Source organism: Tolypothrix tenuis PCC 7101 (assembly GCF_963874875.1).
GTDB classification, from domain to species: Bacteria; Cyanobacteriota; Cyanobacteriia; order Cyanobacteriales; family Nostocaceae; genus Aulosira; species Aulosira tenue.
Genome location: NZ_CAWNJS010000005.1, coordinates 1 through 45,978, shown reverse-complemented (window position 1 = coordinate 45,978; position 45,978 = coordinate 1). Strand labels below are relative to the sequence as shown.

Sequence of the window (45,978 nt, the reverse complement as noted above, 5' to 3'; positions counted from 1 at the left end):
ATGAAAGTAGCTTGAGAATATAATGGGTACAATCTATTTCCCACCAGTAAAAACCTTGTCGTTCTGAAGCCGGATAATAATGATGATTATTATGCCAACCTTCACCGAGAGTTATGAGAGCTAAAAACCAATTATTGCAACTACTATCTGTTGTGTGAAAACGGCGATCGCCAAAGATATGGGCAAGGGAATTAATTGTAAAAGTCGTATGATAAAGCAGCAAAGTACTTAAACAAAATCCCCACACAAGCATCTGTAACCCAGTTGTTTTTAACTGAGGAATACACAATTGAAGCACTATACCAATGGCAGTCACAGTGATTGCTAGCACAATGGGAACAATCATCGGGAAACGGTTTAACCACCGCAACTCTGGATATTTGGCAAAATCTCGAACTAGCTTTTCGTCGGTTTTGGAATATTTAGGACTCATCACCCAGCCAACGTGCGACCACCACAAACCACGAACAACCGGAGAATGAATATCCTGTTCTGTATCTGCATAGCGGTGGTGATGGCGATGATGTGCTGCCCACCATAGGGGGCCTAACTGCGCCGAAGAATTGCCTAAAACAGCAAGAATAAATTGAAACCAACGCGTTGTTTTATAAGTGCGATGTGAAAAATAACGGTGATATCCTGCTGTGATTCCAAACATCCTGATGAACCAAAGAATGAGGCAGGTAATGAGTGCAAACCAACTAAAACCTACCCAAAAAATTAATAGGCTACTGAGATGAATTGATAGAAAAGGAATATTACCTAAAATAGATATTTTAGGTTCTTGTCTTGATAACATAAATTGCCAGCTTTTGAATCATGTTTACTCATAGCAATGATTACTTTTAAAAAACTTCGTTTGAAATATCTGTAATATTGCAACTTCTGGTTATAGTAATTTGCTTTTTATCTGCTGTCGTCGCTCTAAAGAGCTAACCAGTGTTTGTAGAAAAGTGCTACCTCTTTACTTTTCCAACATGAAGAATCGGTGTTTGAGATGAGGTTTTGGCAAGGGTTAGAGATGTATAAAATGAGTGAATAGCGTTTGAATTTGTTACAAAACTTTAAATATCTAGATTAAATTACCGTTGTATTCTGACTTTTGTATGATTTAACTAGAGCAAAAGATATTTAGCATAAGAAAAAGTATAAAATCCTTGGTATTCATAAAAGTTTAAGCTGTGAATTTTAATATGAGTTTTTTGTCTTATGGTCAGGCGATCGCTTCAAGCTTCAGATATTGGAATTCAACAGGCTAAAAGAGCGTTTGCCCGCAAGGGTTGGACTCAGGAAAATTTGGCGTTAGAAGTCGGTTTAAAGACTCGACAACCTATTTGGCGGTTTTTCTCTGGTCGTCCGGTTGAGCGTCATATATTTTTGGAGATTTGTTCGATATTGGAATTGAATTGGCGGGAAATCGCTGCTGATCCACCGGACGAATTCTCCGATCCCTCAGAAATTGCCCAGGCTCCCGTCTTAGATATTGATGTCTTGGTGCAACAAGTGCGATCGCAACGTCAGGAAAAAATTCAAGACCAATGCGGGATATTGCAGTTATTAGATATGGGTCATCCTGTTGCGATCGATGACATATATATTGATGTGAATATTTTAGAAGACATCCCCAGCCAACAGTGGTTAGATATCTCTAACCTGCAAAACCTTAAACCAACTGAATTTGACCGCTTTGGCTCAGGGGAGGTTGAACACAAACAAATACCAGGGATGCAGGCAGTCGAAACTTACTCCAAGCTCAGGATGCTGGGTAAACCGGGAGTAGGTAAAACCACCTTTTTGCAACATCTTGCCATTCAGTGCAACCAAGGCGCATTTGCCGCCGACCAAGTTCCTGTTTTCATCGTACTGAGGAATTTTGCGGAAGAATCTAGGGTAAGTGGCGAGTTCAGCCTTTTATACTACATCCGCCAGGAATTTGTTAGGTCTGGAATTACAGAAGAATCTGTGATTGAAACCTTGCTTGAGAAAGGCAGAGTATTGCTATTGTTCGATGGGATGGATGAAGTTCTCAACCAAGAAAGTAATGCTGTCTTAAGAGAAATTCGCAGATTTTCTGACAAATATCACAAAAATCGGTTTGTAGCGACCTGTCGCACGGCGGCTAAAAAGCTTACGCTCCGGGGCTTTACCGATGTTGAAATTGCCCCGTTTACCTCTGAACAAATCCGCGCCTTCGCTCGAAAATGGTTTGTGGCATTCACTAAGACAAATACTCAACATGGGCAGGCACAGTCCCTTCAGTTTATTCATAAGCTAGACTTACCCGAAAATTGGCAATTTCGCCAACTCGTGATCACACCCCTATTTCTGCATCTAGCCTGTTGGGTGTTCCACGGTCAGGAAAAATTTCCCACTAAACGAACTGATTTTTATAAGCAAGGGCTGGATCTTCTCTTGGGCAAATGGGATGAAGCCAGAGGCGTTGAACGGGATGAAGTCTACCGAGGATTTTTATTACCACAAAAGCTCAAGTTGTTAAGTCAGATTGCAGCCACAACCTTTGAAGGGGGTCAGTACTTCTTTGAGCAACGGGTGATTGAGCAATACATCAGTGACTATATTCGCAATCTCTCTGAGGTGGCAATGGAACCAGAGGAACTGCAATTAGAAAGTGAAGCGGTACTCAAGTCCATAGAAGCCCAACATGGGCTACTGACAGAACGGGCGCGGGGAATTTTCTCCTTCTCTTATTTGGTGTTTCAAGAATACTTCACGGCGAGAAAAATCGTTGCCAGCCATAACCTACAGGCATTAGAACAAGCTCTGACAGGATTAGTCAGTCACATCACTGACCCTCACTGGCGCGAAATCTTCTTGTTGACAGCTGCCATGCTTCGCAGTGCCGACGGGCTGGTGCAGTTGATGAAGCAACACATTGACGCACTAGTTGCCCAAGACCCTTACCTCCAAGAATTTTTGACTTGGGCAAGCCAAAAATCTCTGACTACCCCGTCGCCACCAAAAGTTGCGAGTACCCGTGCATTTTACCTTGCCCTGGCTCGGCATCCTCACATAGCTTCTCACTTTACCCTAGCCTGCACCCTCGACCAGGGAATGCTTCTGGATGCCGTATTAGATAACTTGCTGCTGGAATGTGCGATCGACCGTAGCCAAGATTTTGCCTATGCTCATGCCTGTGGAGATGCTCTCTCGAACATTCTAAGCATTGTTTTGGATGCTGGACTCCATAAATCCTTGCAACAACTTCAGGAGCAATTGCCGAACCCTAATCAAAACCAAGAAAAATTTCAAGTATGGTGGCAAGCACACTCTTCAGCTTGGATTGAGCAATTAAAAATGACGGTAATGAATTATCGTAACATTAATCACCATTGGCAATTTAGTCAACAGCAACAGCAAGTGTTGCAACGCTACTATGATGCTAATCAGCTACTTCTCGATTGCTTGAATAGCAATTGTGAGGTGACATCTGCGATTAGGCAAGAAATTGAAGCAACTTTATTGCTGCCTCAGAAGGAACTTGAAGATAGGGAATGGCAATAAGCATTAAGATGAAAAATAAATGAACAATTATTAGCTTTACTAATCACAACCAAAGCACTGCTCACCAAAAACTAAGTTGAAGAACTGAGAGTTCTTTTGGCGACGACAGCTACCATGTCAGCCAGAGGAAAAGGGCAGGGCGCAAGGGCGCTTGACTGGTATGGAGCTTGTACATATGTTCCGCCATGCTCCACACAGGGGGAAAGGGTTTGTTCCCCCTGTGTGGAGATCCCTTCCCCCCTGCCTCTTCCGATCAGAACTCTTCTGGAAGCTGACGTTAGCTCAAGCAGAATTTTTTGGCCTGTCCTCGACACGGACTCCGGCTTAGAGTTTGCCCTCAAGTAGTGTTCAAACTATGTCCTGCCACATCAAGGTCAACAATCTTATTTAATGTTCACAGGAAAATTCAATTGAATCTTTTAAATTCACCCCACTGGCGACAGTGGGGTTTTGCTTTACTCACATCCAAGACAACACAAACCCAAACAAGCTTGCATCGCCCTAAACTTTATCACCCCTCACCATCTCATCTCAGTAATAAAAAATTTTAGTAATAAAAGACACTAGTGTGCCAATGTCAGATTTATGGCAGATTTATGGTAAATCTATGGCAAGTTTATGGTAAATCCAAGGATTTTAAGAAACTAACAAGTTAATGCTTATGTCAGAAATAAGGTAAATCTATGGTAAATCTGTGGCAGATTCATGGTAAATCTAAGGATTTTTTCCAGAAAATTTTCTCGCACAGTACGCCAAAAAGTTTGTGCAGAAAAATCGAGTTAGATTTACAATTTCATTGGGTGAAAAAAACTCGTATTAAATAATATTAATTTTTGCAGCATACAATACTACACTTCTGTAGCTTGTAAGATGTTGAAGACGAAAATTTAGAATCTCATTCAACAACTGTGTAGATAAAGAACTGTAATTTTTCAGCAACAATTTTGTAGGTGCAGCTAACCAATTACTATTGAAACCTGAATTCTACCGAAGGTTTTTCGGTAAATGCTGACAGCAAAGAACACAGAGCCTCAGCAAGCAGTACATTACTTCATGGAGGGATATTACCAGGAAGGCACTTCACGCTGGTCTGGTCAGGGTGCCAAGAAACTGGGATTATCAGGTGCGGTAGATCAACAAGAAACTTTCACTAATATTGTCAATGGACTGTCACCAGATGGCAGTCAACACCTTGCTAAAAGAAAGTTGGACTCATCGCAACGAAGAGCAGCAACAGATTTGACTTTCTCTGCGCCAAAAAGTGTCAGCCTGCAAGCATTAGTGGGTGGGGATGAAAAGTTAATTACTGCTCATCAATTAGCGGTACAAAAAACCATTCAACTGATAGAAGAACGCTACAGCTACACTAGGGTGACAACAGACACTCACCGAGTTGCTACCAGAACAGGAAATTTAGTAGTCGCAGAATTTGACCATATTGAAACCAGGGAATTAGACCCACATCTGCATACTCATGCTGTAGTTATGAATATGACGCAGCTAGATAATGGGGAATGGTACAGCTTACTCAATGATGAAATTTTCAAAAATAAGAAATTTCTGGGGATGGTGTACCAGAATTATCTAGCTCTCGAAGTAGAGAAACTAGGGTATCAGGTACAACCTAAAAAGCACGGGCAGTTTGAAATTAAAGGTTTTAGAGAACAGGACTTACAAGAATTCTCTAAACGCAGACAGCAGATATTAACTGAAGCAGGAGAAAATGCAACTTGGGCAGAGCGAGAAGCGGCTTGGACTGCCACTCGTAACAAGAAGCAGAAAATTAACCCCCAAGAGTTAAAAGCTAAGTGGCAAGAAGAAGCGGTAGCACTGGGTATCAAGTTTGTACAAGCAGGGGCGGTGCAGCCAGAACAAAAGCCCCGGTTAGTCAGTGATGAAAATCTGGAGGAGGCGATCGCTCACTGTTCAGAGAGAAATGTAGCGTTCACTCAAGAAGATTTAGAGAAATTCATCCTCAACCAGGGTTTAGCGACCGATGTAAGCTTGATTGAGCCATTAATTAAAGTTAACTCGGAATTACTTAGCCTATCTCAAGATAAACGCGACTTTACCACCCTGGCAGCAGTTAACCGGGAACTGGCGACCATTAAATTGATGCAATCCGGGCAGGGTAAAGTTAACGCACTTGCCCACCAAGAGGTAGTTTCTAGCCATTTGGAGAAAACAGCTTTAAACCCAGATCAGCGTCGAGCGGTACTAGACACAGCAACCACAACTGACCAATTTACAGCATGGCAGGGGGTAGCTGGTGCTGGTAAGACTTTCGCCCTCAAGGAACTAAAAGCGATCGCTGCTGCATCGGGCTACACCATCAAAGGCTTTGCCCCCAGTTCGATGGCGGCTAAAGTCCTGAGTCTTGAGTTAGAAGTTCAAGCCGAAACTGTTGCAAGATTGCTAGAAACTGAAGCACTTGAGGAAATTGAACCAAATCAGATATGGGTAGTGGATGAAGCCGGGTTACTCAGTGCTAAAGATGCTCAAGCTCTTTTAGAACGGGCAGCCTTAGAACAAGCCAGGGTCTTGTTAGTGGGAGACACAAAACAGTTATCAGCTGTCTTAGCTGGTAATCCCTTCAAATCTCTGCAACAGGCAGGTATTAAAACCAGCTACTTAAATTCTTCCAATAGACAACGTGCGCCGAAACTTAAATTGGCAGTAGACCTGGTGGCAGAAGGTCGAATTCAAGAAGGATTTGAACGCTTGGATGAAAATGGTTATATCCAGACTGTAACAGAATCAGACAAAATTGAGGCGATCGCTCGTGACTATATAACAGTCACACCCTCTCATCGAGCGCGGACACTGGTATTAGCTGGCACAAATAAGGAGCGTTTGGCAATCACCCAAGCGATTCGTGAGCGTTTGAAAGCTGAAGGGAGTTTAGGAACTGCAACCACTATCACTCAACTGCAAGCCAAAGACTTAACTTCGGTACAAATGCGCTACACCCACAACTTTGAGTTGGGTGATATGGTCATGCCCACCCGCAGTTATAAGCGCCGGGGGTTGGAGAAAGGCCAGCTTTATTCTGTAGTGGGTAAGGACAGTGATGGGCTAACGCTTCTAGCTAGTGATGGTAAGTATTATCAAGTTGATACGGGATTTGATAAGGCTGTTTACCAACGCCAACAAATTGAAATTGCCGAGGGCGATCGCCTACGCTGGACGAAAAACGACCGACAATTAGGACGGCGCAACGGTCAAGAGTTTGTTGTTACTGCCATTGACAGTAATAACGCTCAAATTCAGTATTTAGATAGCGCTCAAACTGAATTTATCAATCTGCAACAAGCCCAACACTTAGATTATGCAATTGTCAGCACTACATATAGTAGTCAAGGGAAAACTGCCGACAGAGTACTGATAGCTGCTGACCATACTATTGGGCAGGAAAGCTTTTATGTTGCGGTTAGCCGTGCTAGGTATGACTTGAAACTTTATACGGAAGATAAAGACAGTTTACTAGCCCTGGCGCAGTCGAGTAGGGCTAAGGAAAATGCGCTCTCTGCGCTGCGACAGAAGGAATTAGCCAAGCTACACCAGTCAAAGCCTGAAAAAGAAACGGTTGCAAATGCTGTGATTGTAGCTAGAAGCCCGGAAGCAGGGGAGCGGAGGAGCAGAGGAGCTATTGAGCAAAGAAGTAAAGCAGCAGAGGAGCAGAGGAGCGGAGGAGCAGAGGAGCAATTTTATACTGAGTCTTCCCCTTTGCCCCCTTACCCCTCTATTCCCCTGCCCAGTCCTTCCCCTCTGCCCCCCTGCCCCTCTGCGCCTCTGCCCAGTCCTTCTCCTCTGCCCCCCTGCACCCCTGCCCAAGAGCCTTTTACGCAATCGCCTGTTATTAAAAAACCAGTTCCCACTTCATTACAGCCAAAGGTCGCATTTTGGACTCCGAGTAATTTGGGTGAATCCCCAGAAAGACTTGATTCTCAACATTTGCGAGAATTGGTAGAAGATAGTGCCATTCACCCCAAAATTGCTGCCCTTAACTTCAAAAGTCTGCATCAGACTCTCGATTGGGAGCATGAAGCTTGGGAATACCTGATGTACAGCGACCAACTACCACGCACTAATACAGGTAAGTTATCGTCTGATTTTATGAGTAAGTATACTCATATTGAATCAGGCGGTTGGTGGTGTGATGCTGGCGTTAATCCCAAATCCTTTGCTGGACTACAACCAGGAGCTAAACCTGAAAGGAAGCTATGGGGATGCTATAAACCCAATAACCCAAGAGAAAAAGCTGATAAACCCGGTAAGGTTATCAAATATGAGCATCCACCGAAAACTGAACTGAGTATTTTCTTATTAGATGTGCCGGATGATATTGCAGAATGTATCTATGAAAAATTTGGGGTACAGCCAACCGAAAGCGATCGCGTATCGGGATTTTGGTATTGTGTTTGGAAACATAACCTCCCGGTCACTATCACCGAGGGAGCTAAAAAAGCAGCCAGTTTGTTAAGTCAGGGACACCCTGCCATTGGACTGCCTGGAATTTACGCCGGTTATCGCAGTAAGGATGAGCTTGGGGAAAAGATGAAAGCTCGACTCATGGACGAGTTAGCTGTTTTCGCCACACCAGAACGAGAAATTACTTTCTGCTTTGACTACGAGACACGGCCTGAAACTCAACGAAATATAGAAATTGCTATCTCGCGCACTGGGCGGCTGCTAGAGGAACAGGGAGCATCTGTGAGTGTAGTGACATTGCCAGGGCCAAATAAAGGCGTTGATGATTTAATTGTGGCTCAAGGGGCTTTGGCATACGAGAAAGCATATTCTTCAGCATCAACCCTCAAAGCATGGCGGGATAACAATAATCAACAGCGTCATGCTTCACCTGCACCGCCTAAAAAGTTAAGCGACTTTGAGCGTAAACAATTGCTGCTACAACGTTTTAGTGGTCAATTAACTCAAATGGCGTTTAAGAAGGCCATTGATGCACTAACTGACCAACAACTACTGTACTTAGAACAAGCGGTCAAGGAATATTTTGCTCAACCACTGGCTCAAGTCCCTGCACCTATTGATAGGCAAGCCATTGAAAGCGAAATTAGTCATCTTCAGCCACAAATTGATAGTTTGTGGTTAGAACACGCTCACCAAGAGAAAGCTATTAGAACAATGGAGCTTTTTCCGCTTCATCAGTTGAGTAATAAGTACAATGAGGCTTTGGAGCAGCAATTGCAAACTATCGGAACTATTAAAGAATTAGTTACACATAAACACCAGCTTCAATTAAAAATTCAGGAATATGAAACAAGGCGAGAAAATCATGATTCTTGGGAGAAAGAGCAGCAGACTGTTGAAATGAAGACTATGGCACAGATACTTAAATCTCCTGAGTTACAGTCACGATTGACGAGTATTAAGGATGAGATTGAACTCAAAAAACAGCAACTTCAAGCTAGGTTATCTATTTCTCGACAGCCTTCACCACAACCGCGTCGAGGCTTGAGAAGGTGAGATAACAGAGCTGGGGGAGCTGGGGGAGCTGGGGGGGAATGCCTTTTAGGCAGGGCTGGGGAGATATTGAGGCACTTGAGGAATAAGAATTCTTTTTCACTAACTCTTTTCTCCCTGAGCTACTTCTGCTTAAGAAAGCTCTCTTCACTCCAAGAGCTACCCCTGCTACCCCCGCTCCCCCTGCTCCCCCTGCTTATCTGAACCGTGTTAGCTGTCTTCTAATAATGTTTTGCTGTCATCAGGCATTGTCAATGCTTATTCTGATGTCATTTGTTCTGGGTTTATATTGACTCGTTTGTTATTTATCGTGATTCAAAATACTTCAAAGATTCATCATTGAGTTGAAGTTCTAAACCATTGAGTCATTTTGTAGCACAAATGTAGATTTTAGTATTATCTTAGCGCTTTCTATTTTTCTAAAATTATTTTTTGGCTCGAAAACTTGCTCCCAAAATTTGGCGTACTGTGCGAGAGTTTTTGGCATGGTCAAGTCTCTCCCAAGAATTCAAAAACCAACCAATTCATGGAAAAGTTTGGGAAATTAATGACAACTTTTGGGAGAAGTTTGGGAAAATTTGGGAAGCTTGAAGATGATTTAAGTCAAGCTTATTGAGAATAGTGTCAATAAGCTTGAAAAACCTAATTTTATTTTCCTGAAAGTCACTTTTTTTGGGAGATTTAGGGAGATACTTGCCCTGAATATGGAAAATTATGGGAAACTTTGGGGACGAAGTATCACTTTTTTGGGAATTTTTTTTGGACTTTTACTCTGTAAGGCAAGGATATTTGTAGTTAATTTGTAGTTAATTTGTAGTTAAAAACCAAGAGCTTGAGTGGGTATCCATATCTCGGCGGCCACCCTACTATAATCCCGTTCCACTAAAACAGACTGATAGCGTTACTCTTGGAGAATTGGCAATTGAGCATGAATAATAGATGACTAAAAGTGTTTGTCACCAGCACAACTTCCCCTCGACTTGGTAGCGCGTAGTCCGTATTACTTCGCCTCGCCAATTAGAGTAAATGCAGCCCAGTTACTTGGACTTGGATGCTGTTTCATAGTTGTTAACATTGCTTGGCGTAGTGCTTGGGCTTTATCTGGATTCTTCTGTAACTGGCGGTAAAATTCCCCCATCAATAATGCCGAAGGACTATCGGGAATTGACCATAAAGTGACAATCACACTCGGCGCACCAGCAGAAATTAAAACGCGAGATAATCCAATAACGCCATCACCTGTGAGTTTACCTTGTGCGGTATCACAAGCACTTAAAACAACTAATTCGGCGTTAATTTTTAAATCTAAAATTTCATTCGCAGTTAGCAAGCCATCATCCTTACCATCCGGGGCGAGAGCCACAGCACCGGGGACACCTAAACCTTTAAAATCATCAAGTAAGCCGTGAGTGGCAAGATGAATAAATCTCGCTTGCGGTAATCGTTGAATAAAAGCGGCTTTGGTAGCATCCTTACCTGTAATCGCTTTGGTATTTAACAGTTGGGCAATTTCTTTGGCTTCCGTTAGAGCACCTGGTAAGTCCGGTAATTGTTGCGGTGCTTCGCCAATTTTGGGGGCAACGCTGGGCATGATCGGATTGCCCATAACTAAAGCTTGATTACCCGAAACTTTCTGCCGTTGTTTGTGAGTTAAATCTAATACTTGAATTGCTGGGGCAGTGAGGATAGTGTGTTTTTCAATTAAATATTTACCTTGCTCATCTTGTAAAGCGGCGAAGGGAACAAGGAATAAAGATGATTGCGGTATAAATGTTACACGCTCATCAGGATTTTTTGGTAAAAGGTCAGCAATGGGATTAATGAGTAATTCGTGCAGCTTTTGAAAGCGCTGTTTTACTTTAGTCGGATTGGGGTTGTAAGTTACTGTAATACCCCGACCTCTGACACCGATTGACTCGCGGCTGTTGGTGACTAATTGAGCTAAGGTTGTATTCTCTTTTTGCCATAAAGGTTTGAGGTCAGCTTTGCGGAAGGTAACTTCACCATTAGGTTTGATTACCCAAATATAGAGTTCTGATTCTTTAAATTCTTGTTTATCCTGAATTTTGAAATAATCGTAAATAATTGAATATTCAACGACAGTAGCATTTTGTGATTTGGCAATTTGTTTAATCTCGGTAATATTTGGTGGGGCGGGGAATTGTTCTTTGGGGTTAGTAGATAACCTCGAAGCAAGTAACTCCACAAAAGCCCGTCCCCGTCCCCGTTCAGATATTTCTAAAGCAGCATCAGTTTTATTTTGGGCAATGAGGACTTGTTGTAAAAGGCGATATATACTCCTTTGCGTTTCAAAAATTGAGACTTTCTCATTATCCTTTAAGTCTCGACCTCGGAGAGATTCGTAAACTTTAATGCCTGCAATCAGGGTAGTCTCTGCTAAAGTGAGATTGCCTTGTTTGTAGTAAGCAATTCCTAGATTGTTTAGTGTTTGACCCTCACTTTGACGGTCTTGAATTGAGCGTGCTAGAGCCAATACTTGTTGTAGGTAGTTAATAGCTTGTTTGTTGTCTCCCAAAGAAAGGTAAGCAAGACCGAGATTTCCTAGTGCTTTCCCCTCACCTTGACGGTCTTGAATAGAGCGTGCTAGAGCCAACCGTTGTTGTAGGTAGTCAATCGCTTGTTTGTAGTCTCCCAAGAAAATGTAGGCAGCACCGAGATTTCCCAGTGCTTTCCCCTCACCTTGACGGTCTTGAATAGAGCGTGCGATCGCTAACGATTGTTGTTGGTAGTCAATAGCTTTAGGGTAGTCTCCCAAGGAATGGTAGGCAAGACCAAGACCTCCCAGTGAAATACCCTCACCCTCACGGTCTTGAATTTCTCTTTTAATAGCCAAGCTTTGTTGATAGTAGTCAATGGCTTTAGGGTAGTCTCCCAAGGAATAGTAGGCAGCACCGAGACTCAAGAGTGAATTCCCCTCACCTTGACGGTCTTGAATAGAGCGTGCTAGAGCCAATGATTGTTGTAGGTAGTCAATCGCTTGTTTGTAGTCTCCCAAGGAAATGTAGGCAACACCAAGACCTCCCAGTGAATTACCCTCACCTCGACGGTCTTGAATTTCTCGTTTAATAGCCAAGCTTTGTTGATGGTAGTCAATGGCTTTAGGGTAGTCTCCCAAGAAATAGTAGGCAGTACCGAGACTTCCCAGTGCAATACCTTCACTTTGACGGTCTTGAATAGAGCGTGCTAGAGCCAAGCTTTTTTGTAAATACTCAATGGCTTTAGGGTAGTCTCCCAAGGAACGGTAGGCAAGACCGAGACTTCCCAGTGCTTTCCCCTCACTTTCACGGTCTTGAATTGAGCGTGCGATCGCTAACGATTGTTGTTGGTAGTCAATAGCTTTAGGGTAGTCTCCCAAAGAATAGTAGGCAGTACCCAGATTCAAGAGTGCTATCCCCTCACTTTCACGGTCTTTGATTTCCTGTGCTAGAGCCAAGCTTTGTTGATGGTAGTCAATAGCTTTAGGGTAGTCTCCCAAAGAATAGTAGGCAAGACCGAGATTTCCCAGCGCAGCACCCTCACCTTGGCGGTCTTTGATTTCCCGTGCGATCGCCAAGAATTGTTGAGCGTACTCAATGGCTTTAGGGTAGTCTCCCAAAGAATAGTAGGCATTACCGAGATTTCCCAGCGCCCAACCCTCACCTTGACGGTCTTTAATTTCGCGGTAGATAGAGAGTGCTTGTTGCCACGATTGTAATGCTGCTTCAAATTGACTTGTTTTATACTCCTGATAACCTTGCTGCAACAGTCTCTCTGCTTCGGCTTTCCGCGCCTGTGGTGTTTGCGCCAGAACTCGTAACTCTCCTGGTGCTGCTTTAATGTTGAAACTTATCGGCGTGGAAGCAGTGGCAATAACTAGGGCGAGGAAACTTAGACCAAGGTTAGGAAAACGCATACTGAAGGATGAAGGATGAAGTTAAAGACAGGGGAAGTATGGGGCTTAAGTAATTCAATTAAGCCTTTTGAATCATCAAAATCCTAAATTTTTGGGGAATGAGGCTAAATTTTGGGATAACTTAACCGCAATTCCACCACTTTTTGATGGCTTATTGCTATATAGCTCTGAGCCGGGTGGGGGTTATGCAGTTTTTGTTGTCGCCACCGATTATGCATTGGTTACCAACACAATCATCAAAATTTCTGCAATTGATTCACTCTACACATTGAACTGTAAGCAGTATTTCATATAGTCAACTTGCTCAGTCGTGCATTGCCGGAATATCCCTTCGATTACTTCCGGTTGCAGTTGCTTTAACACTGCTGCCACCGCCGCATCTCCAATTTGCCAAACTCGTGCTAAATCATCCATCGCTTGCCTAACTTCGACTTCTATTGTCAATAAGCTGTTTTGCATAGCAATAACGTCAGTCGCCACAGCAGTTTCCACACCACCCGCAGCAGCTATAGTGCTTGATGCCACGTCATCGCACACCACCCACACCTGTTTAGCGGAGTCTACTTCATTTTTTGAATTTACATTGGAGTGAATATCTGATTTTGATTCAGAGTTGAAATTTACATCTTGTTGATGATTTTGATTTTTTTCATTTATCTCCTCATAACTGGTGTGGGTGGTGTGGAAGTCTTGATTTATCTGGCTTTGGTGGTGTGGCGTTTGGTGTGCATCTGCTGTGGAATTTTCACTTATTGCTATGGCTGTGCCAGTTGTTGACATTGGCACATTACCAAAACTAATTCCTTGCAATGCTTGTAATTTCCGCTTACCCGATGGGTGGGGAACGGTAACTAACTTGGCTTTGGGGAATAATGTTTTAAATCTGGCGATGACTTGGTTAATCGCCTTGACGGTTTTATCACTTGGCTTGGACTGTTCCTGCCAAATCGCTTTCACCTTGCCATTGCTGGATTCCTCAAAGGACAAAGTCCCGTTGTCGATGTACCAATTTTCTAGGTGTTGCCAAATATCAAATGCTGTGACAACGCCATCCCCCTTGTAGCCCAGTCCTGTATCTTTACAGAATTGGAACAGGTGAGAATTTTCTGCTTGAATCTCCTCCAAAGCTTGTTGAGTGCAGCTGTAGTCAATGCCTTCTGCGATTAATGCCTGTAGTCCAGCAATCATCTTATTTAAAAATGCCGGGGCGACACATTCCCGCACAAAATCCAAGTCATAAGCGAACCTGGGGTCTGCTAGTAACTCTTTGGGGTTGTTGGGGTCTGGATGAGATTTAAATGTTTTGTCAAAAATTAGGGCGGCGATGCGGTCGAGAATCGCTTGAATTGTGCCGTGCATCGACGGTGTATCATTCAAGTTGAAGATGCCGATAGCATTGGGGTTAAATTCTATGTGGTCTTTGCCCTTGCGCTCTGAGTGTAAGACGTTACCAGTAGCAAAGAGTTTAAGTGATTGAATTTTATCTAGTCTTGCTGTCTGTGGATTCTCAGAAGCCCAGTTCACCCGGCTGTTGACTAGAGGAGCTAAGGCAAATTTCCGTCCTTCATCATAAGCAGCGAAGTCAGCCAAGGAACAGCTAGTCATGCCTTGATGACCGTAGATAATAGAGACTACCTGCCGGATGGAATCTTTACCATTGGCACCCAATCCACAAGCCAGTAATAGCTTCGTTTCTCGTCCCCGACGCTTGCGGACTTCGGCTAAATCAAGACTGGCTCCCAGGTTTCTTAATAAAATTTGCTGTTGGGGCGAGTCTAAACATTGTAGCAAGCGATCGCAATGTTGGGGGTCGGCAAGGGGGTCATATTTTACCAATGGCTCATAGGTAAAAAAGTGTTTGTCTGGGTTATGTTTTTCTAAGACAGGCATTGGTTGTCCTATTGCCCAGCTAACACTTAACACGCCATTGGTACAGTTCACCCCTGGAGGATTGAGTAATTGCGGGTCAATTTCGACTCGCAGCTTCACCCACTCCAGCAACTCTTTGACCTTACTGGGTTTGGCGTAGGGATAGGTGATGACGAAGTTGTTGCCAGTTTTCTTAACAACTGGAAAGGTATTGCAATAACTCGTAATCCGGGGTCGCTCAACTGCATCAGGTGAGTGTTTGTAGTGTGTGCCATCCCAGTAATAAAGCTTGCCATCGGCACAAATCCATTTTTTATCGCCGTAAAGGAAGTTAAAGCCTTTTTGCAAGAATGTACTGTCCGGCTCAGAATCGCTGCCAATTTCCGACTCGGTTGCGTCTAAATCAACGGCGGCTCTTGAGGCTGTAATTTCTGCTATCTGCTTTAAAAGCAGCTCTACTAGTTCATCGCCCGTCATGCCGGATGCCAAAATATCTGCTATATCTCCTTTATCTTGCAGAGTCGGTTGAATTTTTAGCAAGTCGATGGCAACAAAATTTACTCCGACTTTCGAGCAAATATCTTCGATTCTGCGGGCTTTTTTCCAGCCTGTTTCATCATGATCAATGCAGTAAGCCAGTAAGAAATCTTTACTAGTGAGGTTTTTAATTTGGCTCAATGAATGGAGTATCTCGCCATCGGAACTGCTACCTACCCAAGTGATGCTGGCTAGCCTTTCGATGCGGCTGGCTTCGACGCATTTTTCTCCTTCATGGGCTAGTAGTACGGGGATGCCATCTGTAGCTTTGATAATAGCGATCGCTTCATCCTGTTTGTAAGCTGGCCATTTTCCGTTTTTCGACCATTTGATTTTATTGGTGGTGGGGTCTAGTCTGCTGACGGAGAATGTTTTGACTGTGCCTTTATCTTTGGCTGCACAGGGACAAGAAAATCTATGAGCTTTTCGCCCGTCGCTGTAGTCGTATTCGATAACTGTAATTTGTTGTAATTCTTCTGGTGTAGCTCCATCTTCTCTGAGCTTGTCGGTAACGGATTTGGGGATGAAATCAGGTGTTACGGGTTGTGGTGTGGTGATTTCACCGAAAAGGAGGGCTGGGGAAGCTGAGGAAGCTGGGGGAGAATTGCCCACAGCAGGTGGTTTGATGTCCCTCAATTCATTTATGGGGTTCTCTCCCCCGGCTCCCCTTTCCTCCCCGGCTCCCCCTGCTTCGTCCGTAGGACGACGTTCACCGTTGAGCCTGCATATTCTTAACTGTGATGAGTCGAGATTTAAAACCTTGTTGGGTAAAGCTGCTGGTTTTTTCGCTTTGATTGGTTTGGCAGGGGGTGGTGGCGTGTAAGCACCAAGTTTTCTTTCTTCTAATACTTCACTCCAAGGTTTGATTGCTTCTCGAATATCGCGGTGAAGGCACTCGTTATAACAAGTGTATTTGCCGTTGCTGGGGTTGATGCTGAGGTTATGACCGCCGCAAGCGGGGCAGATGTATTTATTTTTCTCAGAAGCTGGTTCTAACTGGTCTATGAAATTGCGAATATCAAAGGAAGCGTTGTCGGCTATCTCCCCTGGCATAACGGAGCAATCAACGGTCTCGTGTCCTTTCAAAAGGGATACCATTGTGAAATCCTTATGAGGTAAATGATGTGGGCTTTACCTCCCTTGAAGATTCACCAATGCTTTAATCAAATTTCTCGTTAAACCCGTTGCTACTGTTCATCGGAACTGTTACGATTGGGTTATAAAGAAATTTAAATACATTCTTTTGAGGTTTGTCTTCTCGGACTGCTAAACAACTTGCGCTAACAAGTTGAGTCCAGGGAGGCATTCTTTTCTTATGTATATCGATAGACAAAATACTTAGAAAAGATGGACTAAGGGTATAGTCCTCTTTCATAATAATTGATCTCACAAAAAAATAAATAGTAAATTGTCACTTTCAAAAAGAAAATAATTAATTTATTTTCCTCAAAGCCTGACAATACAAGCTTCTCAAAAACTTTTACTCATATTATAAACATGATTTTAATACCACTAATAATATTATTAATGGTAGTGGTATTAAATATAATTTGACTTATTTCATGGGCATTTAGAAGATGGAGATTGTATCAAATTTAATGAATTAGCCGTAGACAAATTCTTAATATTGATAATTATGTATTACTTAAAGGGTGAAGGCGTTAGCTTTTACCCTTCTGTTGCTGTTGCTGCTCTTGCACCCATTTTTCTATTAATTCTCCCGTAACCTGTTCCATCGTCACCTCTAGGTCAGTACAGAGTTTTTTGAATTCCTTGTGTAACTTCTTATCTATCTTCGTTCTTAAATACTGTTTCTCATTCTCCATAAAGTTTATATCGGTTTACCGGATAAATCCATCAGATAAATATTACTTTATCCTACGTATGAATCTATAACTTATTAGTATATAAATCCATTAACGGATTAACGGACTAATCCAAAAAAGGTGTTAATCTATAGATGTGAGCGCAAGACGGACGATAAAAGGCGTAAAAAACCACATCTAGGATAAATATGTTGCTAGAAAGATTATTAGCCTTTAAATAAACGTAAACGCTTCTAAATAAAGTAATTCATCCGAAAATCAAGATAAGTGCGTGCGAAAGCCTCAACCGACATTCCTACACTCCATCAAAGGTTAGCAACAGCCGCATCTATATATATGTAATGCGGTTGCTACTAGCTTCATAGGAGAAAGCAAGTGATCAACATTTACTTTGCAGATATTGGCAACTTCACCAGCATCACCGCCCTCAAGGGTGAAAAGCCCCGCGTGATGCGCTCAGTCTTTCAAGACGTAACCTATACCAGTGCTAGAGACTTAGACACAGATGATTCACCCAGCGTCAAACTAGACAACAAAGTATTAGTTCTCGGAGAACGCGCCACCAAGCAGAAAAACCCACAAACCGCCGCCGAGCGAGGAAAGCAATTACCGGAATTTGTTAAACCTTTCACCCTGGCAGGACTAAGGCAAGATTTTGAGGGTAATGTCCGGTTCTTAGTGCCAGAGCGCAATCATTGGGAAGAAGATGCTATCCGTCAAACTTTGATTGCAGAGCATCAAGTTACAGTCAATGGCAGAACCTATAAACACCGCATCAAGAATGTTGAGTTTTACCTAGAAACTGACGTGGCTGTAGTTAACGGTTATAAAAAAAGCTTGCTGGATATGGAAGGTGACACACTCGGCATCGACATCGGCGGCGGCACTACTAACTATGTTGTCATGACTCCCGGTGGTGAAATTCTCACCCGTCGTTCAATCCCCAAGGTAGGTGGTGTCTCCCTGGCTAACGACATCATCAACTCTGACCTCATGCAGAGTTATGCCAAGCGCGATAACGTTGCCTTTAAGGTCGCCAAAATGATGGATTCCATTGCTGATGGCTCCCTCACCTACGGGCGCAAGTATGACTTCTCCTCAGTCTTCCCTGGCTTGTTAGAAAATTGGTTTAACGGACTGATGGACAGCATTACTACAGCTGCTAACGATTACTTGGCAGATGTCACCAACATCATGCTGATTGGTGGATGTGCCAATTTAGTACGCCATAAATTGAGTGCAAAACCTGGGTTTTATATTCCAGTTGACCCTCATTTGTCCAACATTACTGCACTACTGGCTATGTAAAGAAATGCAAGTACGTTTAGCGGTTTTGGTTGCCGCCAAAGTAGAGGGAATCAGACTTTCGCTTAACTATTCAAAGCTGAGTGATACTGTAAATTTACTGTTGGATGCAATCAAACATAAATGGGACTTGAAACTCTCTGATTTGTCACAAATTGAGACAAGTGAAACGAGAGTGAGACTAGATAAACGTCATCATGATTGGTTGTCACAATACGGTTTATCTAGAGGAATAAATATAGCTTCTGCCACAAATTTATTAATTTCAGAATACTTGGCAGGCAATGTAACCAGTTTTCAAACACCTCTAACAAAACCTGTTCTTCAACAGCCACAAAATTTGACAGAAATCACACCAATTGAACAAACACAAACAATAGAGAAGCCGAAAGGTCAGGCTTTGATGAGGAGTCTTAAATTATGAGTCAAACGCGTGTAGTCCTAGACGAAAAGTATCTACCATTAGCCAAAGAAATCATTGAACAGACAGGAATCAACACTTACTCTCAGCTATTTAGCATCCTGTTGGTTAACTACGGCGACACTCTTGTTAAGTCTTTAAGAGGCAGCCATGAATAACCTAAACATAGTCTATGACTCAACCCTACTAACCAATTCCAAGGTCTACCAGATTGATAGAACGCTCTATCAATACCTCTATAAAACAGGCACAATTCAGCATCCAAAGTATCACTTTCGACCTCTGGCTGGACAACGAAAAAAGGTTGATTTATTGCTGAATTATAAGGCTTTGACTACTCGCTGTTATGAAGTTTCAGGTATGAGTAATAATGCGAGTGTTATCAGCCTGGAATCATTACAATTATCGATTTTTTGAGGTGAAAAATGAATACTCAACCACTGCCAGAATTAGTTGCACAAGCCCAACAATTACTAACCCAAATTCGACAGCATCCACAGTATCAAAGGTTGAACTTTGATTGTGACGTGACTCTTGGGGATGTCAGCCAATTTTTCAATACTCTGCAATGGGAGGCCTCCGCTTCAACCGTTGATGTTTCTACTGAAAGATTTTTTCAGTGATGGGAGAGCGATTGCACGGACTGCGAATCATTGCAATCGCCCCACCTATGTGTCTACCGCCGCATAACGATAAACGATATAAGGATTGTAAATCATGACGAAACCAATAGGCTATTACTGCGCTCTAACGCCTGGAGATGGAACCTATTTAGACTGGTTGCAAGATACTTATGGTTCTTGCCTTGAAGGGATTAATCGCATTGAAAAACTGCATTTTTTAAAAGCGATAACTGAAAACTTAATCGCTACTGAAATTGCTACACAGGGACAATATTTACTAGAAGAATCAGCCCAAACAATTCAAAAACTTCAAGAGGATTTGTATCAATACACGCCAATAGGCGACCACTTGGGACTAGCGGAAGCAATCATCAACCAATTAAAAACTCAGCAATGAAGTACCAAAAACAAGCCATGCTGGGGCTATTGGGTTTGGGTTTGATTGCTGCACCTATGTTCATTAAACTGCCTCAGCAGTTCTACACTTTTTCTGCTGTGTCGAACTTAGAAGCTAGAGAATCTGTTGAACGCTCACGCATAGAACAACGTAAATTAACCAGCGACAAACTGAACTCTACTGGCATATTACCGACCAGTTTAAAACTCAGAATTAGAGGCTATTTAGACAACCCAAAACGCAACCCAAGACCCGACACCAGCTATTACCAAGAGGATGAACTAGTTTATGTTTATGACTCAGGAGGTCGTTGCATAGGACAGATAGCAGAACGCCGTTGGCTGTGGAAGTATCACTACAAAAATGTCTGCAATCTCTCACCCCAATTGGAGAATAATAAATCATGAAAAGTGCAGAATATAAGCCGCCAAATAATTCAAACTCAACAGCTGCAACTTCCTCAAAAACTAGCAACAAAAGAGTCACTAATTACGCAGAAATCTTAGCGCAATGGATTGTTGATATCATTGCCCTGCCCGTGACCTTCATTACCCACATCTTCGCTCAGTTTGTTACCCCAGGGTCATCCGGCACAAAAATACTCGGCGCAATGGGGTTCTTTCTTGGCACACTCCTCAGTTCTGATGGAATTTGGCAGACGCTCTTTCAAGGCATTCCGATGTTTTCCTGGTTTGAAACAACTTGGATTGGTTGGTTTGGCTGGCTAACGCTACCGTTTAATCTATTTTTCTGGCTTTCACTTGGTATATCGGCTTTAGTTCAAGTAATGGAAGCCCGGAGCTTACGGGGTAAACGCCCAGACCAAGCCAAAGCCGAGTTTGAAGAATCCAAACAGTACACCCTAAGCAGCAAGCCGACTGCAAACATTGACCTGACTACCGCACTGTGGCGTGATTATAAGGTTGCTGGTATGAAAGAACGCCATGCCGGAGGCGCAATCGCACTGTTTTTCTGGATATTCGACTTAACGACAACGTTTTTTGGTCGCAATCCCTTCGCCTACACTGACCCTGGACAAATTTTGGGGTGTTTGGCTTATAACTTCACCACCATGATGGCAGGCGAAATCGGTTACACAATCTGGCGATTGACTAAGTAAGCTCTAGAGCAGGGGAGCAGGGGAGCAGAGGGGCAGGGGAGCAGGGGAGGCAGGGGAAGAAAGAGTTTTAAGGCGTTGCATAAATGCGGGATGAATTGGCGGTTGAAACCATTGAAAATTCGTTCCAAGTTGAGCAAAATCATCCCATGATTCAGCAACGCCAGAGTTTTAAATATAACTTCTTCTCTACGCAACACATGGAAAGAGCGTCAAGAGGAAAGCCACCATAAAAAGTTTGTGTAGCACAACTTGCGCGGCAATATCCCCATGCCCCTCTGCACCTCTGCTCCCCTGCCCCTCTGCCCCAGAGCTTTTAATAGGAGAAAACTATGGAATTTTCACCCGACAAAAATCAACCAGTACCGCAACTTGCCACAAAGGAAACTGCCTCATTACGCGCTGACTATCCCTGCATTGAACATTTGGAAGCGGGTAACATCGCCCCTTGGCTAGTAGAAAGGCTGGATCAATTATTGGTTCGTGCCAAAACTGAAAGGGCAGGGATGAACCTAGCTAAATGCGTCACTCTAGCAACGGCATCAATCGGGGCGGTTTGTTATGCCACCTCTCCACTAGCCCCCATCGGTGCGTTAGTTGCGGGTCTGGGTTACGCTTGGTCAGTGGTACAAGATATGACCGATTCCCACTGCTTTGCTCCCATTCCCTTTGTGCGGGGTAACTTCTTAGAATTTTTGACGGCAATGGGTGACAGCGAAGCAAGAGCCGAATGGTTGAATGGCTCGAATGAAATTGTGGATTTAATGAACCACCTTACACCCACAGAGCGGAGCGAATTTGTGATGCTGCGGCAGTACACCAACACCCTTACCGATTTTCTTACGGGTGTAGAAGCTGGTAAGCGGTTTTATGCTTACAGGTGGCTACTGGACAATTTCACCACTTACAGAGGTGCGTTTCCTACTGTTGAGCAGTTGTGCAAACATTTGGCGCAGGTAGCCCCTGACCCTAGAATTGACCAGGCTCAAGTTACTCTCATTCAGCAACAATCTCAACAGCCACAACCAAAGCTACCTTCACCCAAGTTCGTTGAACTGCCACAACCGCATTTTGTCCAGTTGCCTAGTCCCCCAAAGACTGAACCTGCTGCACAGGCAATAGCACCAGATATTCAATCAATGTTGACCCTGCCACTACACCACCGAGCGATCGCAATTATTGATGCACTAACCAACAGTGGTTTTGATATCGCCAAGTGCATTCGTGACCAAATTACCGTGATTGCTGGTAATCAGCGAGGTGGTAAGGGTACATTGATGGCGATTTTAGCCATTCTCAGTAAAGCACTGGAGCCAAATACTAAGATTCACTACTTCACCGCAGGTTCGGACATCTACCCGTTCGCCTGCCATCGCCTAGTGTGCAGACTTAGTTACCCGCAATTGGAGGGTGCAAAGGCTGATGCTCATGTTGCCAGCGATTTGTACCAATATTTAAGGGAGATGGACAACGCCGCCCAAAATAGTTACACAGATATTATTTTGGTGATTGATGAAGCTGTAGCCTTGTCTGACTACCTTAGCGATGAGCAGAAGCAATGGATCATTCGCTTCCTGTTCACTCGCGCCAGTAAGAAGGGCGCACAAATTTTCGTGGTGTTGCACGGGAAGAATCTGACTTCTTGGGTCGGCACTAAAAACACCGCAGGTTTTGGCGATACTTTCAAAAGTGGGGCTACTTTTATTGGTTGTGAGGCTACCAGTAAAAAGCTGTCTCCACTCAAGTCAATTTCACTAGCAACAGGGCGGTACTTCTTGGCAGACATAGATAGTTTTGATAAGGCGATCGCACAGGGTGAAATTGGCACGATTCCAGACTGGCTCAAAACTGAAGTTAATCCCCATTCTGGGCAACCAGATCCGGCGCGGACACTACTCCTGTATTTTCCTGAGTATATAAGTGAAAACCTTGCTTTGGCTGATTCTGTACCAAACAGCGATAAGCCACCCGATGAGTTTTTAAATCAGGCTAGAGCATGGCTAGATGAAACTTGGGTGATACCAGATGCTCCACCACCAACTCTGCACCCAACAAAGAGCGATACCGACCGATACCAACCGACTGATAAGGCTTCCGAGGTTTTAGAATCATTTGGTATCGATACCGGAAACGATACCGGAATCGGTGATACTATCCCTGAAACGGGCGATTCTAAGACCCTTGCTGGCGATACCCCAAACGATACCGAAACTCGCTACACTCCAGCCTCACTTACTCCATCTCAACTGACTGGCATCGTCAAGCAGATGACTGATAAGAAAATGTCGCAGACTCAAATCATTCAATCTCTCTGGGGAGTAGAGAAAAACGGTAAGGGTTGGAAGCAGGCTTACACCGAATATAAAGAACTGTTTCCATGAGTCATGTCGAACAGTTAATAACTAATACCCCTACTAAAGTTAGGGGTTTCTTGCTTTCGCTCCCGGATTAAGAGGCTGTTGTTCTCGACTTTTAAACAGAGACGCAGTTTGCCACATTTAACATTGTTAAGTAGCAGTATTGCATTTGTTAAGTAATAAAAATTACATAATTATTGAACTTGCTTTTACATGATTTTACGAAGCTTTCAAATCACATTATTTCGGTAGATCATCGGTTACTCTGTGGAAAAATATAATGCTCCACAAATATGACACCCCTTTCAAACCTGCATGGTCGTGTATTAGAGTACCTGATAACAGAAGTAATAATTAGAACGCATCCAGGAGTAAACCTAACAGTTAGAGCTAACAATGCTCAACTTAGAGATGCCAGCAAGTTAACAGACTTAAAACCACCACTTTTAAATGAATTGAGACAAGCGGCTAATGCGCTGCTGCAAATGTGGCTTAATCCTCAGTTTCAGTTGTCACAGCAACCATCAATCACAGTAGATCGATTACCAGATCAAAATCAAAATGACGTTACTGACATTCGCCTAACTTCAAAAGCATGGACAGTCAACTTATCACTCAAACACAACCATACCGCACTCAGACACCAACGCCCTGGGACAACTCCAGTTCACTGCGGTTACGCTAAAAATGACCCACAGATGCAGCAGTTTAGACAACAATACCGAGCAACTACACAAGAGTTCATGCAATATATCGGGCAGGCAAAGCTTTTTGCAGAATTACCTCCTGCTTTGATTGAACAGCATTTATATACTCCCGTCTGTCATTTGGTGAGTCAATTTATCAATAGCCATGCTTCCATTTGTGCCACTAAGTTATTTCAGTACCTTGTTGGTGATGTGAATTACTACAAAATTATTGTTGATACCAACGCCCAAACCCTGACTATTCAGCAGTTTGCACAAATCCAAATGCCTACTAATGTGATAGCAACGGTTAACAGACAGTATGTAAATTTGATTTTTGATAATGGATGGGAAATTTCTATGCGCTTACATACCGCATCCAGCCAAATTAAAAACTCTCCCAGTTTGAAATTTGATACTAAAGCACTAAAAAATCCGCTTCCTGCTACGATAATTCCTTATGCTTAAAAGTCCATTACGTTATCCCGGCGGTAAACAAAAGGCAATTCCTCAAATTGCTCACTACCTACCTCCTAAATTCAAGGAGTTCCGCGAACCTTTTGTTGGCGGAGGTTCTGTATTTTTTCATGTTTCACAGAAGTACCCCAGTATGCCTTGCTGGGTTAATGATCTCAACTCAGAACTGTATTACTTCTGGCTAATGGTCAAAACTAATCAAAGAGAGTTAGTTGAGTCAGTCTGGAAAGTAAAAAAACAGACAACAGATGGACGTGCCTTGTTTAAATCTCTCGCTGCCGCTCCTCCGAGTACCATGAGTCCACTTGAGCGGGCTGTGCGGTTCTTTGTTCTTAACAGGATTACCTTTTCGGGAACGATAGAGAGTGGTGGTTACTCTGATGCTTCCTTCAAAGGTCGGTTTACAGACTCTTCGATTGAGCGACTAGCAGCTTTGGATGGTTGCTTTGTTAATACCCGTGTGACTAACTTCGACTACAGTGTCCTACTTACTGAACCTGGAGAAGATGTATTTATCTTTCTAGATCCACCTTATCTCAGCAAGACTCAATCTAAGCTTTATGGTAAAAAAGGTGATTTGCACACCTGTTTTGACCATTCTCATTTTGCCAAACTGATGTCGGAGTGTTCACACAAATGGTTGATTACTTACGATGACTGTGAACAAGTGCGGCATCACTTTTCTTTTGCCTACATTTATGAATGGGAGTTGCAATACGGGATGAACAATTACAAACAGCAGAAGGCAGAGAAAGGCAAGGAACTGTTCATCACCAATTATCCTGTTGAATCATACAATTTACCTACAATTATAGAGGTTGTGTGATAAGTTTATAACTAACGAATTCACAAAAATGACAACTAATCACGCTGCCTAAAAGTCAGATTAAGAGTTAATATTTTTGGTTTTTTCAATGACTTTGACTGATAAAATTAATTTTAAATACCCAGACTTTTTCAGATATTTTAGTGAAACGAGACTCTATTTATTACCAAATATTTAAACGCTTTCCTGCGTTAATTTTTGAACTCGTTGATGACCGTCCCCAAGAGCCGCAGAACTATCGATTTGAGTCAGTTGAGGTAAAAGAAACTTCCTTTCGCATTGATGGGGTCTTTTTACCTCCAGAAGGTGCAACACCCAGAGTTATCTTTTTTGCAGAAGTTCAGTTCCAAAAAGATGAAGCTTTGTATCATCGTTTTTTTACTGAGTCGATGATGTATTTGAACCGGAATCAGTCTCAATATGATGACTGGTACTGTGTGGTAATTTTCCCATCACGCAGTTTGGAACCAAGCGATACAAGAACTCATCGAATATTTTTAAACAGCGACCAAGTGCAGCGCATTTATTTGGATGAGTTAGGTAATCCCGATACTCTGCCAATAGGCATCAATTTAATGCAGTTGACAATCGCATCTTCTGAAACGATGGCACAGCAAGCCAAGCAATTAATTGAGCGAGTACAATTAGAGTCAACTGGCACACTCCCAAAAAACGAGATAATAGATATTATTACGACAATTGCCGTTTACAAGTTTTCTTCGTTGAGTAGAGAGGAAGTGGAAGCTATGCTGGGACTGAGTTTAGAGGAAACGAGGGTTTATCGGGAAGCGAAAGCTCTTGGTCGAGAAGAACAGAAAGCTGAAATTTTGAAAGCAGCTGTCCCCCTGTTACTAAAAACAGGAATGAGTATAGAACAGATTGCTCAACAACTTAATGTTGATGTAGAAGCTGTCCGGCTTGCTGCACAGCAAAACACGGATGAGTAAGCGCACGGGAGATTGGCGTTTACAAGTTTTTGTAAGTTTTGCCGTGAAGACTTAGAAACCATGCTCTTACTGAACATTGAAGAAACACGAATCTACAGAGACTTGGAACGTCAAATCAAATTAAAAGCAGCAGCACGCATTCCTAAGCATGGGTTACAGCATCTTGGAAGTGGCTTCGTCTGTTGATTTATCGGTCGAGGAACTTACAAAAGAAGTAGTAAATTAGTAAATTATCAAACCCAGACAGAACAAGCTCCTGTAAACTACCCACTCAAAGCTTACTTGTTCAAGCAGTCGTTTAAGTAAACCCAAACTTACCAACTTCTATCAGTCCCAATCTCATGGGCATCTACTTCAATAAAGCAGTAATCCATGTCAGCATGAGAGTCCATGTCTCGAAACAGGTCATAAACTTGTTTGTCTAGATCCTCATCATTTTCATAGGGGATAGTGATAATATACTCGCAGCCATTGGGAGTGGTTTTTTGAGCATTGTAGAAAGACAGGCAGAAACGCTCGATATGTTCTCGAACTTTCTTTTTACGCCGAATAAATTTATTATTATTTTCTACTCGCAACCACAGCCGAATCTGCGCTGATTGCTTGACTACTTCTTCCTCAAGTTTTGCCTGATTCACCAGTGGGGCTACGGTTTGATTTTGTATAGATGCTTGTGTAGATGCAGGTGTTGGGGTCAATTCAGCAATAAATGCATCCAATGCTTGAGCAATGCGGGCTTTCGACTCAGTACGTTTTGACACACGCCACTCTTGCAGAATGCGATCGCGTATTGCCTGATAATCAGTTACAGATATTTTGTTATGTAACTTCTTTTCTGTATTTATCTGTAACTTGTTCTGTAACTCTTGCCTAACAGCTGACAATTCCGCCGTTAGGCTGTCAACTTTCCCAATGCTTCTTTTCTCAATTCCTCCTTTCTCTGTAACTCACTCTGTAAAGAGACTACTTCTGCTGTTAATTTCTCCACATCCTCTAGCTTGGAAAAAGACTTTATCTGTGTAACTTTCTTTTTAGGAGTAGGATTGCTCAGTTGGTAGGCAATTTCTTCTAACTTGGTTATAGATAAATCTTCACCTCGCCCTATGTAGCATTTTCTGAGAACACCGCCAACTTTTCTGTAACCGTACCAGTAACTAGCTTGTCCTTTGCTTCCTTTCTCTTTACGAGCAGTGTAAGGTGGTTCATGATTATTGGGGACATAGCGAAAAGATTGTGCACTCTCTAACCACTTCTGCCACTTCTGCCACTGCTTATTGATTTCAATAATGTTTGTGCTGTTATGAGGTGAAAGTAATCCCTCTCCTACTACTGAAAGTTTACTCATCCTAGTTACCGATAATTTATCTGTAACTACTGTACCTGCAATTCCTTAAAAGCCACCGCCACTATATGTTTAAAATAGGAGTTGCTAGTAGATTTTGTGCTTTTCCTTTACTTCGTTCTCTTAAATTTATCAATATCCTTCTCTCCTGACATGAAGAATTTCAATAATGATTTATCTTGAAATCTACAAGTTTGCATAATCCCAAGTAAAACAAGATATGAGGTAGCACCAGATTCAGAAAAAGATCCCGATATTTTTCGCTGTATAGCAAGATGTCTAATTGCACGTTCTGCTGTATTGTTATTCCAGGGTATAGTATCTTGTTCAAGAAAAGTGAATAAACTAATGATAATTTCGGTACTCATGACCTTAAATATATATTATTAAAGACATTTAATTACCAGTTATTGAATAAAATTAATCTCTTATAATTAGTCAATTTAGAAATTTTTATCACTCAGAATTCTTCAACATTCCCGTCAATAATTCTGACATCTCCCACAAATCTTTATTCCGATTATCGTCATAAATCATCAACGTTCTGGGGTCAGCATGACGGCTCAACTTCTGCACCTTCCTGATATTCCCATCCGTCGCATCCAGCGCCGCCGTAATTGCCGAATGCCTCACCCTGTGGGGTGACATCGGTTTCTTCACTCCCGCGAACTTAAAAGCAGCCTTCACTATTTTATAGATAGCATCCGTAGTCAATCTATGCCCTTCATTATGAAAATCTAACGCCGTAAAAATTGGTAAATTAACATTCAAATCCCCCCTAGCAATTAACCAATCAGCTATCGCCGCCGCCACATCTTTTGACATATCTAAATATTCTTCATTCGTTCCCTTTCCCTTCCCCAAAATCCTCAACTTGCGCCCATAAAAATCAAAATCACCCACATTTAACTGAGATATCTCCTGTCGGCGCAAAGCTAAACCCCACAGCACCAAAAAAATCGCATAATTGCGTTTACCAATCAAAGTCTCCCTATCAAACTGCTGAATCACAACTGCTATCGCTTTGCTATCAACACCCCGCGTATCCCGGTACGCCTTCACCTTCTCGCCAGACACATCTTCCAGGGAATAATTGCACACTCCCAGTTTCCGCCCCATCTTGGCTAACGACTTAATCGCCGCCAACCGCCGATTGATTGTCGCCTCCCGTAAAGAGGAAGCTATGAGTTTCGCCTTGTACTTCAACACCACCATCACCGCTTGCTCTCGCTGCAAGTGCAAAAACTCCAGCACACTATCACCACTTGGCGGTAAGCCCGTCATCTTGATAAAAAAATCCCGCAAATCTTTCTCGTAAGCACGCCGAGTATTGGGGTTGCGTTTATCTGCCAACAACTGCGCCAACACATCTGGGTCACCCTGAAGCTCTGCATCAAAATATCTAGTTATCGGTGCATCTAAGCACGCTTCCAACGTAAACTTGACAATTTCTCCCGAATCTAGATTGGACATAAGTGCTGACTCGCGTTCAATAAGAATAAGTAGGGGGCAGGGGAGCAGGGGAGCAGGGGAGATGAAAGACACTAAGAGTCTGTTTTTCTGCTCGGATATCCGACTGTTTTCTTTATCAGCCAAGGGCTAGGATTATTAATCATGCTTACTAAACTACCTAGAACCTTATTATAAGTACCGTAAATCTCTCTACCTGTATCAATATCCAAGTAGTTGCACTTGACGGCAAATTCAATCCAAGTCTGGGTTTCAGCAGCTTCCGCCTCACAATCATTTAATGAGCGCCACAAATGCTGCTACGTATCGCCGTTTCCTCCATGCTTCTGCCAAATTCGCACAGAAAGAGCGAGAGGAACGACGAATTTGGTCTGTGAGTGAATAACGTTCCTCTACTGGAAACTTTTTAGATACCTCAAATATCTTCATAGCTGCATCAAAAGCCATTTGATAAACTTTCAAGTCTCGATGATTTGTAATCGCATTTTTTTCCATTTGCTATCTCTTACCTTCTTCACTCTTTCCCCCCTGCTCCAGAGCCCCCCTGCTCCCCCTCTCCCCTACCCGCTCCTTAGGCATAAATGCTTACAGCTTTGTTATTGATAATGCGCGTTTCCAATAACGTACATCATACAACCACAGGGAAGAGCATTAATGTTTACAATCCGTGAACAGCTAAATCCTGATTGCGGAAGTGATAGGGTGTCAATTAGTAATGCTAAGTCTGTAATTTCCGGCTTTGATATCAAAATTGATAGCTAATACTTGGGCTTTTGGTGCAGCAGACTCTGGACTACGCCAGTTAAAAAATCACCACCGCTGCTTTTTATGCCTAACAATGGCGATGATCTATGGTCGGACGTAGCCCATCGCAGTAGTCTTAAGAAGCCAGGTTTGGTTTGTATATACGCTGTCTGCACCAGTTTCTATACAAGTTCTCTTGTAGTCAGCTATCTATCTCCCAATCTTCAATCAGCAAGTTATTAACACGCTGGAATTCTCTAGTGTTATGGGTGATGAGGGTTAAGTTATTGGAGAGGGCGATAGCGGCAATTTGTAAATCATACGCGCCAATTGGAGTGCCTAATATTTCTAGTTGAGAGCGAATTGTTCCAAATGTCATTGCTGCTAAATCGTCAAAGGGTAGTGATATAAATTGAGCTAAAAATTCTTGCTGTAAAGTAAGATTACGTTCTGGATTGGCACTTTTGATTGCACCATAAAATAGTTCAGCTTTGACGATTGAGCAAACAGCAATATCGCTAGTGAGAGTAGATTCTAGTTTCTGCTTTAAGGTGGTATTTTTACCACGCATATAGATAATGCAGGTGTTAGTATCGAGCAGGAATTTCACAATATTGGTTCGCGTTCTGGTTGTTGTCCTTGGGGATGGCGGAAGAATGTTTCATCAGGGATACATCCATAGAATTGAGGCTGGGGATATTCTCTTATTTCGGTTGGGATTTGTGGTTGTAGGGACTCAATAAGAGTGTTTAATAATCGGGTAAGGTCTAATTTTTCAGTGAGTTCAACTTCGGGAGATTCTCTTAGTTTGCTTAGTTGCTCTGGGTCGGTATTGTTTTTTTCTGTAGTCAGGCTTTGTGCCAGAAGTTGGATGATATACAGTTTATCGTTGGGGTCAAGTTTAAGAAGTTGCTGTTCGAGTTCTGGGATAACCATGTTGCTTTCTTAAGTGGAAGATAATTTTATTTTACGAAAAGCATTTGGTAGAATTCCGAAAGTTTGTGTGACCTAGACGCTAAGAGTCAGCTATTAAGATGTTCTTCCCAAATTGGCACGATGACCCCTGACTTTACCTTTCCTCATGCCCTGCTTTTGAAGTTAACCAGTTTTGTTGGTACAGCCTCTGCCAAGCTTTGCGAATATGCTCAGGCTTGAAGATTTTGCGTTTGCGCTCCGTCAGGTTGCCGCAGGCATCGCTCCAAGAATGCACCAAGGAGATCGCCTGTTCGCTATCTTGGGCTGGAGTAGTTTCTTTGGTAGCTACCCAGTGGACTGTTGCCAACAGTTCCATACCATAGGGAGTTTCAAAACCAGTGATGAGATTGCTAACTCGCTCTAACCGCTCCTGCGCTTCTGGTTCTGTTGTTAAAAAAGTTTGTGCAGCCACTCTTGCTTCTGGTAAAACATAAATTTCGGCACTTTCAGCTTTGGCAGTTCCATCACCATAGCCGCGAATGTAATGCCCTTCAATATGTTTCAAGACATGATTGAGATTATGAGCGTATGGGCCATATTGATGTTTTACATAAGGGAGCTTTAACGGCTCTCCAGCTTCTTGTAGGAAATAGGCAAGTTTCTGGATTTCTAGCTTGGTCAACTCATAGCCTGGAATTCCGTATAGTTCTAGCAGGCGAATGAATAAGGCACGGGCGCGGGTCATGTTCGGCTTTTTGGTTGCAACAGGCATTGTTTCAGATGCTGGTGCGCCTGTTGGCTCAAAAATTATTACTTGCACTTCTGACAATTGGGCAAAGGCTGATTCTATCAGGGGTTTGACTTGTCCCCAGTCTAAACCTCCATTGCCACATCCTAGTGGGGGAATGGCAATTGAGCTAATACCTAATTGTTGGACTTCTCTTACTAAGTCCACCAGTCCACTTTTGATATCTTCTATTTTTGATTTACCTTTCCAGTGCCGCTTGGTGGGAAAGTTAATGATGTACTGAGGATTCAATAAACTACCTGTGGCTACTGTAAACATCCGCCCTGGCTGTACTTCCCCAGCGCGACAGGCTTTTTCGTATTGACGGAAGTTTTCAGGATAGGCTTGCTTAAATTGCAAAGCGATACCTTTACCCATAACCCCAACACAATTAACTGTGTTTACTAGGGCTTGGGCTGGTTCTACTAACAAGTTGCCTTGCTTAAATTCAATCATCGCTTTCACTGAATCTCTTATTTTATCGTACTATTTTATTGAATAATTTAGTAATACCAAGGGGAATAAATATTAACAGGGGTTTGAATATTAAAATTTTTGAATATTTGTCTAACTTGTTGGGCGACTTTACTATTGATCACTCCCACTTCTGTAATCAAATTCCAAGGACAAAATTCATATAGTAAAAATTCGGCTTGTCTTCTACATTTACGATTTGGGTCTTCTGGTGTATTAAACCAGTATTTTGATGCCATCAATTCCCAATCAATGACATATTCTAAAGCAGATATTTCGTTATAAAAATCGCTATATGCCATGATAGCATGTCCGTCTGTAAAGGCAAAAATGGTTCCAGAATCAGCGATTAATTCTACTTCACTAACTAGATGAATAATTAGTTGTTGTCCGCCACTATAGCCTTCTACGTTTTGTTTATGAATGGCGTAAAGCATAGGTGAACGTGGGGCAAAATAAAAGGGTACATAATCATGTAAGTAGCCACCTGCGCTACAGGGAACTGGAGTTGTAGAGCGTCTATCTTGAATGTGTCCATGTGCAATGTCAAGATATTTGGTTTGTTGTTGTCTAAGTTGACTATTTGCAAGTAAACCACCAGAGTTGAGAATAGAGGTTAAATTATTAATATGGGTGATGTGATAAATATTTGTAGACATTTACATTTTTTGATTTATAAAGCTATTGAAAGACACCGCTATTTAGGAGAATCTATTAGTATTGGGCAAGATTGCCAAGTTGTTACATTAACCGTTGAACAAATTCCTCCTCTCAAGTCAAATGATTAAACTATTTTCTCTTATTCCAGAGCAAATCAGAGATAAACTACCACTTACGGAAGATAAAAAACAACTACTTCAACAACAAACTATTAGTCAAAATACCCCAGGAAGAATTCTGCGGGATTTTCAAACTATTTTAGAATTTCTCCAACCCGACGGCGTTGAAGTTAGTAGCACTCATCACCAATTCTCCCTTAAATATCTCCAGCAACTTAACTCTCAATTAAGTTCTTCTATAGATATTAATCTCAAACGTCCTGTCCAGAAATCCTATCCTTATATTCACGGTCTTTATTTCCTACTCCGCACCTCTGGACTGTCTCAAGTTATTACTGAAGGTAAAAAGACTAAATTAGTTTTAGACGACAATATTCTGCAAATTTGGCAAGGATTAAACCCCACAGAACAATATTTCACCCTGTTAGAATCTTGGTTGGTTTGGGGAGAAAGTGAACTATTAGGCGACCAACGAGATATGTTTGACCAAGCATATCGCTGTTTATTATTTTGGGAACAACTTTCAGTATCAGGATTAAATTTTTCTAATTATTCAGAACAAGATAAATTAGTTTATTATCCAGGTTTCCATAATCTCGCTCTTTTACATTTATTTGGATTAATTGAACTGGTATCAGGAAAACCACAAGCCGCTAAAGGCTGGCGTTTTACTCATGTAAAGCCCTTACCTTGGGGTAATGCCATTATGGCTGTGTTAACAGAAAGCCGCTCAAATATAAAAGTAGAAGATTATGCCGAAATTAGAGAAGATTTTCGCATTGCTTTTGACAATTTAAAACCTTATTTCCAGCCTTATTTTCCTGAATGGTCACAAACTTTAGTGATTGCCAAAGGCGGTTTTACAGAGGGTATTCATATATTTAAAGTCACTTTGCAAGATGCTTGGCGGCGGATTGCTATTCCTAGTAATTTAAATTTAGATGAAGTCGCTGTTGCAATTGTGCAAGCATTTGATTTTGACCCGGAACACCTCTACAGATTTATTCACAAAGACCGTTTAGGAAGAACTAGGGAATTTAATCATCCTTTTGTCGAAATTCCCCCTAATACCTGCGATTTTCGCTTAGGTGATTTATCCCTAGAGGTAGGTAATCATTTACAATTTATCTTTGATTTATTGGAAGAATGGGAATTTGATTTATACCTAGAGAAAATTGACACTGACAATCGGAAGATAAAACAACCACAAGTTCTAGAATCTCATGGTCAACCTCCAGAGCAAGAAGAAGGGGAATGGCAAGTATATTTTATAGAACCTGATCTAGATGTTTAGAAGCATGATCCGTATACACCTGATTTGGATAGCTGGATACTCAGGTAGTTAAATATCTGGATACCCAGGTATTTGTACATTCAACTAGCCGTGTACCTCCTTTGCGATATTATGCTTTTATTTCTCGTGAGGAAAGTAACAGCATAATTAAGGTACTTCTGAAAATTGTTGAGTATGAGTTACTAGATTCCGGTTGTATGAATATCTGGATACCCAGACATTCAGCTACCCGAACAGCCAGATACTCAGACGGTTGGACATCTATCCAGCCAACTATCCACTTTTATGAAAACCCAGAATTCTGAACAGCCACAAACCCAGCTACCTAAAAAAACAGATATTCAGCCATCTGGATACCCAAATATTCAGCTACCCGAACAGCCAGATACTCATACAGACAGTTGGACATTTATCCAGCCAACTATCCACCTTTATGAAAACCCAGAATTCTGAACAGCCACAAACCCAGCTACCTAAAAAACCAGATACTCAGCCATCTGGATACCCAGGTTGCGATATGATTTTTGCATCTTTTACAAGGGGAGATTATGCCAATCATCTCTCTTAGCTCATTTAAGGGCGGAGTATCAAAAACCACTTCAGCTATCTGCCTCGCCTCACTGTTTTGTGATGATGGGGCAACCTTAGTGATCGATGCCGATCCGAACCGTTCAGCAACCACTTGGGCAAGGCCTGGGGGGCTACCGTTTCAGGTCTGCGGAGAAAAAGAAGCGGCCAAGCTAATGCGATCTCAAAAGTTCGAGTACATCATTTTTGACACACCCGCCCGTCCTAATGATGCGGAAGTGGAAGATTTAGCAAGGGGTTGTGATTTGCTTATTGTCCCAACTCCACCAGACATATTGAGTATGGATGCAATGGCACTGATGGCAAAATCCTTGCCACAAGATACAAACTGGAAAGTTCTACTAACAATGATTCCTCCTCCTCCTCAAAAAGATGGTCAAGAGGCGATGGAAGCATTAAAAATACAGAATTATCCAGTTTTTAGTCGCGGAATTCGGTTTTACAAAGCTTATAAGGATGCGGTGGCTAGTGGAGTTCCTATTCATAAAGTTCGCGGGGGGAAAGTAGCATGGCGGGATTGGACAGCAATAAAAAACGAAGTAATTCAGGCAGTAAAAGGGTGAGCCGATTTAGCGAAGTTTTAGGTGCAGCACAAGAAAGTACCCAAACATCTGGGTACCCAGAAAATCAGCTACCCGAACAGCCAGATACTCAGACAGTTGAACATTCATCAAGCCAACAATCCACCTCTATGAAAACCCAGGTAGCTACAAATTCAGATATTCAGCCATCTGGATACCCAGACAGCCAAAAACCCGAACAGCCAGATACTCAAACAGTTGAACATTCATCAAGCCAACTATCTACCCATACCAAAAACCAAAAACCTAAACAGTCAAAAACCCAGGTAGCTATAAACTCAGATACTCAGCCATCTGGATACCCAGACATTCAAAAACCTGGACAGTCAGATACTCAGACAGCTAGAAAATCCAAGAATAAAGATAAACTAGCCAAGCGTGAGAATCCCGACTACACACAAACAACCTTTCGCATTCCTAAAAAGTTGAGTAGGCAGATTAACCGTGTGTTGATGGATTTAGCTGATGAAGGGGTAGAAGTGGATCGCAGTGACTTACTGGAGGAATTAGCCAATGCTTTTATCCGAATAGCTGATGAAGTTGGTGTAGTAGAAGCTTTAGAGCAAATCAAAAATCTGGGTACCCAGATGGATGAGTAGCCACAGGTGAAACAAGCGATCGCCTCCGGCTGGTGTTCTGCACCATCGCTCCCACAACAAAAAGAAACTCAAGAGAGGGTTTGGCATTAAACTGTTTTTTTAAAAAATTAATTATGGGGATTTCTCTGACCAAGGATTAATAATAAAAATTCCGCCGCCTGCGAAATCAGTAACATTACGGTATTGAGCCGAGATGATTATGAGTAATTTCTTTATGGAATTTAGTAGCAGTAAGAAAAAATGGTTCTTCATTACTTGTTATGCTAAAAACGTCTATAAATTAGCTCATATCCCTTGCTGGGGAACAAACACAGCTTTTAATGTTGACGTTTTAGCTTTGGGAAGAAAATCTAGGTTATAACTGCCTGAAACCCTTTATTTTAAAGGCAAATCTCTAATTTGAGTTTAAAATTTAGCATAACACCTACGGAAGAGCCAAAAAAATTAAGCAAGGATAACCCTGTTTTGTCACTCCAGGAAAAGAAAAATCAAAGCAAATTTTGAACTGTAGATAGAACGGTCATTTGAGCGTTTATTTTCTAACACAATGGCTGAAATCATGGTTTTTTGGTAAAAGTCTTATGCTGTAAGCATTCCAGATTATTCTCTCCCGAAAGTGATAAAAGCGGTATAATTATTACTTGCTTCAAAGCTATATATATCAAAAATTATAGGAGCCATTACCGCGCACCTTTCTTGCGTAGAATAGGCTGGTATCAGGTTTGTAAATTTGCGATCACACGGGTAAGCGGCGGCAACATCGCTTTGCGATTGAGCAATGCCAGGGTCTTCTCAAACGACCAAAAGCTTTTGGGAAAAAGGGTATACAGGAGTAAGATATTCATAAAAAACCTCCAAGAAACTGTATCCCTCGCTGAAACTGAATGGTGTATTCAACATCCCACTTGCTGGAGAGTAAGATACACGCTGATTAACTTAAATTACTAGAATTTAGTGTTTTTAAATACAAGTATCAACTGTATTGTAATTATCAGCTCTCACAAAGCGTCTATGTCTAAGAATTGCCCCTAAATTTGCTAATAAACAGATGCTTGCCAAACCCAACAAAATGTATGTAGGAGCCATAACTACTCCCATCATGAACCAAGCAAGTACATGCAGTATCATGAGTAGAGCAAAGATACTGCCAATTCCAGCAGCTTGCCAGACCTGAACAGTCGGACGATGCAATAGTGTAAACGTTATTGTCAATAAGGTAGCAAGCAGATTCGCTGGAATTAGAAAAGCACAAATGGCAATGCAGTATGTGCTTGAGAATTCAGTTAACGTGTTAAAGTCGAGCATTAGTTTTCTAGCTAATTTGTGAGATTTTAATATTAATGTTTGGCTTGGCAATCTTGTAGAGGAAGAAAGCTAGAGTAGCTAGTTCTGCACTTAGATATGTCCCAAACTGGCATTTTTTGATAACAATGACTACAACGCCAGTAAATACCACCGTTACTTATATGACGGAGTAAACAATATGAACAGCAAGGGCAAATATGGTGACTCCACACAGAGTTCCAGGTATATGTAGTTGTATTTATTTGGCTGGTATCAGTTAGATTAAGAGTCAGTAATTGACTCGAGTTAGGGGATATAACTTGCATTTTTTATCTTCCTTATCATTGATTTGTGATGATATAATTATGATTTTAGTAAGGAAATAAGTATTTATAGTTATCATCAAAACTCAGAAACTTTAATTTCACTAGCTATTAATTAACTTAGTTTCTAATCAGTCTTGATATTTTGTATTGAGATAACATCTATAACTTAGTACCTGCTACTAGGTACAAGCAAGACATCTATCATTTCGCCCAATACTAAACCAAATCCAGCTATCACTGTTAAAATTACTAATGCATTTAGTTTGTTTAACCCAGTAAGACGCATTTCTAATTCTGCTAAAACAGTAGTTGCTAGCGGGGTGATAATGAGAATTCCTAAAATAGGGCTATTTACCGCTAAAGCAAATAGTATTATACTCACAATTAAAGAGATAATAAAAATTGCCAACGAGCCTGGAAGAAAAAAACTCAACGCACGCTCAAACAGAGAACTATTTTTCCGTCCGCCAAAAAAAGCCACAGTCGCTATAAAAATTCCTACAAGCCAAATAATATGATAAGTAGATAGATACCAACCGAAGAAAGCGTAAACTACACAAAGTAGTAATAAAGATAAGCTAGTAATTTTATTTGAAACATCTATATTCATCACATTTTTTGGTTAACATAACTCAGAAAAAACGCTCAGAATCACGCTGTATTATGGCCCCAAATTCGCATCCAATTGTTGTGTAACAACTTTAACTACTGGTTCATCGCATAAGTTCTCAGTCGTGAGGGACTTCCAGAACATAAATTATCCCATTTTCATAGCGGCAGATTCTTTCTGGTCTGCTTCCTCTGCTGACAAAGCGATGGAATATTTTTTTAGTTGGAAGTCCCTTAGTGGTGGTCAGATCCCAGGCTTCTGGAGAAGTCTGGGATATTGTAGCCCAGCAAAATTAATGGGACAGACCACTAGCTATCGTTAAACCTAGCTGACAGCAAATGCAGTCATCAGTGTTAGAGCAACAAACAGGATAGCTACTGCCCCTTGGAAGATGTAGCGCTGTTGCTGTTCTGAAGAGGGATACTCTGCCAAGGACATACCAGGCTGAATTGCATAGTTATTGATCATTCCCTCATCATCTAATGTGTAGCCAGTTGCGAGGGGTACATTCAGTAATTGGCTGCCTTCTCTGTGTGTACGTGCTTGAACCTCAGCGGGGATCAGTTCACTGCCATCACTAGGAAGATGTGCGATGACGTTCCGTCCAGCGTAGCTGATCGCTTTGTTCGGTTTCTTTCCTGCTTTTAAGTCTCCTTCTTGATTGAAATGCATTTCCAATGGCTCGCAGATGTAAACCTCCGTTTCCATCAAGAAGCTGTCAGCAGTCATACAATCATTGAGGTTGAGGGTCTTCCCTTCTTTATCGGTGTAGCGCATGGGCGTGACCTCGTGTTTAAGTTCTATGTAATTATTATAACAAATTATTTACAAAATAAAAATACTTGTGATATTATTTCTATCTTTGTTAATTAAAAGCATCTTTACCTTTGTAAAAGTTCCAAAAACTGTGTTGCAACTAAATATGGGGTCTTGTCTATCAATCTTTAATTCATATTGCACCCAAGGTTTAACGAATAGTATTGCTAATAATTGAGCTTGATAAAAACAAAGAAACCCCGTGTTTCAGGGGTTCAGAGGGTTATGCTGCTGCAAATGGGTTGCTCGCTAACGAAATAGCCCCTTTTTAATAGAATATTTACCAACTGTACTCCTCTAGACCCACCCAGTCACTGTTTACCCCAAACTTGTTCTACTGGCTAAAACCCATGTTAAGTAGTTCCTGGGGAGTTGCCAGCACGTCAATTGCTACAAAGAAAATTTTGCCTTGCGGATTGAGCAAGAACCGCCATGCTAGATTTATGCCAACACTGTCACCAAACCAGGGAGTTTGCACTTTACCCGTCACTTGAATTTGGGTAAATTCTCCTTCTGCTGGTTCAGATACCCCTCGCTCTGGTATGAGCTTGAGTCCGTAGCATTCTTCGCGCATATAGGTGAGGATGTTCTCCCAACCCGCAATTGGTTCTTGGAAAGGGGGTTGCAGGGCACCATCTTCCGCAAATAAAGCCACAGCCTCTTGGAAGTCAAAGGCGTTCATATTCTCCATATAGCTTAGGACTATCAAGTTGTTGATGCCCTCAATGGTGACCTTTGCTCTGGGTGCGATGTCTTTAGGTGGAACCACAGGCTCTTTGACTTTTTGGGTGCTAACCGTTGGGGCATACCCCATATTGACAACAATATTTTGTAATACGGTGAGTTGCTGACCCCCTTCAAGTTGACGGATAGCTTGGAGGACATCAGATGCCTGTGGAGACAGTTTATAACTTTCTGGAATGGGAGCAACGATTCCTTGTTTCATCCACTCGCCTAACTGATACCAGAAGCCCAACTTGATATTTGTGCCGAAAGATGAATATGTACGGCAGATGGGAGTATCACTATGGTTAACTAGATCGCACATAACTTGCGTTTGCTCTATAGCAGACATCTGCTTGATTTGAGTCAGGGTTGTTTCTGCGAAGACCATATTGGCTGCTCCCATAGCAGCAGGAGTGATTGTAACTCCCATCTCGGTATAGGCAAACCAAAGTAAAGCCAACTGATCCTCTGCACTGAGCTGATTGAATGATTCAATCGTAGCTGGAATACCATTAGCAACTTGAGTTTCAGGAAAAATGGAGCGTGCAGACTCGATAGTAAATGACATTTTTCAAAATCTCCAGAACGAAATTACATTAATTGATAGTGTTTCAAAAATGGTGATGATCACTTGAAACTGATGTTTCTAACTGCTGTTCAAGACTTAAATCACTATGTCTAGGAACATGACTCAAAATCGGTTGTGCGATCGCATCTGAGGACTGTTGGTAAATAGCTAAACAGGCAAGCATAACCACGAACTCATCAATATCCAGGGGTTTAGTAAACCATAAGTCAAACCCAGTAGACAAACCACGTTGACGCATCTTTTCATCGGCGTAGCCTGTCACAGCAATTCCTAACACCACTTGCCCTCGCTCTTTCGCTTTGCTTTTCACTTTTTGAATCAGGGCATAGCCATCTTCGTTGGGCAAGCTAATGTCACTGACGACGATATAAGGTTGCCATTGCTCAAATATCTCCAGAGCTTGCGGAACTGAAAACGCTTGTTTTACCTCAACACCATAAAGTTGCAACAGGATCATCATCAAATCGCAGCAATCGACATTATTGTCTACGATGAGTACTTGCAACCCTTGGAGGGCTGAAAGATTATTAAGAAATCTATTACTTGGATACATAGCTACGCCAATCAAGATTTCATGTGCAACGAGTGCTAAAAACACTCAGTAATTCCCAAAACGAGTGAACTTTTAGAGAGCAAGAACATAGCATCCTTTCTTCTACAGCATGACAAGTGGCTGTTTGATTTCGAGGGTTAGTTGGTTAACTTCAACATGAAAAGTAAGAAAAGTTTTAGAGATGAATTATTTCCAGATTCTTTTACTAAAAAATATCCAGATAGTTATAGGGCAGCGACTATAAATATAAATAGTCACCGCCCTATAAATACTATTCCCTATTTAAGCATTTGCTTACGCAGGAATTAACACTGTATCAATGATGTGGATGACACCATTATCAGCAGCAACATCTGGTGTTGTGACTGTGGCATTATTTATCTTGACACCTTTAGAAGCATCAATTTTCACATCTTCACCTTCAACGGTTTTAGCTGATTTCAGCTTCACCACATCCGCCGCCATAACTTTGCCTGAAACAACATGATAGGTCAGGATTTTTTTGAGCTTGGGAATGTCCTGAAGCAATGCGTCTACTGTACCTTTGGCAAGCTTTGCAAAGGCTTCATCAGTGGGTGCAAAGACGGTGAATGGCCCAGTTCCTTTCAGAGTATCTACCAAACCAGCAGCTTTGACAGCAGTTACTAGGGTACTAAAAGAACCAGCATTAATAGCAGTATCAACAATATCAGCCATGTGTTTTACCTACTGAGCGTGAAATCTGTGAACAAGGTTTAGTATGACACCCTGTTGTCATAAATCATGTTTAAGCAAGTGTTTGAATAGCGTATAATTTGTCTGATTTATAGTAAGATTCACCACTTATTTCAAATAAATTAAAAGTATTTTTAAAAATTCAGACTTAGAAAATATAAAATCATTATCACCAAAAGTTACAATATTGATTTTGAGAAAAAATTAGTAAAATTTGTTTTACTGTAGAGAAAGTGTATCCTTGGTAATTACCCGCCTTTTCCATCCATTTTGTGCTCGAATTTATCCAAAATTAAGAACTTGCTTCTCTTGGGATGGCAAAACCCTAGCTTTTTGGCAAGCACTTTTTTCATGTAACTGATTATCGGTGAAATCGAAAAAATAAAACTCGCGTGTTACAAAGCTTTCAGCGTCAGATTGAGCGTTGCTAAAAAATGGATAAAGTCGAGATCAGAGCTTGTGAGCATTTAGAAAAATTAACGATAAATTGCTACTCTATAATTACCTTTTATACATTTATCCAAAAGTTGATTTTTTAAATATAAATGTTTTGCCGTCCTTCTTAACTTTTCATTAATATTGAGATTTAGTTTTTTCTCTCTTGTAATTGTTAAAATGTAGTTAAGCTTATATACTAAGACAAAGTTATGGTTGAAAGTAAAAAATTTGATGATACATTAGCTGCTATTGAGTTAAATGCAGCCCGAAAATTAAACTGGGATTATAATCAGTTCAAAGACTATTTTAGTTTTACTGTAAACAAGGAAGCTATTGAGATAGTCCTCAAGAATCCAATCGACGAATTTCAGTTAAAAAATTTAAAGCAAGCTTTGTTAGATTATGGTTTTCAGTACAAAAAAACTGTCGATGAATCGCTCTTAGTTTTTGAGCAAAATGTTGAATTAAGAGAAAGCAATATTATAGATGGCGACGATATACAACAGGACACATGACAAACAAGTTTCATTTGTCATTAGTTGTTTATCCACTTGTTCTATGTTCCTTGCTTTTTAAGTCAGCCATTCACGCCAAGTTTTAGCAAAACCAAGGATGAAAGTCGAGGCGGGGATTTTTACTCAGAGAGAAGTCGGAGCGGCGGCTTCCGCCGATCTGAACTTCGGTGACTCAGAACTTTCAAGCTAGTTATTCACACCAGGTTTGGGCACAATCAAGCATGAAAATCTGTCTTTGCCATGCCCCATAACCTATGTCCATTTTTAAGTTAAGAGTATCTTGATAAATATTAAGATAGTCAGTCATTTGGACTCTTGAATAAAATCTGGTACAGGAATAAAAGTAAGGTCTAATTAGATTCTCAATAAGTCTCAGTAAACTAAGGTGGAGTGGTTTGAGTCAACAATCCTCAAACTCCATCTCCAAAATTTAGGCAAGACGATCCGTAATCTGGGTTGTGGCAGCAGCAGTTTACTCTTTGCGATCGCATCTTGTTAGGTTGTGTGGCAAAAACAGTTACACGATCTTATTTGCTTCCTCAACTGCGGCATTCAGCGCTTGATACGCTGTTTCATAACAACCAAACAAGCAGGAGTCAAAGTCTGCAATGGGGGATGGGTTGCGCTCTAATACGTTATCGATAGCGATCGCGTAAGAATAATTTCTTTGATCTAAAGGGTGGGAATGTACTGCCACATACCACTGTAGAGTAATTCCACCCTCAAATTTAGTCCCATCTTTTTCTAGGATCGGTTTATACATTGTTGCCTAAACTCCTGATAGCTTTAGTCGATCAACACTAAGGTACTTTAGTTAGATGCGGAAATTAACACCTGGTGTTGCTGAATAGTTAAGGTGTTAAAATCTAGCATTAGTTGACTACGATTGATTTAGATTCAAGTTGCGATCGCCCATTACCGTGATGCACCAAAGCTGCCATTCCGTGTTCTGATGCACGTAACTCCTTGTCCGAAATTTCTGGCTCCTTAGTATAAACTGAACTCAACAAGATATTCAAAATTCCACTTTCTTCAGCTTGACGAACGGCGCGATGGGTAATCAGTTCGCCCACATTCAGAATCACGTTGTCTTCTGGGTCAAGAATGACACGGGTAACTGGACGACCCAATGCTTGTTCAATCCGTTGCTTCTTCATTGCCCGTTCGCTGCGTCCTTGTAGATTTTCAGACTGCTTTTTCAAGGCTTGCCAGAAACTGTTGAGGTTCTTTTGAGCGACACTTGCTCCGTCGCGCAGTTGAACTTTGGTGTCTAACCAAGTTTCATTAGCGCTAGAACGGGCTGTGGTTGCCAAATGTAAACCAGCAGCGTTGAGTAATTCTGCTTCTTTACCGTAAGCCTGAGTACGATCGAGAACGGATTGGGTCACAATTTGCCCAGATGCCGCAATAATTAAGCCATCGTTAGAACGTACTGTTTGCAAAACTCTGCGCCCTTTTGCTTGTAGGATCGCTACCTGTGCAGCCACCCCATCAACTGAGTGACGCAGATTAGCGACGCTACTTTGAGTTGCGCTCCCAATTTGATTGCTAGTAGATTGGATTGCTGCTTGCAGATTGCGACTGATGTTTGCAGTTAGACTGCCACCGGTAGCTCGATAAAGTTCATCAAGAATACCCAGGCGATCGGCTGCTTCTGCATCGACTAGGGTGACTTCCTGGCCTTGCAGTAACAATACATTTCCGTCTGGAGTCCGCACATCCTGTTCAACGTGCTTGCCAATCACATATACCTTTTGCTCCGTAGGGTCAATCAGATTATTTGTCAGCGAAGCAGACGCATCTCGATTCAGGTCTTGCAGTTTGCTGCTAGTAGCATCAGTTACCGTCTGCAATTGCTCACTTGCATTCTGTCTTGCTTGTTGTAGACTACGGTTCACGTTCTCTACCGAGCTTTGCAGTTGCTCATTTACGGTTTGAGCTGCTGTTTGTAGTCTGCGGTTAGCAGTTTCAGCAGAGTCTTGGAATCTATCTTCAGTTGCGTTAACGGCTCCTCGGATACCACCGACCTGTTCTGCCATCATTTGAGCAGTTTCTGGAGGCACAAAAGCAACATCAGCACCAATTTTCAGCGTTTCGGGAGCAGGCACAAACGATCGCCCAGAGTAAGCATCGGCAAACACACCGCCTGAAACTTCGTATCCTTCCACCAGTCCACTATGTTCATCAAAGAACAAATCAACCAGTCCCCCTAGATCGAGTCCCTCTGTGGTGAGAATTCTCGTGCCTCTCAGCACGATATTCTGGTGCAAAATCTCTTTAATTGCCGGAACAAGATGTGCCTCAATAACAGATGCTTTTGAGTTAACGACGATCGCATCTAACCCTATAGCTCGCACCTCTTGCAGAGGAATTACTTTTGCATCCCGAAATAGTCCCTTCTCTTCAACTAAAAAGCCCAAAATTTGATTGCGATTTTGGTCGAAAATTAAATCTCCAATTCGCTCAATTTTTTTACCAGCGTCGTATGTGACGACAACTTTATCGATAATATCACTACCTTTACGCATTTATTCCTCGCAGTTTTTATTGATTTGGTTGTCCAGTGACTTGTTCGTTAGTTGGCTGACTTTTTAGCTGAAAATCTCGTCCTTCTCGACCAAAACCAGGAACAATATTAATCACACCAAAGTATTCGTAGATTACTCCGAAGATGGCGAGAATAATGATGAGAATGGTGATGTTTGCTCCAGTATGAGAGCGATGTCCTACGAGTCTTGGCATTTTTTCCTTTTAGGTTATTGTTATTTTTTATAGCTAGAATTGCTGTCAATTTTCGACAAAATTATTTACACCAAGAATGTAATTTATATACCTATTTGTCGGACTATGACTTAGTTGACTTTGTTCTTTAAAAATAAATAAACTCAAAAGATGTATTTCTAAAGATACATTTTTGATTTACTTTTTTTAGCTGGTGAAGCTATTTCTGCAATAAATATTTTTAGCCTTAATACTATTGTATTACTTAAAAGATAATTTTAGTTCCGTCTAATGGTAGGCTATTGTTAAAAAATTAATTTATCAGTGCAAAATATCCAACTTTTACGCTATTCAAACTTTTTTTATACCAATTTAATATGAAGTTGCATATATATAGATACCCCTAAATCCCCCTTAAAAAGGGGACTTTGATTCTAGTTACCCCCTTGAAAAAGGGGAATCGAATTTTATGCAGCCTCATAAAAAATTGGTATTAAACCTGATTTCAAACAGCAGGGTTTGCTTTGAAAGATAAAAGGTTTAAGTATTTTTTAAATATATGAGTTTGTTTCGTATATCAAATTCCCAAAGAACACTGTGAAGGGCAGGGAATTATTTCCTCAAAGACTTGCATACTATTGTTGAAGCCAGAGACAGTGATACTAACAACTTTACCCCCAATTGTTAATCCAAAAAATATTTTGAACTTGGCTAGAGGGTTTTAGAACTTTGATGTGTGATAATTAAAGACAAATGTTCATATATTTTTTGGGGAGGAGTTTTTAAATCCCAAACTATTCCCAGCC

42 protein-coding genes and 1 pseudogene are annotated in these 45,978 nt (G+C 41.7%); 21 read left to right on the top strand and 22 right to left on the bottom strand.

Going from position 1 to position 45,978, the window contains the following annotated elements; translation table 11 throughout:
- The coding region (locus AACU25_RS36690; RefSeq protein WP_339382140.1) for an acyl-CoA desaturase at positions 1 to 799 on the bottom strand (799 nt) is incomplete at its 3' end.
- 410 nt (positions 800 to 1,209) lie between these two features.
- Between AACU25_RS36690 and AACU25_RS36685 the strand changes: the two genes are divergently transcribed.
- The 3 genes from AACU25_RS36685 to AACU25_RS36675 all read left to right on the top strand — a co-directional run bounded on the left by AACU25_RS36685 (position 1,210) and on the right by AACU25_RS36675 (position 9,597).
- Positions 1,210 to 3,522, top strand: coding sequence for an NACHT domain-containing protein (locus AACU25_RS36685; RefSeq protein WP_096585672.1), 2,313 nt, complete (start codon positions 1,210 to 1,212; stop codon positions 3,520 to 3,522).
- Positions 3,523 to 4,527: 1,005 nt separating this feature from the next.
- Positions 4,528 to 9,009, top strand: a complete 4,482-nt coding sequence (mobF, locus tag AACU25_RS36680) for a MobF family relaxase (protein ID WP_096585669.1) — start codon at positions 4,528 to 4,530, stop codon at positions 9,007 to 9,009.
- Positions 9,010 to 9,438: 429 nt separating this feature from the next.
- On the top strand, positions 9,439 to 9,597 hold the full coding sequence (locus tag AACU25_RS36675; protein ID WP_190445954.1) for a hypothetical protein: 159 nt from the start codon (positions 9,439 to 9,441) through the stop codon (positions 9,595 to 9,597).
- A 409-nt stretch (positions 9,598 to 10,006) separates the two neighbouring features.
- Here AACU25_RS36675 and AACU25_RS36670 read toward each other — a convergent pair whose 3' ends face one another.
- From AACU25_RS36670 to AACU25_RS36660, 3 genes are all read right to left on the bottom strand, one after another.
- On the bottom strand, positions 10,007 to 12,919 hold the full coding sequence (locus AACU25_RS36670; protein WP_096585667.1) for a CHAT domain-containing tetratricopeptide repeat protein: 2,913 nt from the start codon (positions 12,917 to 12,919) through the stop codon (positions 10,007 to 10,009).
- Positions 12,920 to 13,180: 261 nt separating this feature from the next.
- Positions 13,181 to 16,423, bottom strand: a complete 3,243-nt coding sequence (locus tag AACU25_RS36665) for a DNA primase family protein (protein WP_339382139.1) — start codon at positions 16,421 to 16,423, stop codon at positions 13,181 to 13,183.
- A 563-nt stretch (positions 16,424 to 16,986) separates the two neighbouring features.
- The gene (locus tag AACU25_RS36660) at positions 16,987 to 17,151 is read right to left on the bottom strand and encodes a hypothetical protein (protein ID WP_155539680.1); all 165 of its coding nucleotides are present in this window, start codon (positions 17,149 to 17,151) and stop codon (positions 16,987 to 16,989) included.
- A gap of 375 nt (positions 17,152 to 17,526) precedes the next feature.
- Between AACU25_RS36660 and AACU25_RS36655 the strand changes: the two genes are divergently transcribed.
- From AACU25_RS36655 to AACU25_RS36595, 13 genes are all read left to right on the top strand, one after another.
- A complete protein-coding gene (locus AACU25_RS36655; protein ID WP_096585655.1) occupies positions 17,527 to 18,459 on the top strand; it encodes an acetate and sugar kinases/Hsc70/actin family protein in 933 nt (310 codons plus the stop codon).
- A 4-nt stretch (positions 18,460 to 18,463) separates the two neighbouring features.
- Complete coding sequence (locus AACU25_RS36650; RefSeq protein ID WP_045874856.1) at positions 18,464 to 18,880, top strand: hypothetical protein; 417 nt, start codon at positions 18,464 to 18,466, stop codon at positions 18,878 to 18,880.
- Positions 18,877 to 19,035, top strand: a complete 159-nt coding sequence (locus AACU25_RS36645) for a hypothetical protein (protein WP_167727877.1) — start codon at positions 18,877 to 18,879, stop codon at positions 19,033 to 19,035. The genes AACU25_RS36650 and AACU25_RS36645 overlap by 4 nt, the downstream gene beginning before the upstream one ends.
- Positions 19,028 to 19,294, top strand: a complete 267-nt coding sequence (locus tag AACU25_RS36640; RefSeq protein WP_096585653.1) for a hypothetical protein — start codon at positions 19,028 to 19,030, stop codon at positions 19,292 to 19,294. The genes AACU25_RS36645 and AACU25_RS36640 overlap by 8 nt, the downstream gene beginning before the upstream one ends.
- A gap of 8 nt (positions 19,295 to 19,302) precedes the next feature.
- Complete coding sequence (locus AACU25_RS36635; RefSeq protein ID WP_096585650.1) at positions 19,303 to 19,500, top strand: hypothetical protein; 198 nt, start codon at positions 19,303 to 19,305, stop codon at positions 19,498 to 19,500.
- A gap of 94 nt (positions 19,501 to 19,594) precedes the next feature.
- Positions 19,595 to 19,897 (top strand): hypothetical protein, encoded by a 303-nt coding sequence (locus AACU25_RS36630; RefSeq protein WP_096585648.1) that lies wholly within the window; start codon positions 19,595 to 19,597, stop codon positions 19,895 to 19,897.
- A complete protein-coding gene (locus tag AACU25_RS36625) occupies positions 19,894 to 20,304 on the top strand; it encodes a hypothetical protein (RefSeq protein ID WP_045874860.1) in 411 nt (136 codons plus the stop codon). The genes AACU25_RS36630 and AACU25_RS36625 overlap by 4 nt, the downstream gene beginning before the upstream one ends.
- A complete protein-coding gene (locus AACU25_RS36620; RefSeq protein WP_096585645.1) occupies positions 20,301 to 21,017 on the top strand; it encodes a hypothetical protein in 717 nt (238 codons plus the stop codon). The genes AACU25_RS36625 and AACU25_RS36620 overlap by 4 nt, the downstream gene beginning before the upstream one ends.
- A gap of 83 nt (positions 21,018 to 21,100) precedes the next feature.
- Complete coding sequence (locus tag AACU25_RS36615; protein ID WP_190445957.1) at positions 21,101 to 21,247, top strand: hypothetical protein; 147 nt, start codon at positions 21,101 to 21,103, stop codon at positions 21,245 to 21,247.
- A gap of 99 nt (positions 21,248 to 21,346) precedes the next feature.
- Positions 21,347 to 23,395, top strand: coding sequence for a hypothetical protein (locus AACU25_RS36610; RefSeq protein WP_096585643.1), 2,049 nt, complete (start codon positions 21,347 to 21,349; stop codon positions 23,393 to 23,395).
- A 269-nt stretch (positions 23,396 to 23,664) separates the two neighbouring features.
- The gene (locus tag AACU25_RS36605) at positions 23,665 to 24,525 is read left to right on the top strand and encodes a HaeIII family restriction endonuclease (RefSeq protein WP_096585640.1); all 861 of its coding nucleotides are present in this window, start codon (positions 23,665 to 23,667) and stop codon (positions 24,523 to 24,525) included.
- Positions 24,518 to 25,360 (top strand): DNA adenine methylase, encoded by an 843-nt coding sequence (locus AACU25_RS36600; protein ID WP_096585637.1) that lies wholly within the window; start codon positions 24,518 to 24,520, stop codon positions 25,358 to 25,360. The genes AACU25_RS36605 and AACU25_RS36600 overlap by 8 nt, the downstream gene beginning before the upstream one ends.
- A gap of 143 nt (positions 25,361 to 25,503) precedes the next feature.
- Positions 25,504 to 26,307, top strand: coding sequence for an Rpn family recombination-promoting nuclease/putative transposase (locus AACU25_RS36595; RefSeq protein WP_096585634.1), 804 nt, complete (start codon positions 25,504 to 25,506; stop codon positions 26,305 to 26,307).
- 314 nt (positions 26,308 to 26,621) lie between these two features.
- On the opposite strand, the gene AACU25_RS36590 is transcribed toward AACU25_RS36595, so the two are convergent.
- From AACU25_RS36590 to darT, 9 genes and pseudogenes are all read right to left on the bottom strand, one after another.
- Positions 26,622 to 27,191 carry a hypothetical protein gene (locus tag AACU25_RS36590; protein WP_096585631.1) on the bottom strand — a complete coding sequence of 190 codons (570 nt, stop codon included), beginning with the start codon at positions 27,189 to 27,191 and terminating at the stop codon, positions 26,622 to 26,624.
- Between the two features lie 8 nt (positions 27,192 to 27,199).
- Positions 27,200 to 27,652, bottom strand: coding sequence for a hypothetical protein (locus tag AACU25_RS36585; protein WP_096585628.1), 453 nt, complete (start codon positions 27,650 to 27,652; stop codon positions 27,200 to 27,202).
- 107 nt (positions 27,653 to 27,759) lie between these two features.
- A complete protein-coding gene (locus AACU25_RS36580; RefSeq protein ID WP_096585626.1) occupies positions 27,760 to 28,017 on the bottom strand; it encodes an IS66 family transposase in 258 nt (85 codons plus the stop codon).
- A gap of 88 nt (positions 28,018 to 28,105) precedes the next feature.
- Positions 28,106 to 29,122 (bottom strand): tyrosine-type recombinase/integrase, encoded by a 1,017-nt coding sequence (locus tag AACU25_RS36575; RefSeq protein ID WP_096585681.1) that lies wholly within the window; start codon positions 29,120 to 29,122, stop codon positions 28,106 to 28,108.
- A 71-nt stretch (positions 29,123 to 29,193) separates the two neighbouring features.
- Positions 29,194 to 29,614 (bottom strand): annotated as a pseudogene (locus AACU25_RS36570) (four helix bundle protein).
- 451 nt (positions 29,615 to 30,065) lie between these two features.
- Positions 30,066 to 30,473: a type II toxin-antitoxin system tRNA(fMet)-specific endonuclease VapC gene (gene vapC / locus AACU25_RS36565; RefSeq protein WP_096585622.1), complete on the bottom strand. Its 408-nt coding sequence runs from the start codon at positions 30,471 to 30,473 to the stop codon at positions 30,066 to 30,068.
- Entirely contained in the window at positions 30,470 to 30,799 is a 330-nt protein-coding gene (locus tag AACU25_RS36560) for a hypothetical protein (RefSeq protein WP_190445956.1), read from the bottom strand. Before AACU25_RS36560 ends, vapC begins: the two co-directional genes overlap by 4 nt.
- Before the next feature lie 133 nt (positions 30,800 to 30,932).
- Entirely contained in the window at positions 30,933 to 32,021 is a 1,089-nt protein-coding gene (gene darG / locus AACU25_RS36555) for a type II toxin-antitoxin system antitoxin DNA ADP-ribosyl glycohydrolase DarG (RefSeq protein WP_096585619.1), read from the bottom strand.
- A gap of 47 nt (positions 32,022 to 32,068) precedes the next feature.
- Positions 32,069 to 32,698 carry a type II toxin-antitoxin system toxin DNA ADP-ribosyl transferase DarT gene (darT, locus tag AACU25_RS36550; protein WP_096585616.1) on the bottom strand — a complete coding sequence of 210 codons (630 nt, stop codon included), beginning with the start codon at positions 32,696 to 32,698 and terminating at the stop codon, positions 32,069 to 32,071.
- A gap of 121 nt (positions 32,699 to 32,819) precedes the next feature.
- Here darT and AACU25_RS36545 point away from each other — a divergent pair, with 121 nt between their 5' ends.
- From AACU25_RS36545 to AACU25_RS36530, 4 genes are all read left to right on the top strand, one after another.
- The gene (locus tag AACU25_RS36545) at positions 32,820 to 34,112 is read left to right on the top strand and encodes an IS1096 element passenger TnpR family protein (RefSeq protein WP_096585613.1); all 1,293 of its coding nucleotides are present in this window, start codon (positions 32,820 to 32,822) and stop codon (positions 34,110 to 34,112) included.
- Positions 34,113 to 34,397: 285 nt separating this feature from the next.
- The gene (locus tag AACU25_RS36540) at positions 34,398 to 34,565 is read left to right on the top strand and encodes a hypothetical protein (RefSeq protein WP_190445955.1); all 168 of its coding nucleotides are present in this window, start codon (positions 34,398 to 34,400) and stop codon (positions 34,563 to 34,565) included.
- 95 nt (positions 34,566 to 34,660) lie between these two features.
- Positions 34,661 to 35,263 carry a ParA family protein gene (locus AACU25_RS36535; protein WP_096585610.1) on the top strand — a complete coding sequence of 201 codons (603 nt, stop codon included), beginning with the start codon at positions 34,661 to 34,663 and terminating at the stop codon, positions 35,261 to 35,263.
- Positions 35,260 to 35,880, top strand: a complete 621-nt coding sequence (locus AACU25_RS36530; RefSeq protein WP_096585607.1) for a hypothetical protein — start codon at positions 35,260 to 35,262, stop codon at positions 35,878 to 35,880. The genes AACU25_RS36535 and AACU25_RS36530 overlap by 4 nt, the downstream gene beginning before the upstream one ends.
- Positions 35,881 to 36,840: 960 nt before the next feature.
- Here the strand turns inward: AACU25_RS36530 and AACU25_RS36525 are convergent.
- From AACU25_RS36525 to AACU25_RS36500, 6 genes are all read right to left on the bottom strand, one after another.
- Positions 36,841 to 37,185 (bottom strand): hypothetical protein, encoded by a 345-nt coding sequence (locus AACU25_RS36525; RefSeq protein ID WP_096585605.1) that lies wholly within the window; start codon positions 37,183 to 37,185, stop codon positions 36,841 to 36,843.
- Positions 37,186 to 37,656: 471 nt separating this feature from the next.
- Positions 37,657 to 38,100, bottom strand: a complete 444-nt coding sequence (locus AACU25_RS36520; protein ID WP_096585602.1) for a hypothetical protein — start codon at positions 38,098 to 38,100, stop codon at positions 37,657 to 37,659.
- Positions 38,101 to 38,424: 324 nt separating this feature from the next.
- Positions 38,425 to 38,772, bottom strand: coding sequence for a photosystem II assembly protein Psb34 (gene psb34, locus AACU25_RS36515; protein ID WP_339382138.1), 348 nt, complete (start codon positions 38,770 to 38,772; stop codon positions 38,425 to 38,427).
- Positions 38,773 to 39,250: 478 nt separating this feature from the next.
- Positions 39,251 to 40,210 carry an orange carotenoid-binding protein gene (locus AACU25_RS36510; protein ID WP_096585597.1) on the bottom strand — a complete coding sequence of 320 codons (960 nt, stop codon included), beginning with the start codon at positions 40,208 to 40,210 and terminating at the stop codon, positions 39,251 to 39,253.
- Positions 40,211 to 40,253: 43 nt separating this feature from the next.
- Positions 40,254 to 40,829: a response regulator gene (locus tag AACU25_RS36505; RefSeq protein ID WP_321206846.1), complete on the bottom strand. Its 576-nt coding sequence runs from the start codon at positions 40,827 to 40,829 to the stop codon at positions 40,254 to 40,256.
- A gap of 249 nt (positions 40,830 to 41,078) precedes the next feature.
- Entirely contained in the window at positions 41,079 to 41,480 is a 402-nt protein-coding gene (locus tag AACU25_RS36500; RefSeq protein ID WP_096585594.1) for a fasciclin domain-containing protein, read from the bottom strand.
- A gap of 665 nt (positions 41,481 to 42,145) precedes the next feature.
- Between AACU25_RS36500 and AACU25_RS36495 the strand changes: the two genes are divergently transcribed.
- A complete protein-coding gene (locus tag AACU25_RS36495; RefSeq protein WP_096585591.1) occupies positions 42,146 to 42,451 on the top strand; it encodes a hypothetical protein in 306 nt (101 codons plus the stop codon).
- 517 nt (positions 42,452 to 42,968) lie between these two features.
- On the opposite strand, the gene AACU25_RS36490 is transcribed toward AACU25_RS36495, so the two are convergent.
- From AACU25_RS36490 to AACU25_RS36480, 3 genes are all read right to left on the bottom strand, one after another.
- Positions 42,969 to 43,214: a hypothetical protein gene (locus AACU25_RS36490; protein ID WP_096585588.1), complete on the bottom strand. Its 246-nt coding sequence runs from the start codon at positions 43,212 to 43,214 to the stop codon at positions 42,969 to 42,971.
- 109 nt (positions 43,215 to 43,323) lie between these two features.
- A complete protein-coding gene (locus AACU25_RS36485) occupies positions 43,324 to 44,979 on the bottom strand; it encodes a PRC-barrel domain-containing protein (protein ID WP_096585585.1) in 1,656 nt (551 codons plus the stop codon).
- Positions 44,980 to 44,995: 16 nt separating this feature from the next.
- Positions 44,996 to 45,193: a hypothetical protein gene (locus tag AACU25_RS36480; protein WP_096585582.1), complete on the bottom strand. Its 198-nt coding sequence runs from the start codon at positions 45,191 to 45,193 to the stop codon at positions 44,996 to 44,998.
- Positions 45,194 to 45,978 lie beyond the last annotated feature (785 nt).

Coding starts and splice junctions, on each gene's coding strand:
- AACU25_RS36685 (WP_096585672.1), top strand. CDS start 1,210: ATGGTCAGGCGATCGCTTCAAGCTTCAGATATTGGAATTCAACAGGCT.
- mobF (WP_096585669.1), top strand. CDS start 4,528: ATGCTGACAGCAAAGAACACAGAGCCTCAGCAAGCAGTACATTACTTC.
- AACU25_RS36670 (WP_096585667.1), bottom strand. CDS start 12,919: ATGCGTTTTCCTAACCTTGGTCTAAGTTTCCTCGCCCTAGTTATTGCC.
- AACU25_RS36665 (WP_339382139.1), bottom strand. CDS start 16,423: ATGGTATCCCTTTTGAAAGGACACGAGACCGTTGATTGCTCCGTTATG.
- AACU25_RS36660 (WP_155539680.1), bottom strand. CDS start 17,151: ATGGAGAATGAGAAACAGTATTTAAGAACGAAGATAGATAAGAAGTTA.
- AACU25_RS36650 (WP_045874856.1), top strand. CDS start 18,464: ATGCAAGTACGTTTAGCGGTTTTGGTTGCCGCCAAAGTAGAGGGAATC.
- AACU25_RS36645 (WP_167727877.1), top strand. CDS start 18,877: ATGAGTCAAACGCGTGTAGTCCTAGACGAAAAGTATCTACCATTAGCC.
- AACU25_RS36640 (WP_096585653.1), top strand. CDS start 19,028: ATGAATAACCTAAACATAGTCTATGACTCAACCCTACTAACCAATTCC.
- AACU25_RS36635 (WP_096585650.1), top strand. CDS start 19,303: ATGAATACTCAACCACTGCCAGAATTAGTTGCACAAGCCCAACAATTA.
- AACU25_RS36630 (WP_096585648.1), top strand. CDS start 19,595: ATGACGAAACCAATAGGCTATTACTGCGCTCTAACGCCTGGAGATGGA.
- AACU25_RS36625 (WP_045874860.1), top strand. CDS start 19,894: ATGAAGTACCAAAAACAAGCCATGCTGGGGCTATTGGGTTTGGGTTTG.
- AACU25_RS36620 (WP_096585645.1), top strand. CDS start 20,301: ATGAAAAGTGCAGAATATAAGCCGCCAAATAATTCAAACTCAACAGCT.
- AACU25_RS36615 (WP_190445957.1), top strand. CDS start 21,101: ATGCGGGATGAATTGGCGGTTGAAACCATTGAAAATTCGTTCCAAGTT.
- AACU25_RS36610 (WP_096585643.1), top strand. CDS start 21,347: ATGGAATTTTCACCCGACAAAAATCAACCAGTACCGCAACTTGCCACA.
- AACU25_RS36605 (WP_096585640.1), top strand. CDS start 23,665: ATGACACCCCTTTCAAACCTGCATGGTCGTGTATTAGAGTACCTGATA.
- AACU25_RS36600 (WP_096585637.1), top strand. CDS start 24,518: ATGCTTAAAAGTCCATTACGTTATCCCGGCGGTAAACAAAAGGCAATT.
- AACU25_RS36585 (WP_096585628.1), bottom strand. CDS start 27,652: ATGAGTAAACTTTCAGTAGTAGGAGAGGGATTACTTTCACCTCATAAC.
- AACU25_RS36580 (WP_096585626.1), bottom strand. CDS start 28,017: ATGAGTACCGAAATTATCATTAGTTTATTCACTTTTCTTGAACAAGAT.
- AACU25_RS36575 (WP_096585681.1), bottom strand. CDS start 29,122: ATGTCCAATCTAGATTCGGGAGAAATTGTCAAGTTTACGTTGGAAGCG.
- AACU25_RS36560 (WP_190445956.1), bottom strand. CDS start 30,799: ATGGTTATCCCAGAACTCGAACAGCAACTTCTTAAACTTGACCCCAAC.
- darG (WP_096585619.1), bottom strand. CDS start 32,021: ATGATTGAATTTAAGCAAGGCAACTTGTTAGTAGAACCAGCCCAAGCC.
- darT (WP_096585616.1), bottom strand. CDS start 32,698: ATGTCTACAAATATTTATCACATCACCCATATTAATAATTTAACCTCT.
- AACU25_RS36545 (WP_096585613.1), top strand. CDS start 32,820: ATGATTAAACTATTTTCTCTTATTCCAGAGCAAATCAGAGATAAACTA.
- AACU25_RS36540 (WP_190445955.1), top strand. CDS start 34,398: ATGAAAACCCAGAATTCTGAACAGCCACAAACCCAGCTACCTAAAAAA.
- AACU25_RS36535 (WP_096585610.1), top strand. CDS start 34,661: ATGCCAATCATCTCTCTTAGCTCATTTAAGGGCGGAGTATCAAAAACC.
- AACU25_RS36525 (WP_096585605.1), bottom strand. CDS start 37,185: ATGCTCGACTTTAACACGTTAACTGAATTCTCAAGCACATACTGCATT.
- AACU25_RS36520 (WP_096585602.1), bottom strand. CDS start 38,100: ATGAATATAGATGTTTCAAATAAAATTACTAGCTTATCTTTATTACTA.
- psb34 (WP_339382138.1), bottom strand. CDS start 38,772: ATGCATTTCAATCAAGAAGGAGACTTAAAAGCAGGAAAGAAACCGAAC.
- AACU25_RS36510 (WP_096585597.1), bottom strand. CDS start 40,210: ATGTCATTTACTATCGAGTCTGCACGCTCCATTTTTCCTGAAACTCAA.
- AACU25_RS36500 (WP_096585594.1), bottom strand. CDS start 41,480: ATGGCTGATATTGTTGATACTGCTATTAATGCTGGTTCTTTTAGTACC.
- AACU25_RS36495 (WP_096585591.1), top strand. CDS start 42,146: ATGGTTGAAAGTAAAAAATTTGATGATACATTAGCTGCTATTGAGTTA.
- AACU25_RS36490 (WP_096585588.1), bottom strand. CDS start 43,214: ATGTATAAACCGATCCTAGAAAAAGATGGGACTAAATTTGAGGGTGGA.
- AACU25_RS36485 (WP_096585585.1), bottom strand. CDS start 44,979: ATGCGTAAAGGTAGTGATATTATCGATAAAGTTGTCGTCACATACGAC.
- AACU25_RS36480 (WP_096585582.1), bottom strand. CDS start 45,193: ATGCCAAGACTCGTAGGACATCGCTCTCATACTGGAGCAAACATCACC.